This window comes from Cohnella sp. WQ 127256 (genome assembly GCF_024519285.1).
In the GTDB taxonomy this organism is placed as follows: Bacteria; Bacillota; Bacilli; order Paenibacillales; family Paenibacillaceae; genus Cohnella.
Window position 1 is genome coordinate 57,672 of the sequence record NZ_JAMZCY010000001.1, and the last position, 57,671, is coordinate 115,342.

Annotated in this window: 53 protein-coding genes (2 of these 53 cut by a window edge); 34 read left to right on the top strand and 19 right to left on the bottom strand. The window is 45.5% G+C overall.

What is annotated here, in order from left to right; translation table 11 throughout:
- Positions 1-1,052: the 3' portion of a CBM35 domain-containing protein gene (locus M1K58_RS00220; RefSeq protein WP_256756662.1), read on the top strand. The gene continues 1,312 nt to the left of window position 1, outside the view; the window shows 1,052 of its 2,364 coding nt (coding positions 1,313-2,364); its start codon lies off the left edge, out of view; the stop codon is at positions 1,050-1,052.
- A gap of 140 nt (positions 1,053-1,192) precedes the next feature.
- On the opposite strand, the gene M1K58_RS00225 is transcribed toward M1K58_RS00220, so the two are convergent.
- Both M1K58_RS00225 and M1K58_RS00230 read right to left on the bottom strand, forming a co-directional pair.
- On the bottom strand, positions 1,193-2,083 hold the full coding sequence (locus tag M1K58_RS00225) for an AraC family transcriptional regulator (protein WP_256756663.1): 891 nt from the start codon (positions 2,081-2,083) through the stop codon (positions 1,193-1,195).
- Between the two features lie 70 nt (positions 2,084-2,153).
- Positions 2,154-3,179 carry a LacI family DNA-binding transcriptional regulator gene (locus M1K58_RS00230; protein WP_256756664.1) on the bottom strand — a complete coding sequence of 342 codons (1,026 nt, stop codon included), beginning with the start codon at positions 3,177-3,179 and terminating at the stop codon, positions 2,154-2,156.
- Between the two features lie 463 nt (positions 3,180-3,642).
- On the opposite strand from M1K58_RS00230, the gene M1K58_RS00235 reads away from it, so the two are divergent.
- The 5 genes from M1K58_RS00235 to M1K58_RS00255 all read left to right on the top strand — a co-directional run bounded on the left by M1K58_RS00235 (position 3,643) and on the right by M1K58_RS00255 (position 10,323).
- Positions 3,643-4,986: a sugar ABC transporter substrate-binding protein gene (locus tag M1K58_RS00235; RefSeq protein ID WP_256756665.1), complete on the top strand. Its 1,344-nt coding sequence runs from the start codon at positions 3,643-3,645 to the stop codon at positions 4,984-4,986.
- 81 nt (positions 4,987-5,067) lie between these two features.
- Positions 5,068-6,360: a sugar ABC transporter permease gene (locus M1K58_RS00240; protein WP_256756666.1), complete on the top strand. Its 1,293-nt coding sequence runs from the start codon at positions 5,068-5,070 to the stop codon at positions 6,358-6,360.
- The gene (locus tag M1K58_RS00245; RefSeq protein WP_256756667.1) at positions 6,357-7,187 is read left to right on the top strand and encodes a sugar ABC transporter permease; all 831 of its coding nucleotides are present in this window, start codon (positions 6,357-6,359) and stop codon (positions 7,185-7,187) included. Before M1K58_RS00240 ends, M1K58_RS00245 begins: the two co-directional genes overlap by 4 nt.
- The gene (locus M1K58_RS00250; RefSeq protein WP_256756668.1) at positions 7,184-8,794 is read left to right on the top strand and encodes an alpha-amylase family glycosyl hydrolase; all 1,611 of its coding nucleotides are present in this window, start codon (positions 7,184-7,186) and stop codon (positions 8,792-8,794) included. Before M1K58_RS00245 ends, M1K58_RS00250 begins: the two co-directional genes overlap by 4 nt.
- Before the next feature lie 128 nt (positions 8,795-8,922).
- Positions 8,923-10,323, top strand: coding sequence for a hypothetical protein (locus tag M1K58_RS00255; protein WP_256758175.1), 1,401 nt, complete (start codon positions 8,923-8,925; stop codon positions 10,321-10,323).
- Between the two features lie 92 nt (positions 10,324-10,415).
- Here M1K58_RS00255 and M1K58_RS00260 read toward each other — a convergent pair whose 3' ends face one another.
- Entirely contained in the window at positions 10,416-12,164 is a 1,749-nt protein-coding gene (locus M1K58_RS00260) for an alpha-glycosidase (protein ID WP_256756669.1), read from the bottom strand.
- Positions 12,165-12,436: 272 nt separating this feature from the next.
- On the opposite strand from M1K58_RS00260, the gene M1K58_RS00265 reads away from it, so the two are divergent.
- From M1K58_RS00265 to sufB, 8 genes are all read left to right on the top strand, one after another.
- Positions 12,437-12,973, top strand: a complete 537-nt coding sequence (locus M1K58_RS00265) for a sigma-70 family RNA polymerase sigma factor (protein ID WP_256756670.1) — start codon at positions 12,437-12,439, stop codon at positions 12,971-12,973.
- Positions 12,963-14,309 carry a DUF4179 domain-containing protein gene (locus M1K58_RS00270; RefSeq protein ID WP_256756671.1) on the top strand — a complete coding sequence of 449 codons (1,347 nt, stop codon included), beginning with the start codon at positions 12,963-12,965 and terminating at the stop codon, positions 14,307-14,309. Before M1K58_RS00265 ends, M1K58_RS00270 begins: the two co-directional genes overlap by 11 nt.
- A 49-nt stretch (positions 14,310-14,358) precedes the next feature.
- Positions 14,359-14,931, top strand: a complete 573-nt coding sequence (locus M1K58_RS00275) for a DUF1802 family protein (protein ID WP_256756672.1) — start codon at positions 14,359-14,361, stop codon at positions 14,929-14,931.
- A gap of 164 nt (positions 14,932-15,095) precedes the next feature.
- On the top strand, positions 15,096-15,875 hold the full coding sequence (gene sufC, locus M1K58_RS00280) for a Fe-S cluster assembly ATPase SufC (protein ID WP_256756673.1): 780 nt from the start codon (positions 15,096-15,098) through the stop codon (positions 15,873-15,875).
- Between the two features lie 19 nt (positions 15,876-15,894).
- Entirely contained in the window at positions 15,895-17,199 is a 1,305-nt protein-coding gene (sufD, locus tag M1K58_RS00285; protein ID WP_256756674.1) for a Fe-S cluster assembly protein SufD, read from the top strand.
- A 2-nt stretch (positions 17,200-17,201) separates the two neighbouring features.
- On the top strand, positions 17,202-18,431 hold the full coding sequence (locus M1K58_RS00290; RefSeq protein WP_256756675.1) for a cysteine desulfurase: 1,230 nt from the start codon (positions 17,202-17,204) through the stop codon (positions 18,429-18,431).
- Entirely contained in the window at positions 18,415-18,864 is a 450-nt protein-coding gene (gene sufU, locus M1K58_RS00295) for a Fe-S cluster assembly sulfur transfer protein SufU (RefSeq protein WP_256756676.1), read from the top strand. The genes M1K58_RS00290 and sufU overlap by 17 nt, the downstream gene beginning before the upstream one ends.
- An 18-nt stretch (positions 18,865-18,882) precedes the next feature.
- On the top strand, positions 18,883-20,280 hold the full coding sequence (gene sufB / locus M1K58_RS00300) for a Fe-S cluster assembly protein SufB (RefSeq protein WP_256756677.1): 1,398 nt from the start codon (positions 18,883-18,885) through the stop codon (positions 20,278-20,280).
- Positions 20,281-20,937: 657 nt separating this feature from the next.
- On the opposite strand, the gene M1K58_RS00305 is transcribed toward sufB, so the two are convergent.
- Positions 20,938-21,207, bottom strand: a complete 270-nt coding sequence (locus tag M1K58_RS00305; RefSeq protein WP_256756678.1) for a hypothetical protein — start codon at positions 21,205-21,207, stop codon at positions 20,938-20,940.
- Positions 21,208-21,487: 280 nt separating this feature from the next.
- Between M1K58_RS00305 and M1K58_RS00310 the strand changes: the two genes are divergently transcribed.
- Together M1K58_RS00310 and M1K58_RS00315 are read left to right on the top strand one after the other, a co-directional pair.
- Positions 21,488-22,270: a polysaccharide deacetylase family protein gene (locus M1K58_RS00310; RefSeq protein WP_256756679.1), complete on the top strand. Its 783-nt coding sequence runs from the start codon at positions 21,488-21,490 to the stop codon at positions 22,268-22,270.
- 30 nt (positions 22,271-22,300) lie between these two features.
- Entirely contained in the window at positions 22,301-23,272 is a 972-nt protein-coding gene (locus M1K58_RS00315) for a C40 family peptidase (RefSeq protein ID WP_256756680.1), read from the top strand.
- Between the two features lie 50 nt (positions 23,273-23,322).
- On the opposite strand, the gene M1K58_RS00320 is transcribed toward M1K58_RS00315, so the two are convergent.
- The 3 genes from M1K58_RS00320 to M1K58_RS00330 all read right to left on the bottom strand — a co-directional run bounded on the left by M1K58_RS00320 (position 23,323) and on the right by M1K58_RS00330 (position 26,318).
- On the bottom strand, positions 23,323-24,375 hold the full coding sequence (locus tag M1K58_RS00320) for an HD-GYP domain-containing protein (protein ID WP_256756681.1): 1,053 nt from the start codon (positions 24,373-24,375) through the stop codon (positions 23,323-23,325).
- 141 nt (positions 24,376-24,516) lie between these two features.
- Positions 24,517-25,563, bottom strand: coding sequence for a ThiF family adenylyltransferase (locus M1K58_RS00325; protein ID WP_256756682.1), 1,047 nt, complete (start codon positions 25,561-25,563; stop codon positions 24,517-24,519).
- A complete protein-coding gene (locus M1K58_RS00330; protein WP_256758176.1) occupies positions 25,560-26,318 on the bottom strand; it encodes a molybdenum cofactor biosynthesis protein in 759 nt (252 codons plus the stop codon). Before M1K58_RS00330 ends, M1K58_RS00325 begins: the two co-directional genes overlap by 4 nt.
- 117 nt (positions 26,319-26,435) lie before the next feature.
- Between M1K58_RS00330 and moaA the strand changes: the two genes are divergently transcribed.
- The 8 genes from moaA (at position 26,436) to M1K58_RS00370 (ending at position 35,328) form a co-directional block, all read left to right on the top strand.
- The gene (moaA, locus tag M1K58_RS00335; protein WP_256756683.1) at positions 26,436-27,437 is read left to right on the top strand and encodes a GTP 3',8-cyclase MoaA; all 1,002 of its coding nucleotides are present in this window, start codon (positions 26,436-26,438) and stop codon (positions 27,435-27,437) included.
- A 12-nt stretch (positions 27,438-27,449) separates the two neighbouring features.
- Positions 27,450-28,910, top strand: a complete 1,461-nt coding sequence (locus tag M1K58_RS00340) for a bifunctional metallophosphatase/5'-nucleotidase (protein WP_256756685.1) — start codon at positions 27,450-27,452, stop codon at positions 28,908-28,910.
- A gap of 39 nt (positions 28,911-28,949) precedes the next feature.
- On the top strand, positions 28,950-29,798 hold the full coding sequence (locus tag M1K58_RS00345) for an undecaprenyl-diphosphate phosphatase (RefSeq protein ID WP_256756686.1): 849 nt from the start codon (positions 28,950-28,952) through the stop codon (positions 29,796-29,798).
- A 161-nt stretch (positions 29,799-29,959) separates the two neighbouring features.
- Positions 29,960-31,066 carry an HD-GYP domain-containing protein gene (locus tag M1K58_RS00350; protein WP_256756687.1) on the top strand — a complete coding sequence of 369 codons (1,107 nt, stop codon included), beginning with the start codon at positions 29,960-29,962 and terminating at the stop codon, positions 31,064-31,066.
- Positions 31,067-31,239: 173 nt separating this feature from the next.
- The gene (gene yfkAB / locus M1K58_RS00355) at positions 31,240-32,394 is read left to right on the top strand and encodes a radical SAM/CxCxxxxC motif protein YfkAB (RefSeq protein WP_256756688.1); all 1,155 of its coding nucleotides are present in this window, start codon (positions 31,240-31,242) and stop codon (positions 32,392-32,394) included.
- 94 nt (positions 32,395-32,488) lie between these two features.
- Complete coding sequence (locus tag M1K58_RS00360; protein WP_256758177.1) at positions 32,489-33,805, top strand: hemolysin family protein; 1,317 nt, start codon at positions 32,489-32,491, stop codon at positions 33,803-33,805.
- Positions 33,806-33,836: 31 nt separating this feature from the next.
- Entirely contained in the window at positions 33,837-34,871 is a 1,035-nt protein-coding gene (gene ytvI, locus M1K58_RS00365) for a sporulation integral membrane protein YtvI (protein ID WP_256756689.1), read from the top strand.
- A 49-nt stretch (positions 34,872-34,920) separates the two neighbouring features.
- Positions 34,921-35,328: a Fur family transcriptional regulator gene (locus tag M1K58_RS00370; RefSeq protein ID WP_256758178.1), complete on the top strand. Its 408-nt coding sequence runs from the start codon at positions 34,921-34,923 to the stop codon at positions 35,326-35,328.
- An 86-nt stretch (positions 35,329-35,414) separates the two neighbouring features.
- Here M1K58_RS00370 and M1K58_RS00375 read toward each other — a convergent pair whose 3' ends face one another.
- From M1K58_RS00375 to ssuD, 4 genes are read right to left on the bottom strand one after another with little or no spacing between them, the layout of a single operon-like run.
- The gene (locus M1K58_RS00375; RefSeq protein ID WP_256756690.1) at positions 35,415-36,224 is read right to left on the bottom strand and encodes an ABC transporter ATP-binding protein; all 810 of its coding nucleotides are present in this window, start codon (positions 36,222-36,224) and stop codon (positions 35,415-35,417) included.
- Between the two features lie 15 nt (positions 36,225-36,239).
- Positions 36,240-37,277, bottom strand: coding sequence for a taurine ABC transporter substrate-binding protein (locus tag M1K58_RS00380; RefSeq protein ID WP_256756691.1), 1,038 nt, complete (start codon positions 37,275-37,277; stop codon positions 36,240-36,242).
- A gap of 28 nt (positions 37,278-37,305) precedes the next feature.
- Positions 37,306-38,073 carry an ABC transporter permease gene (locus M1K58_RS00385; protein ID WP_256756692.1) on the bottom strand — a complete coding sequence of 256 codons (768 nt, stop codon included), beginning with the start codon at positions 38,071-38,073 and terminating at the stop codon, positions 37,306-37,308.
- A gap of 36 nt (positions 38,074-38,109) precedes the next feature.
- On the bottom strand, positions 38,110-39,252 hold the full coding sequence (ssuD, locus tag M1K58_RS00390; RefSeq protein ID WP_256756693.1) for an FMNH2-dependent alkanesulfonate monooxygenase: 1,143 nt from the start codon (positions 39,250-39,252) through the stop codon (positions 38,110-38,112).
- 302 nt (positions 39,253-39,554) lie between these two features.
- On the opposite strand from ssuD, the gene M1K58_RS00395 reads away from it, so the two are divergent.
- The 6 genes from M1K58_RS00395 (at position 39,555) to M1K58_RS00420 (ending at position 44,645) form a co-directional block, all read left to right on the top strand.
- Positions 39,555-39,788: a spore coat associated protein CotJA gene (locus M1K58_RS00395; protein ID WP_256756694.1), complete on the top strand. Its 234-nt coding sequence runs from the start codon at positions 39,555-39,557 to the stop codon at positions 39,786-39,788.
- Positions 39,789-39,894: 106 nt separating this feature from the next.
- Entirely contained in the window at positions 39,895-40,152 is a 258-nt protein-coding gene (locus M1K58_RS00400; protein ID WP_256758179.1) for a spore coat protein CotJB, read from the top strand.
- Between the two features lie 15 nt (positions 40,153-40,167).
- Positions 40,168-40,737 (top strand): manganese catalase family protein, encoded by a 570-nt coding sequence (locus M1K58_RS00405; RefSeq protein WP_256756695.1) that lies wholly within the window; start codon positions 40,168-40,170, stop codon positions 40,735-40,737.
- A 167-nt stretch (positions 40,738-40,904) separates the two neighbouring features.
- Positions 40,905-41,405, top strand: a complete 501-nt coding sequence (locus tag M1K58_RS00410; RefSeq protein WP_256756696.1) for an NfeD family protein — start codon at positions 40,905-40,907, stop codon at positions 41,403-41,405.
- A gap of 36 nt (positions 41,406-41,441) precedes the next feature.
- Positions 41,442-42,878 (top strand): flotillin family protein, encoded by a 1,437-nt coding sequence (locus M1K58_RS00415; protein ID WP_256756698.1) that lies wholly within the window; start codon positions 41,442-41,444, stop codon positions 42,876-42,878.
- 171 nt (positions 42,879-43,049) lie between these two features.
- A complete protein-coding gene (locus tag M1K58_RS00420) occupies positions 43,050-44,645 on the top strand; it encodes a sensor domain-containing diguanylate cyclase (RefSeq protein WP_256756699.1) in 1,596 nt (531 codons plus the stop codon).
- Between the two features lie 72 nt (positions 44,646-44,717).
- Here the strand turns inward: M1K58_RS00420 and M1K58_RS00425 are convergent, their stop codons facing one another.
- Both M1K58_RS00425 and M1K58_RS00430 read right to left on the bottom strand, forming a co-directional pair.
- Positions 44,718-45,233 carry a C40 family peptidase gene (locus M1K58_RS00425; RefSeq protein WP_256756700.1) on the bottom strand — a complete coding sequence of 172 codons (516 nt, stop codon included), beginning with the start codon at positions 45,231-45,233 and terminating at the stop codon, positions 44,718-44,720.
- Positions 45,234-45,472: 239 nt separating this feature from the next.
- Positions 45,473-46,576 (bottom strand): glycosyltransferase family 4 protein, encoded by a 1,104-nt coding sequence (locus M1K58_RS00430; protein WP_256756701.1) that lies wholly within the window; start codon positions 46,574-46,576, stop codon positions 45,473-45,475.
- A 166-nt stretch (positions 46,577-46,742) separates the two neighbouring features.
- Here M1K58_RS00430 and M1K58_RS00435 point away from each other — a divergent pair, with 166 nt between their 5' ends.
- Positions 46,743-47,411 (top strand): HAD family hydrolase, encoded by a 669-nt coding sequence (locus tag M1K58_RS00435; protein WP_256758180.1) that lies wholly within the window; start codon positions 46,743-46,745, stop codon positions 47,409-47,411.
- A 69-nt stretch (positions 47,412-47,480) separates the two neighbouring features.
- On the opposite strand, the gene M1K58_RS00440 is transcribed toward M1K58_RS00435, so the two are convergent.
- From M1K58_RS00440 to M1K58_RS00460, 5 genes are all read right to left on the bottom strand, one after another.
- Positions 47,481-48,686: a YheC/YheD family endospore coat-associated protein gene (locus M1K58_RS00440; RefSeq protein WP_256756702.1), complete on the bottom strand. Its 1,206-nt coding sequence runs from the start codon at positions 48,684-48,686 to the stop codon at positions 47,481-47,483.
- Between the two features lie 83 nt (positions 48,687-48,769).
- Complete coding sequence (locus M1K58_RS00445) at positions 48,770-49,933, bottom strand: YheC/YheD family endospore coat-associated protein (protein WP_256756703.1); 1,164 nt, start codon at positions 49,931-49,933, stop codon at positions 48,770-48,772.
- Positions 49,930-51,312 (bottom strand): YheC/YheD family protein, encoded by a 1,383-nt coding sequence (locus tag M1K58_RS00450; RefSeq protein WP_256756704.1) that lies wholly within the window; start codon positions 51,310-51,312, stop codon positions 49,930-49,932. Before M1K58_RS00450 ends, M1K58_RS00445 begins: the two co-directional genes overlap by 4 nt.
- On the bottom strand, positions 51,293-52,456 hold the full coding sequence (locus M1K58_RS00455) for a YheC/YheD family endospore coat-associated protein (RefSeq protein ID WP_256756705.1): 1,164 nt from the start codon (positions 52,454-52,456) through the stop codon (positions 51,293-51,295). The genes M1K58_RS00450 and M1K58_RS00455 overlap by 20 nt, the downstream gene beginning before the upstream one ends.
- On the bottom strand, positions 52,431-53,798 hold the full coding sequence (locus tag M1K58_RS00460) for a YheC/YheD family endospore coat-associated protein (protein ID WP_256756706.1): 1,368 nt from the start codon (positions 53,796-53,798) through the stop codon (positions 52,431-52,433). Before M1K58_RS00460 ends, M1K58_RS00455 begins: the two co-directional genes overlap by 26 nt.
- A gap of 216 nt (positions 53,799-54,014) precedes the next feature.
- On the opposite strand from M1K58_RS00460, the gene M1K58_RS00465 reads away from it, so the two are divergent.
- Together M1K58_RS00465 and M1K58_RS00470 are read left to right on the top strand one after the other, a co-directional pair.
- Positions 54,015-54,776 carry a class I SAM-dependent methyltransferase gene (locus tag M1K58_RS00465; protein ID WP_256756707.1) on the top strand — a complete coding sequence of 254 codons (762 nt, stop codon included), beginning with the start codon at positions 54,015-54,017 and terminating at the stop codon, positions 54,774-54,776.
- The gene (locus tag M1K58_RS00470; RefSeq protein ID WP_256756708.1) at positions 54,773-55,783 is read left to right on the top strand and encodes an MBL fold metallo-hydrolase; all 1,011 of its coding nucleotides are present in this window, start codon (positions 54,773-54,775) and stop codon (positions 55,781-55,783) included. Before M1K58_RS00465 ends, M1K58_RS00470 begins: the two co-directional genes overlap by 4 nt.
- A 123-nt stretch (positions 55,784-55,906) precedes the next feature.
- Here M1K58_RS00470 and M1K58_RS00475 read toward each other — a convergent pair whose 3' ends face one another.
- The gene (locus M1K58_RS00475) at positions 55,907-56,452 is read right to left on the bottom strand and encodes a phosphatidylglycerophosphatase A family protein (protein ID WP_256756709.1); all 546 of its coding nucleotides are present in this window, start codon (positions 56,450-56,452) and stop codon (positions 55,907-55,909) included.
- Positions 56,453-56,611: 159 nt separating this feature from the next.
- On the opposite strand from M1K58_RS00475, the gene M1K58_RS00480 reads away from it, so the two are divergent.
- Positions 56,612-57,671: the 5' portion of a GerMN domain-containing protein gene (locus tag M1K58_RS00480; RefSeq protein ID WP_256756710.1), read on the top strand. Its footprint extends 8 nt past the window's final position; the window shows 1,060 of its 1,068 coding nt (coding positions 1-1,060); its start codon is at positions 56,612-56,614; the stop codon falls past the right edge of the window.

The window sequence follows — 57,671 nt, forward strand, 5'->3', positions numbered from 1 at the left end:
AGAAGCTGACAGTCAAAGGTGGCGTGCCGTTCTATGATTGGACCATTACGAGCGGGACTTTACCTTCGGGCTTGAGCTTGGATCGATTCACTGGAACGATTAGCGGTACGGTATCGAATAGTCAGGCGCAATCATCCAATACGTTTACTGTTCAACTCCGGGATTATGATGCTATGAGCTCGCCGGTGACGAAGACATTTACGATAAGCACCGGGGGTGCGACGGGAACAAGTAACTACGAGGCTGAAGCTGCAACGATTAATGGTGCGGTTGTCTACAGTGGCACGAGTGCGTCTGGTGGCTCCTATGTCGGGGGAATCGATAATGCGACCAGCTATGTTCAGTTTACCGTACAAGCGGCTAGTACCGGCACTTATAATATGACGATTCGTTACGCAAATGGCACAGGGTCTAATTCAATGCACAATCTCAGTGTTAACGGGAGTGCCTCGCAAAGTGTAAGCTACCCGGCCACGACGGGCTGGGGGCAATTTGGCGACAAAGTCATCACCGTCAACTTGAACACCGGAAGCAATACGATCCGATTAACCAAAGGGACGACAGGTTACGCAGAGTTGGATTATATCAAGCTGGATCCTGCAACAACAACACCTACGCCAACGAATATTGCATCGCAAGGTACGGCTTCGACATCATTTGTCTCCTCGTGGGAAAGCTTGTTGGGCTTGAATGACGGATATAACGTGACAAGCTCGAGCGATAGAGGGCATCCCGTCTACGGAAACTGGAACAATCCGGGTACAACGCAATGGGTGCAATACGATTTTAGCTCCAGCAAAACGTTATCGAAGGTAGAGGTGTATTGGTTCGACGATGATCAGGGCATCGATACGCCGGCGTCGTATTCGATTCAATATTGGAACGGAAACGCGTGGGTGAACGTAGCCAGTCCTGTGGGGCTTGGTGTCCTGGGCAACCAGTATAACGTAACGACGTTTACGTCGGTTAATACGACCAAGATACGTCTGAATATTACAGCTAAGGCTTCGTATTCTACGGGTATCGAGCAGTGGAGGGTTTTCGGCTACTGATGAGCGAATCTCATTCCTGCGAGGAATAATCAAACATGACCCCGTTGCCAAGTTGGTGGCGGGGTCATGCTACTGCTCGAGGTAGGGAGTTCATGGCATATCCTGAGGATTCCTACTGCGTTTGGCAGACCTGAGCACCGCTATTTGATGTTCAAATGCTTACGATAATAGGCATTGCGATAGCCCGTAGGGGTCAAATGCTCGTACTTGCGAAACAGCTTAATAAAATATTTACCGTCGGACATGCCAATATCAGAGGCAATTTGCTTAATCGTTCGGTTTGAATTCGTTAGGAGAGACTTTGCCTTTGACATTTTCTGAACATGAATAAATTCCTGTAGGTTCATCCCCATATTTTTCTTGAATATCCTCGAAAGGTAATCGCGATTGTAACCGAACTTCTCAGCGATAAATGAAACAGTTAAGGGTTCAGCTGCGTGTACTCGAATCCATTCCACAATGGAGGAGACGAGAGGGTCTGGGGCAAAGTGAGCTTTGCGCATATGATTAGCCTCTGCCTGCTCCGCGAGCTCAAGTAAAATCGAGGTAGCTGCGTAGTGTAGGGCTCGTTGGTAGTGGAGCTTTGAATTCGCCAAATGCTGAAGCTGTTGAAATAATACGTCAATACGTTCAATGCTGCTTAGTCGGAAAAACATAGGGAGGAAGAGAGAGTCGCTTATGGAGGAGAGAAATTCATTCGATTGGCGAAGCTGACGAGATTGCTCCCATTCGTCTTCACCACAAAACTGTATAGGATCTTGGCATAAAAAGTGAAACCAATAGAAGGATAACTCACCATCACTAGGCTGATAACCCGAGTGAGGAATGCCGGGAGGAAGAAGAAGGACGGTGCCAGGTTCAACGACATAACATTCTCCCCCTTGCTCGATGTACAGCTTGCCACGCACGCCGACGATGATCTCATAGCTATCGATCGTGCGGTGTGAGTGGGTCCAAGGGGAGGGGGAATGGAACTGTCCTGCGGATAGAAATTCTAACGGCTTTAGGATGTCGGTTTTAATAAATCGCAAGGCGACAGCTCACCCTTCCCATCAAGTAGGTTAGGGATATTATACATGATCGATTGTTGCAGCACGACTCTTAAACGTGTGAAACAGTCCGAAGGGACGATTCACGTACAACAAGTCGATGCGGGATGATTTGACGAGCAGTAATATCGACTTGTTGGATCATCCGAAGAACCATTTGTGACGCGGTATAGCCAAGCTGATATGTTCCAACGTCCACACTTGTAATGGGTGGCATTGTCAATTCGGCTAAGGCGATATTGTTAAAGCTGACGATCGCGATGTCTTGAGGGATTCGATAGCCGAGCTCAGCTAAACCTTTCAGTACCCCAAAAGCCACAACGTCGTCAATGACGACTAGTGCGGTTGGGGGTTCAGGCTGCGACATAATGGATGCCATGGCGCGATAGCCGCTTTCGAGCAGAAACTCTCCTTCGACGACCCAGCTTTGTTTTAATGGAAGACCTGCCTCCGCAAGTGCTTTGGAGTATCCCATCATACGGTCCTGTGTCATCGCAAGCTTAGTAGGGCCTGTAACAAATCCGATTCTCTTCTGGCCTTGAGCGATTAGGTGATTAGTCGCATCATAAGCGGCTTGGACGTTATCGTTATCAACGGAAGGAACATCCTCATAGTCGAGACTGCGACCAATGAGCGCGAATGGAACCTTCTCATTCCTTAGAAAATGAATGATTGGATCAGAGGAACGTGAATAAAGCAGCAGCAATCCATCGATTCGTCCGCCTCTAACAAGCCGAGTGACTGTTTCTAATTCCTCCTGTTCATTGCTACCGCCTGCCATCAGCAGGTCATAACCTGCACGTGTTAGTTGCGCGAGAACCCCTCTTATTAATTCATAGAAGAAAAAGTTTAAGAGAAGCTCTTCTGCAGGCTTAGGTAAAATAACCGCAATCGTGCGTGTCGTTCTGGAAACAAGGCTTTTCGCCATTAAGTTGGGATGATAACCAAGCTCCTCCATGATTTCTTTTACTCTTCTACTCGTTTCCTTGCTAATCCGCGGATGGTCAGCAATAACTCTAGAAACGGTAGAGGGTGAAACGCCGGCCTTTTTTGCCACATCTTTAATGGTTACATTCATTTAAGGACAACTTCCTTTTTAATTAATGATAGTTAGCTTTATTGTAACTTAAATTAACTGAATAAGTAATGAGTAAGAACTTTATGCTATATGGCACTAAAATATGCGATTGGATGCGATTACATAGTGCCATTATTGGCACAAACAATCAATGAGCGTATTTGTTCGATAATAATAGTATTTACGAGAAAACAGAAGATAAAAAAGGTTATTTGGTAAAATTCACCTTGTGCAAACGATTTACTTTTTTTTGAAATCGGTTATCATGAGGTTAGATCTAAAAAGCGCTTACATTATTCCAAAGATGCTGATTTCATAGGATTTCTTGTCCTTCAGTAATCGTTATGCAAATTAGTACAAACGTTTGCACAAATTATGCGAGGTATGAGTTCTTATGGAATTTACGGCATTCGGAACAGTGTGACGTACTAAACCTAAATCCAGAGAGGGGTTTTAAAGTTTAATGAACAAGTCAAAATGGTTGGTCATGTCTCTAGTGTTCGCAATGGTATTCGTACTGGCTGCATGTGGAGGCAAAGGAAACAATAATGCATCTTCTTCGCCAAGTGAGAGTGCAAGCGCTCCAGCGGCTACTGAAAGCGCAAGTGCGCCTGCTGCTGAAGAAACTCCTGCTGAAGAAGTTTATGAGCCTGAAGCTGGCGCGAAGCTGGTTGTTTGGTACTCTGCTAGTGAACGTGCATTAGTTGATGAAGCTGGAAAAGTATTCAAAGAAAAATACGGTATCGATATTGAATTCCAAGATGTAGGTCCGGATAAATCAATTGAAAAGATGATCACTGATGGTCCTGCTGGAGTCGGCGCTGACGTATTCGCAGCGGTTCATGACCGTCTAGGCTCAGCGGTTCAAGCGGGTGTTATTCTTCCGAATGATATCCACGCTGAAGAATCCATTGCTAACAACTCCGATAAATCGGTTGGAGCTTGGACAATTGACGACCAAATGTATGGATACCCGTTGTCCGTAGAGACAACAGCAGTATTCTATAACAAAGATCTTTTCCCTGATACGGCCGGAGTTGCTCCGACGACATGGGATGGCGTTATCGAGTTTTCTAAAAAATTCAATGATGCAAAAGCTTCGAAATACGGCATCATGTGGGAAGCTGGTAATGGATATTGGAACTGGGGCATCTTCGGAGGTTATGGCGCATACATCTTCGGCAAAGACGGTACTGATGCTAGTGACATTGGTCTGAATAATGCTGGCGGAGTAGAAGCAGCTAAGTTCTTCGGAGGCTTGAAAAATCAAATCCTTCCGATCAAAACAGGAGATATCAAAGCCGATATCAAAACAAGCCTTTTCACTGAAGGTAAATTAGCAATGAACGTAAGTGGTCCTTGGCAAACGCAGGAATTCCTGAAAGGCGTTAAAAACCTTGGTGTAATGGAATATCCAACCCTGCCAAATGGTAAGCCGATGCTACCATTCTCCGGTGTTAAAGGATTCCTCGTTAACGCTAACACGAAGTATCCAATCGCATCCAAATTATTCGCACAACTGCTCACATCGGAAGAGTTCCAAGCTAAGAACTTCGAATTGTTCGGAAGCTTACCAGCTAACAAAAACGTTGCTGCAAGTGAAAAAGTAAGCTCCGATCCATTTGCAAGTGTATTCCTAAAACAGTTTGACAACTCCACTCCAATGCCTAAAATTGCAGAATTTAATGCTTTCTGGTCCACTCATGAAGCTGCACTATCTTCCCTCTGGAATGAAGGATCAGATCCTCAAAAAACGATGGACGATTGGGCACAAAAAATGAAAGACGGCATCGCAGCATCGAAATAATACATCCATTCTTATAAATATATACCATTCACCCGCCCACTACGGGCGGGTGATATGGGTTCAGAAAGGAGATGGCTCAAGGTGAAACGAAATGCGGTATCGGCGGGTTGGCTTTCGGTTTTGTTTGCAGGATTAGGACAGTTGTATAACCGACAATATGTTAAAGGACTGCTGTTAGTCCTCACTCATGCAATTGGGATTTATTTATTCGTTACCAAGTTGTATCCCGATTTGAAGGGACTATACACCCTGGGAGACAAAGGACAGCATTTAGAGAAGGTTGGAAAGTTGTTCAAAAATGTACCTGGGGACCACTCCATCTTCATGATGATATACGGAGTAATTTCACTTATTATCGTTGCTTTGTTTTTAGCTTTCTATATTTTGAATATCCGCGATGCAATTTTTGTAGGCCGTAAACGGGATCAGGGCAGTGAAGTTCAGGGCCTAAGCAATAACTTATTCCCTTGGTTACTTCTGGCGCTGCCGATTCTTGGTGTTCTGTTCTTCACCATTATGCCAATTGTGTTTACATCCCTGATCGCCTTTACCAACTATGCGTCGCCGAATCATATACCGCCGAAAAATTTGGTGGATTGGGTTGGGTTTGCCACATTCAAGAAGCTGTTCACTATGAATTCTTGGAGTGATACTTTTGTTGGTGTCTTTAGTTGGACGCTAGTCTGGGCGGTATTAGCAACTGTCACTTGTTATTTTGGTGGCATTCTAGTTGCTCTGCTTATTAATCAGACGGGAATCAAATTAAAGGGCTTCTGGAGAATGTTATTTATTATTCCTTATGCAATTCCGCAATTTGTATCCTTGCTCATTATGAGGAATATGCTTAACGAAAAATTCGGACCGATTAATCAATACTTTAGATATTTCGGTCTAGGTGGCTTGCCATGGCTTAATGATCCTTTTTGGGCTAAAGTGTCGGTCATCGTTGTTAATATGTGGATTGGAATACCGGTGTCGATGGTACTTGTTATGGGGATCTTGACGACAATTCCGAAAGATTTGTACGAGGCGGCAGAAGTAGATGGAGCATCCGCTTGGATGAAGTTCCGTAATGTTACGATGCCTTTTGTCATGTTTGCAACAGCCCCAATATTAATCACTCAGTTCGCAGGTAATATTAATAGCTTTAACGTAATCTTCCTGCTTACCGGAGGAGCTCCAGCGACGATGGAGTACAACAATGCTGGAAAGACGGATCTACTAGTCACCTGGTTGTACAAGCTGACGTTAGATTTCAATCAGTATAATATGGCTGCCACTGTGGCCATTCTGTTATTCCTAATGATTGCTGCTTTGTCGATCGGAATCTACAGCAGAACCAGATCATACAAGGAGGAGGATATGATCCAATGAAGCCGCGTATATTTTTCAGTTATGTATTGTTGATTTTGATCGCTCTTGCCTGTATTTATCCAGCTTTATGGACGATTATGTCCTCCTTCAGAGAAGGTAACTCTTTGTTTAGCGATACATTCCTCCCCAAAAAATGGACGTTTGCTCACTATCGCGATCTCTTTGTAGAGAGAACAGATAGACAAATTCCGTACGCGACGTGGTATATGAACACGTTGAAAGTGGCAGTAGCCAGTATGGTGCTAGGTACATTAATCCAACTCTTGACGGCTTACGCCTTTTCAAGATTCCGTTTCAAGGGTCGTAAGCCTATGCTGATGATGGTTTTGATCCTTGGGTTGTTTCCTGGATTCTTGAGCTTAATTGCCATATTCACCATCCTTAACACGTTGGATCTACTCGATTCTCTCTGGGCGCTTATTCTTGTTTATTCTGCAGGTGCCGCTCTGGGAATGTTCGTGGCTAAAGGCTTTTTCGATACGATACCACGGAGCCTGGAAGAAGCAGCTAGAATTGATGGGGCTAGTCATATGACGATTTTTGCTCGCATTATCATGCCATTGTCGAGACCGATCATTACGTATATCTCACTTACGACTTTCGCTGGAGCATGGGTAGATTTCATCTTCGCTAGAGCCATTCTTAGAACGCCGCAAAACTGGACGCTAGCTGTAGGGTTATGGAATCTTGTTGATGCCTACAACAGTACTGAGTTTACGTTGTTCGCAGCGGGCTGCGTGCTAGTGGCGATCCCAATTACGATGTTGTTCATGTATACGCAACGGTTCTTAGTGGATGGTTTAACTGCAGGAGCATCCAAAGGATGAGGATAACACTGAAGTACACGCTTGTGCTCTTAACGGCGACTATGATGCTTGCCGGATGTACATCTGCTCCCCCAGCGGATTCATCTGTAGCGTCCCAAGTCCTTCAACCTATCCCCCCGAAGGTAGAAGAAGCAGGGCCAACAAATGTGTATTACGAAGTTTTTGTACGATCCTTCGCGGATTCGAATGGAGACGGAATCGGAGATTTAAACGGATTGACCGATAAGCTGGATTATCTTGATCGACTTGGCATTGATGGTCTTTGGTTAATGCCGATCCAGCCATCTCCGAGTTATCATGGTTATGATGTAACCGACTACTATGGGATTAATCCTGAATACGGCACGCTAGATGATTTCAAAAGGCTTATTGCGGAAGCTCACAAGAGAGACATTCGCATCCTAATGGATCTAGTTGTTAATCATACTAGCGTGGAGCATCCGTGGTTTGTAGATTCGGCAAAAGATAAGGAAAGTCCGTACCGTGATTGGTATACGTGGGCAGACGATGCGGAAAGCGCAAAGCCTTCGGATGGAGCAACCGGTAATGCTGCTTGGCATCCTTCAGAAAATGGACAATACCTTGGCATTTTCTGGGAAGGGATGCCGGATCTGAATTTTGATAACCCAAAAGTTCGCGAAGAGATGATCTCTATCGGCCAATATTGGTTGAAGGAGGGTGTTGATGGTTTTCGCTTAGATGCGGCGAAGCATATTTTTGGAGATTTTAGATCTACGATTGCCACACCCGCCATTCAAGGTAAAAATAAAGCCTGGTGGCAGGAGTTTAGGCAAGGCTTAAATACGGTTAATCCGGATGCCTATTTAGTCGGAGAAGTATGGGATGGGGCAGCAATAATTGCTCCATATCTGGATAATGCACTAGATTCAGCATTTAATTTTGACCTAGCGGGGACATTGCTCAGTACAGCAGCCTCGGAAAAAGCATCGAGTATAGGATTTACTTTGTCCCGTATACATGAGTTTTTCGGGAAAACGTCGAATGGTAAATTTGTCGATGCGCCTTTCTTATCTAACCACGATCAAACTCGCGTAATGAGCGCCGTTGGAGATAATGTCGACCATGCCAAGATGGCGGCTTCGCTTCTACTCACGATGCCTGGCAATGCGTTTCTCTATTATGGTGAAGAGTTAGGCGTGCGCGGGATGAAGCCTGATGAGAGACTCCGCGAACCGTTTCCATGGACGCGTGAAGAAGGAACACCTGGACAAACGACCTGGGAAGCCTCGATGTATCGAGACAAGGAAGCTTCCGTAGAAGCAGAAGAGGAGTCCCCCGACTCGCTTCTTAATCATTATCGTACGTTAATTTCTTGGCGTTCACAGGAGAAGGCACTTAGGGAAGGGACGATTGGCTCTTACGATACGGACAATACTTACGTAACCTCGTATATTAGAGCGAGTGGAGACGATCAGGTATTGGTGCTACACAACATGTCGAAGGAGCCTCAGACATTAACTTTGCATGTTACTGAAGCTCAGCCCACTATGTTCTCTAAGCTGGTGCTAACGAATAATCAGAATGCTAAATTTGATAATCAAGTGCTAGCAATTCCTGCCTATACGACCGTCATTTTGAAGCCTTGAACAATGAAAGCCCTACATCTGAACCCCCTTCAGATGTAGGGCTTTTGTTGTCTTGAAATGGCACGAACGCCTATCCATTCCTCTACATAGAATAAAGCACTTACATGGAGGACTGGGGAGTGGCTTTGGTGGATATTCAATTATCAGCAGTGCATTGGGTATACTTAGCCTTTATCGTATTTATTTTGGCGTTGCTAGTGAAACGCCGTGATACAACACTGATTTGTGTTGTCGGTATATTCACACTTGGATTAATTGCTACTGAAAGCTTAAGTGGCTCGGTATCGGGCATCTTTAACAGCTTTATTTACGCAACCAAAGAATTGCTTGGAACGATCTTCATCATCTCGATTATCGTTGCGATGAGTAGAGTGCTCATTATTACAGGTATTAATGAAACGATGGTTAAGCCGCTTACAGGATTTTTGCGCACCCCAACGATGGCGTTCTGGGGAATCGGACTCATTATGATGGTTACTTCGTTGTTTTTCTGGCCATCACCAGGGGTTGCACTAATTGGGGCGGTATTGCTTCCTGTAGCATTAAGAGTCGGATTACCAGCGCTTGGAGCGGCTATCGCAATGAACTTATTCGGTCACGGTATCGCACTTTCCGGGGACTATATTATTCAAGGTGCACCTAAGCTCACGGCGGATGCGGCAGGATTGCCAGTAAATAGTGTAATGGAAGCGAGTGTTCCACTCGTCATTGTTATGGGTTTGGTAACGACGGTTGTTGCCTTCTGGATGATGCGGAAGGATATGAAGAACGGGAAGTGGAGGGATGGGCTAGTCGATAATGGTGTAGAGGATAGTTTGAGCAAATCAGGGGTGTCTGTTGCTTTACCTCATAGAACGAAGAGAGCTTTGGCTATTCTAATCCCCATTCTGTTTGCGGTCGATGTTGCTGTGATGTTTGCTTATGATCTGCAGGGAGGAGATGCGACTGCGTTAATAGGGGGAACCGCAGTTCTCATTCTCATCGGGGTTACGATGCTTGCACACCGGAACAAGGGACTGGAGGAAACGACCTCTTATTTAATTGAAGGATTACAATTTGGCTTTCGTGTTTTCGGACCGGTCATTCCTATCGCAGCCTTCTTCTACTTGGGGGATGCAGCCTTCAAGGATTTGTTTGGAGACGGGCTGCTGCAAGGCTCACACGGGATCGTGAACGATCTCGGAGTTGCACTTGCCAATCACGTTCCTATGAACGGAGCAGTTGCATCCGTTACGTTGTCTGCAACGGGAGCAATAACGGGATTGGACGGCTCTGGCTTCTCCGGTATCTCTCTCGTAGGTTCGATTGCTCATATGTTCTCGACAGCTCTTGGGTCGGGAGCAGCTACGCTAACAGCTCTTGGGCAAGTCGCAGCCATATGGGTTGGTGGAGGCACGCTGATCCCTTGGGCGCTCATCCCAGCAGCGGCGATCTGCGGTGTGAGTCCGTTCGAGCTTGCACGACGTAACCTTAAGCCAGTGCTCATTGGTTTAACGGTTACTACGATCGTAGCTATGTTCTTGGTTTAAGAGTAGAGAGCAGGTTTAGATTGCTCATCAGAAAAAGCTGTCCCGGATGCTGAAGAGCTATGGACAGCTTTTTCTGATAGAGAGAGCTTGAACTAAATGACCTTGATGATGGCGAAGCCGAACGTAGGAAGTGTAACGAGTAAACGACTTTCTTGTACAGCTGCTCTACCTTCACCCAAAACGACTTCATATGAGGAGTCTTTATCAGCATTAAATTCGAGAGATGCATGTTCATCCCCCGCATTCAGAGCAATGATGAACTTCTCTCCATCAGCTTCGCGAGCGTATGCCAGTGCCATGTTGCCGGAAGCGGAATACAGTACCTCGAATACTCCGTCACGTAGAGCACGATGGGATTTGCGCAGCTTAACCAATTCCGTGAAAAACAGGAGTAAATCCTGATCCTGCATGGATTCATCCCACTCCATACATTTCCGGCAGCCCGGATCATGCTCCCCGGACAAGCCCACTTCGTCTCCATAGTAAATACATGGCGTTCCTGAAAGTGTGAATTGAATCGCTGTAGCTAGCTTCAACCTCCGCTTGTCATCCTTACATAAAGTAAGCAATCGAGGGGTATCATGGCTTCCTAGCAAGTTAAAGGCGACTTCAGTTGCCTGCTGTGGGTAAGCGGCTAGTAAATAACCGACTAGATCGGTGAATTGGCGACCATCTCTTGTACCTCGTACCGCATATTCGAGCATGGCTTCAGTCAATGGATAGTTCATAACGGCATCGAACTGATCTCCGTTTAACCAAGGTAAGGAATCATGCCAGATTTCCCCGAGGATATAGGCATCAGGATTTACCTTCTTAACGACATCTCGGAAAAGCCTCCAAAATTGATGATCGACTTCGTTGGCGACATCAAGACGCCAGCCATCGACCCCGATATCTTCAATCCAGTAGCGGGCAACTTCCAGTAAGTATTCTTGTACGGCAGCATTCTCCGTATTGAGCTTAGGCATGTGGGGCTCGAAGGAGAAAGTATCGTAGGTTGGAATACGATCTTGAACCTCCAACGGGAATTCGCGTACGTGGAACCAGTCCGCATAGATGGAGGCAGCACCGTTCTCCTTTACGTCGAGGAAGGGAGGGAAGTTTCCACCGCTATGGTTGAATACAGCATCTAACAATACGCGAATTCCACGGGAATGGCAGGCGTCGACTAGCTCTTTCATTTTCTCATTCGTTCCAAATTGCGTATCGATTTTCAAATAATCGATTGTATCATACTTGTGATTCGTAAGAGCTTGGAACAAGGGGTTGAAATAAATAGCATTTATCCCCAGATTCTCTAGATGGTCAAGATGGTCTATGACCCCTTGGAGGTCTCCACCGAAGAAATTTCTAGCTGTGGGTGTCCCGCCCCAAGGTTCTACGTTATTAGGATCGATTGATGGATCACCTTTGGCGAAGCGTTCGGGAAATATTTGATAGAAAACGGCATCCTTAACCCAAGCAGGAGGTGTGAATACGTCAGCAGGATTGAGAAAAGGAAACTCGAAGTAAAGATTAATATTATCAGGCTCATGCTCGTGAAGTCCTTGCTCGTTCATCCACAATGACTCGTTATTCGATTGCAGATGAAACCCATATTTCAGTCTGCGATAGGTTGGCTTAACGGCAACCTGCCAATAATCGAAAAGTGCATCCTGTGCGAATATGTGCATCTCTAGTAAGTTAGAACCAATAACAGGCCAGCTATATTTATCTCCGTGTATGAAGGATATTTGAGTGACATCATCTCGTTTGGTACGTAAGCGAATGTGGATCGTTTCTTGATCATAAGCATAGGACCAGTTGTTCTTGGGGCGATGATAAATGGCTTCTTTAAGCATAATTATGTTCTCCTTTATTTGACTTATTAGGAATCATGGTTTGCCCGAAACATCAAAAAAGGCACAACCAGGGAACGTTCGCTCCGAGGTTGTGCCTTAAGTCATCGACTAGGCAACAGGGCCTTCTAATTAATAACCTTAGTATACGATATAATATATTCAATGGAAACTATTAAAATAAAATGAACCGAATAACTCGGTGCTACATCTAACTCTATAGAAACATAAAATGATAAATCTACACGAAGCAGCAAACGATCGGAGGTAATCGTGTGTCTGACTTGGCTTGGAAAACAGATGTACAGCTAGCTTGTTCTGGCGATCGGGATGCTTTTGCTAGACTTATTCGTGAAATGCAAAATGAGCTATATGGAATGGCCCGAACGCTGCTGAACAAGGATGAAGATTGCGCCGACGCAATTCAGGAGGCGATTCTGAAAGCTTATCGTGGTATCCCTAAGCTGAGAGAGCCAGCGTATTTTCGGACTTGGCTGTTACGGATTCTGATTCACGAATGTCAGCAGCTATATCGCAGGGAGAAGCGAACCTCTCCATCGGACAAACTGCCGGATCAGAAGGCTCTGTCGACAGAGACAGACTTGGATTTACAAGCGGCCGTTGAACGGCTTGAAGAACCGTTAAGGACGTTGGTAAAGCTACATTACTTTGCAGATTTACCACTTTCACAGCTTTCAGAGATGATGGATATTTCGGAAGGGACACTAAAGTCGAGATTGCATCGGGCGAGGCGGTACTTGGCAAAGTGGTTGAATCTACCGGAGAAAGGGGAGATTGGATATGAGTTCTAATGAATTGGATTTACTTCTTAAAGACGGCGGGACAGCCATGCCGTTAAGCTTACCATCTATCGTGGCTAATCGCATTGAAAATACGCTACATACCTTACCAGACAGAAGAGCGATTGAAAGCAGAACAAAACGGATTCGCAGATTGGCGCTTATGGCGGCATCCATCACAATTGTCGGAGGGACGCTCGCAAGCTACTTCCTTTTCTCACGGGATCAACAATCAGATATAGCGAGTTTACCGCAGCATAATCGTTTAGATTATCAATCCGAGCTCATTGGGACTCCCATGATGGGGTCGCTACTCGAAGATTCGGTTGTGAATAAAGACGGACCGAGCGTAACAGACCAAGGAATTACGCTAATGATAAGAGACGTTACGTATGACGGATACGAGGTGGCGATAAGATATTCCGTTAAATCGGACAAGGAAATAGACGGATTCTCGATGGATGCGAGCTTGGCCATGGATACTAAGGAAATTGGGAGAGTGGGGTATGCTACCTCGGATGAACCGGGGAACTTAAATCATCGTTACGAGAAATACGATTCTAATCAATACGAAGGAGTCATGGGGACATGGAAGCTAGCTTACTCGGATTATCTTCCTCGGTCGTTCCACCTGAAAGTAAATGCCACCAGTATTGGAGGCCAAGTGGGGAAGTGGGCGTTGGATATTCCGGTAACTGTAACCTCTGACACGACTATGATTCGTCCCGCCCTGCTGAAGACATCCAAAGAGGGTACCCTTAAAGTAAATAGATTGATTCTCTCGCGCGTGTCTACTCAATTCTCGTTTAACTTCGAAGCGGGGGCCTTAGGCGAACAATCTTGGGTAGGGGTAGAGGTGACCGACGACAAGGGCTTTCATTACGGAAGTCACATCTCGAGAAGCGCCGATGACCTAAATTATATGGATCTACTCCCAGTGACTGATCAAGCAAAAACACTGATTATTCGTCCTTTCTACGACGACTTCCGGAACAATAAGCAAGTTGAACTGGAGGATCACTTTCATACTCTTTTAGTGACACAACCGACAGTGGAAGAACCTTTAATTCTACCAATTGGAGAAGCAGGGCAATTGGAAATTACAGGAATCGAATACTTGGCTGACAAGACGGTCGTTTATACGAAGCAGCCCAATACAAGTGGAGCAGGGTTTGCCATCCAAGACGATAAGGGAAACCTGATACCGATTATTACATTGGCAATTGGGGGGGCGACTGAATTCAAACCTTTCTCACGGGATACCCCTGTGACGTTCCTTACTCGACCGATGTATCCGAGAACCTATATCCCTGAGTTAGAGGCGCGCATCGACCTCCCGCAACCCTAACTATGATATAATGTAGCCATAATGTTGGGGTAGAGGAGATCAGCAAGAGATGGAAAAACCTGTTGCATTAAGGGAATGGGCTGTAGCCGTGAAGGCACTGGAGGAAGGTCGTCAGGTCATCGTCCTGCGCAAAGGCGGCATAGCCGAGGAGACTAAGGAATTCAAGCTTGAGAGCCCGAAGTTCTATTTATTCCCCTCGTTCGAGCATCAAAGGTCGAACCTGGTTAAACCTGAGGTAAGCGACTTGGTGAGTTTGACAGCTGCTGAAGCTGCGGAATTAACGGATGAAGTACGTATTACTTCTTATGCTGAAGTCATAGAGGATATTGAAATTACAGACGTTGAGACGCTACGGAAGTTGGATAATCTGCACATCTGGACGGAAGACTATGCTGAAGAACGGTTGAAGTGGAAAAAGACAAAACCGCTTCACGTATTAATTTTACGGGTATATAAGTTAGAAACCCCACAAATCATTCCCATGCGGGAAAGCTATGGGGGTTGTAAATCTTGGCATGAGCTAGAAGACGTTTTATCCGTACCGATGAATCCGGTATTGAGTGAGAATGCCTTTGGAGTGCAGGTCGAAGCGGTACGAAATCAAATTAATAGCTCAAAATAAAATCATTCCGGACCTCATTTCCTAAGCAGGAAAAGGCCCGGTTTGCTTTTTTAATGTAACTTTCATAAAATTGTTATTGAGAATCATTGAGAATCAAATTAAAATGATTATAAAGAAGGATTTATTATTAAGGTAAATCCACATAGAAACTTGGAGGTAAGAGAATGTCTACTCAATTCGAAATTCAAGGGCTAAAGTCGTCCATAGAGGGCAAAGAAATATTAAAAGGGATCGACCTTAAAATTAAAGGTGGCGAAGTTCATGCCATCATGGGACCAAACGGTACAGGTAAAAGTACGTTGGCTTCCGCACTTATGGGTCACCCTAAATATGAAGTGACTGACGGTTCCGTTACGCTTAACGGCGAAGACGTACTAGATATGGGAGTGGACGAGCGTGCACGCGCAGGTCTGTTCTTGGCGATGCAATACCCTAGCGAAATCACGGGAGTAACGAACGCTGACTTCTTGCGTAGCGCAATTAATGCTCGTCGTGGAGAAGGCAACGAGATTTCCCTTATTAAATTTGTTCGTCAAATGGAAGGTAAGATGAAGGAACTTGAGATGAACCCTGAGTTCATGCATCGTTATCTGAACGAAGGCTTCTCCGGTGGCGAGAAGAAACGTAACGAAATTTTGCAAATGTTGCTGCTCGAGCCTAAGCTCGTTATTCTAGATGAAATTGACTCCGGTCTTGATATCGATGCTCTTCGCATCGTTGCTGAAGGCGTTAACGCTATGCGTTCTGAAGATCGCGGATTTCTAATCATTACTCACTATCAGCGTTTGCTTAACTATATTACTCCTGATTTCGTACACGTTATGATGCAAGGTCGTATTGTTAAATCCGGTGGACCAGAGCTGGCAACGCGACTGGAAGCGGAAGGCTATGATTGGGTTAAAGAAGAATTGGGCATCGTCGACGAGACCGTCGGCCAAGCTTAAAGAAGGGGGAATAGCATTCATGAGTACACCAATTACCTCCTTTGGACGGGAAGCGGCAGCGGCACTCTCACGTAGCAAGAACGAGCCTGCATGGCTAGTTGCTTTGCGTGAAGAAGCTGGACAGCTAGCAACTGAACTTAATCTGCCTAAGCCGGAGAAGCTTCCGCTTACTCGTTGGACATTGGATCAATATGGCGTTAACCGCCCTGGACAGTCTGTCAACTCTGCATTGGATTTACCGGCTGCGATTACTGCATTGTTGACTGAAGAAAATAGCAGTGCCTTGATCGTTCAACACAATTCATCCGTTGTATTTACACAATTGTCTGATGAGTTGAAGGCACAAGGCGTTATTCTTTGCAGCATGGAAGATGCAGCACGTAACCATGAGGAATTGCTTCGCAAGCATTTTATGACTGCGTACACGAAGGAAGAGCATAAGCTGGCTGCAGTTCATGCTGCATTGTGGAATGGTGGAGTATTCCTCTACGTACCACGGAATGTGACAATTGAAGCACCGATCCAAGCTTTGCTATTCGCGGACGACGCTGAAGCGACCTTTATGCCACACATTATCGTTATCGCAGAGAGCAACAGTCACTTCTCGTTCGTAGAGCAAGTTGCTTCTTCTCTTGGAGACACGACTACTACATTGCTGCACAATAGCGCAGTGGAAGTATTCGCGAAAGCGGGCGCGGTCGTTAGATATGCAGCCGTTCACCAAATGGACAGCAGTGCAATCGATATTGCCTACCGTCGTGCAATTCTGGAAAGTGATTCTCGTATTGAGTGGATCATTGGGGATCTCCACAATGGCAACTCTATTACAGATACGAAATCGGTGCTGAAAGGCAACGGTTCTTCCTCTAATTCCATGATTATTTCCGTTGGAACGGGCAAGCAGCGTATGAGTCTTACGACTCAAGCTGTTCACTTCGGTCGCAATACAGAGAGCGATATGATTACCCGTGCTGTAATGAAAGACGAGGCTACAGCGATCATTAACGGCATCACGAAGATTGAGAAAGGTGCAACGAAGTCGAACGGCCAGCAAACAGAGAAGGTTCTTATGCTAAGTCCGAAATCGCGCGGAGATGCTAATCCTATTCTATTAATCGACGAAGATGATGTTAAAGCAGGCCATGCAGCAAGTGTCGGACAAGTAAACGCGGATCAAGTATACTATTTGATGTCACGTGGAATTACTCGTCAAGAAGCGGAACGCCTCATTATTCACGGGTTTTTAGATCCAGTTGTTTCAGAAATTCCGCTCAAAGGTCTGCGCGAGCAATTGCACAGTATCCTCGAAAGAAAGCTGGGCTAACTATGGATCCCAATGCATTGAAATCGGAATTTCCGATCCTTCATCAGGATATTAACGGTCATCCGCTCGTATACCTAGATAATGCGGCAACGACACAGAAGCCGCGTTCGGTTATCGAAGCAGTCAAACGTTACTACGAATGGGACAATGCTAACGTTCATCGTGGTGTTCATACGCTAGGCTCACGAGCAACAGATGCTTATGAAGGTGCGCGTGAGAAGGTCGCTCGCTTCCTCAATGCTGCATCTACGCGTGAAATTATTTTCACTCGGGGAACAACAACAGCATTGAATATCGTAGCGACAGGTTATGCGCGTCAGATGCTCCGCGAAGGTGACGAAATTGTCATTACTCCGATGGAGCATCACAGTAACCTCATTCCTTGGCAGCAAGCTGCCAAAGCAACGGGCGCTACGCTAAAATATATTCCCTTGCAGCCGGACGGGACTATCACCTTAGAAGACGTAGAAGCAACGGTGACAGAGCGCACGAAAATCGTCTCCATTACGTATGTCTCCAACGTTCTAGGCACGATTAACCCGATTGCGAAGATTGCGGAGATCGCTCACCGTAAAGGTGCGATCATCGTCGTAGACGGAGCGCAGAGCACTCCACATATGAAGGTCGATGTGCAAGCGTTGAACCTGGACTTCTATGCCTTCTCCGGTCACAAGATGTGCGCACCAACAGGAATCGGGGCACTATACGGGAAAGCACAATTGTTAGAACGTATGGAGCCTGTTGAGTTCGGCGGCGAAATGATCGATTTTGTCGAGCTCCACGATTCCACTTGGAAGGAGCTTCCTTGGAAATTCGAAGGTGGAACGCCAATTATCGCAGGTGCGGTAGGTCTTGGAGCAGCCATTGATTTTCTTGAGCAAGTTGGACTTCACAATATCGACCAGCATGAGAAAAAGCTTACCCGGTATGCTATGGAGAGGCTATCCAACATTGAGGGTTTGACGATATTCGGACCACGTGAAGAGCGTGCAGGATTAATCACCTTTAATCTTGGAGATGTTCACCCTCATGATGTCGCAACCGTACTGGATACGGAGGGCATTGCCGTTCGAGCGGGTCACCATTGCTGTCAGCCGTTGATGAGATGGTTAAACGTGAGTGCTACGGCAAGAGCTAGCTTTTATTTATACAATACCGAGCAAGATGTCGACCGTCTGGCCGAATCGCTGGTTAAGACAAAGGAGTTTTTCGGTTATGAGTCAATTGGATGATTTGTACCGTCGTGTTATCATGGATCATTATAAAACGCCGCGTAACCGCGGCGAGCTAGATGAAGGCTCCGTTACGGTTAACTTGAACAACCCGACATGTGGTGATCGTATCTCCTTACAGCTTCAGTTGGAGGATGGAATCGTTCGGAACGTCAAGTTTACCGGTGAAGGTTGTTCCATCAGCATGTCATCTGCTTCAATGATGACTGAAGCTGTGATGGGCAAGACGGCTGAAGAAGCCGTTCAGCTAGCGGATAAGTTTTCTGCTCTGATGAAGGGTGAGAATCCAGACTTTGGGGATTACGAAGATGTAGAAGCCTTGTCTGGTGTTAATAAATTTCCTGCACGGATTAAATGCGCGACATTGGCTTGGAACGCGCTTCGCAAAGGCGTAGAGCAGGGCAAAGGCAAGCATGAGGATACAGAAGAATAAACAAGGAGGTTGACGATTATGGCTAAGCAAATGCCCGATATGGAAGAGTACAAGTACGGGTTTCGCGATGAACATAAGGCTATTTTCCAATCCGGTAAAGGCTTGACGGAAGAAATCGTTCGCACGATTTCGGAGATGAAGGGTGAACCGGAATTTATGCTTAAATTCCGCTTGAAAGCATTGGAGCAATTCCGTAAGATGGAAATGCCTCAATGGGGTGGAAACATGGATGATCTGGATTTCGAAGAGATCCAGTATTATGTGAAGCCGTCCGAGCGACAAGGGAAAACATGGGAAGAAGTACCGGAAGAAATCAAGGCAACATTCGACAAGCTTGGTATTCCGGAAGCAGAACAGAAGTTCCTTGCTGGTGTATCCGCTCAGTATGAATCTGAGGTTGTATACCACAGCATGCAAGAGGATCTGGAGAAGCAAGGTGTTATCTTCATGGATACTGACAGTGCAATCCGTGAGCATCCAGAACTGTTCAAGGAATATTTCGCTACCGTTATCCCACCAACAGATAACAAGTTTGCTGCATTGAACAGTGCGGTATGGTCCGGAGGCAGCTTTATCTACGTGCCTAAGGGCGTACAATGTACGGTTCCATTACAAGCTTACTTCCGTATTAATTCCGAGAATATGGGTCAATTCGAGCGTACGTTGATCATCGCCGACGAAGGCAGCTCCGTACACTACGTTGAAGGGTGCACAGCGCCTGTATACAGCACGAACTCACTTCATAGTGCAGTTGTTGAGATCATCGTTAAGAAGGACGCACGCGTCCGTTACACGACGATTCAGAACTGGGCGCCTAACATCTACAACCTTGTTACAAAGCGTGCGGTTGCAGAAGAGAACGCGACGATGGAATGGGTTGATGGTAACATCGGCTCTAAGCTGACGATGAAATACCCAGCGGTTGTTCTGAAAGGCCGTGGAGCTAAAGGTATGGTTCTTTCCATCGCAGTTGCTGGTAAAGGCCAGCATCAAGATGCTGGAGCTAAGATGATTCACTTGGCACCAGATACGAGCTCAACGATCGTTTCTAAGTCGATCTCCAAGCATGGCGGTAAAGTTACGTATCGTGGTCTTGCATCCTTTGGACGCAACGCTGAAGGCGCGAAGTCGAACATCAAGTGTGATACTCTTATCCTTGATGATCAGTCAACAAGCGATACAATTCCTTATAACGAGATCATGAACGATAACATTACGTTGGAGCATGAAGCAACTGTATCCAAAGTATCAGAAGATCAATTGTTCTATCTGATGAGCCGCGGACTTACAGATGCCGAAGCGACGCAAATGATCGTAATGGGCTTCATCGAGCCATTCACTAAAGAACTTCCAATGGAATATGCGGTTGAGATGAACCGTCTTATTAAATTCGAGATGGAAGGCAGTATAGGTTAAGCTTACGGATGAGGGATGGCGTATGACCGTACCCCTTCGGATGCAAGGATTAGGTAAAGGTAACAAGTAATCAATCGCCTGGAGACTACAGTTTCCAGGCTTTTTTTGTTATAGGTAAGGGAACATTTCCTTACCTTATCTTTCTTCGATTATGCATACTTGAAAGTGCTAATCCAATAAGTATAAAGACCAAGAGGATAAAAATAACAAGTACAATTAAGCCAACAACTGAAATGCCCATTTAATCACCGTCCTTATGATGTTTAGATTTCAAAAAAACCCCGCCAACCTCAAATAGCTTGGCGGGGCACATAAGCATTCTTTTTCATATTCTCGATTTAAGGGTGAGGTAATAATACTTAGTAGCCGTGGTGTCCGGCTTTTAAGATGATAACCAACAGAATGAAAAGAACAAGTACGAATGCAGCTGCTTGCATGTATATCACCACCAATGTAAATTGTGAATGTTTATCACATTAATAGTTTATGTAAGGATAAGCATACCGTCAGTACTTCCACCTAGAATTAATGAATAATCCGCGAATGTATCGCCATCTCTCAGGGGCTTCGGCTGGCAGTTTTTTAACACTTAATCTTATAATATGACAAACATCCCCGCTGTATGGTCTGCGGGGATGTTGATTTTTGCGAGTCTGTTTACAAGAAATCTCGGAAGCCTCTTCTAAAGAAAAAAGGTGACTCAAATCGTTCGAATGGCTCAAATGGTTCAAAACGTTCAAATGGTTCAAAGCGTTCAAAGCGTTCGAAGGGCTCAAAACCGAATCCAAACGGAAAAAATGCATTTGTACGCACAGGTTTTACGGTTTTAAGCTTTCTTGTACTTGTAGGGACATTCTTCTGATTTTTATTTTTGTTTGAGTTTCTGTGAATAGATTTTGTTTTCAGATGTTTTTTTGGAACTGCCATATGTTCACCACCTTCCTACAGATTCCCATTCGTATTATATGAATGGAAAAGCATACCGTCAGTGCATTCACACAGGTCCATCAGTAATCCGCATATATACAATAAATACTATGGGATCCGAATAATTGGGTTATTGATATTATAAGAATTGAACCATAAAGAACAAGATATTACTTATGCGCGTCCGAGTTTCTCGGATACGCATTTTTTTTCTATTTAAGTCCATAATAATAGCTGTTATTTACCGACACTTATGAAATATTTGCAGGGGGTTATAGGTTTGGCATGGAAATTAAGCTCAGCACTGATGCTATCGTTTGCAGGTTTGTTGTTAACAACGGGATTTACGGTTCAGCCAGTCAATAAGACACGAAAGGACTACGAAGCGACCGGGGATATTGTCTGGGAAGTACCTATGAAAGAAAAACTAATTGCTTTAACCTTTGACGATGGCCCTAGTCCAAGAACAACACCTATGATATTGGATTTGTTAGCTCGTAATGAAGCTAAGGCTACATTTTTCGTAGTCGGTAAAAGAGTTGAGCAATTTCCAGACGTGATCAAGCGAGAGGCATTGGAAGGACACGAAGTTGCGAATCATACATATAGTCATATTTATTTTAACCGTCAGGTAAGTGCGGTTAAAATTACAGATGAGCTTGCGCGAACACAAAAAATGATTACGGATCTAACAGGGCAAAATTGTCAGTGGTTCCGGCCGCCGGGCGGTTTTTTTAATGATAAGGTTATTTATACGGCGAGGAAGAATGGATATACATTGGTTCTGTGGTCTTGGCATCAGGACACTAAGGATTGGAGTACGCCAGGTGTAGATAAAATCGTAAATAAAGTACTGAATAACCTGAGGAACGGGGATATTGTCTTATTGCATGACCATATCAATGGCTCCTTACAAACTGTACGTGCTCTGGAGAAAATATTGCCTGAATTGAAGAAACGAGGATACACAATGGTCACTGTTACTGAATTGCTGCGCCACAAAAAGCCGAAAACACAATTAAGTATAATCGAGGAGACGAAACGTCATCCTATTGGAAAATAACAAATCTGAGGAAGGTGGGGACTCATTGTTATGAAGCGAATGCGCAACATATTTATATCACTGATGCTCGTCTTAATGTTGTTGACTGGCTGCGGGAATCAGACGGGCAACACTATGAAATCAAGACAGTATACCAGTCCGGTGAAAGTACAGTCGAATGGGAAAAGCGCGGCAGATTTGACGGAGGGCCGTCATATTGTATCCATTCATCAACTTCAAAACACGGCTTATGTATCTTTGGATGACCTCACACAAGCAACTGGTTATCATGGGGCTTGGCTTCATGATGGTACTTATGGGGTAGGGGATTATGATGCTGTGTGGGTATTCAGAACAGGGCAAGCCTCGGTGTCGGTCGCTGGAAAGAAGGTTCAAATGCCTGCAGCGGCGATCAAAGAAGGAGACAAGCTCTTCATGCCTGTTTCCGGATTGAAGAAGCTGTTCGGTGATGTTACGGTTTTCACTGTGGAAACGGATGATGTGGCTTTCTTTCCGAAACCGTCGCCTAATGAAACAGGAGTAGCCGGTCAACACCTGGACTTCTCCGACGCAAAGCCTACGAAGCCAGCAATGGCAAGATTAGCAGCAGGTGGCGAAGCAGATACGGCACAAGAGCAATCCGTATTAACCTTTGCTAAGAAGTTTCTAGGAATTAAATACGTGTTCGGTACAGGCACATACGAGCAAACAAAAAGCTTTGATTGCTCCTCATTCACTCAGTATGTATTCAACCAATTTGGGATCGAATTGCCGAGAGTAGCGAGGCAGCAAGCAGAAAAAGGGAAATATGTTGAACGGGATAAACTTCAAATCGGCGATTTGCTGTTCTTCTATGTTCCAGGGCGATTCAAGAGTAATGAGGCGGTTGGGCATGTTGGTATTTATATCGGTGACGGGAACATGATTCATGCATCTCCCAAACCGAAGGATGGCGTTCAAGTGACTCCGATAAACAAAACCTATTGGAAGGACACTTTCCTATACGCTAAGAGGTTTTTGTGAGGTTATGAAAACAGGCAATTCCCAAATGCTTTGGGAATTGCCTGTTTATTTTACATATGAACATGATTGATTTCTTGATTTCGTTGTATGGATAAATCAATAAACTGATCCCCAACTTGAACAAGTGGGCGGAAAAAGTCTGTGGGATGCGTCATGACGATCGTTCCGGATTCCCCTGTCGTAAGCTCAACCCTCTTGCCAATGAAGTTGGGCAACATATGACGAATAAATGTATGGGTGATATCAGGGTCAAGCTCCTGGAAGCTCAGATCGTACATTTTTCGCAAGACATGCAGTAAATCTTTTTTTTCACGGTACACTCGCGAAGAGATCATAGCGCTATATACATCTGCAACGGCAACCACTTTGGCCATAGGATGAATATCTTCTTTGCTGAGTCCATTGGGGTAGCCTGTGCCATCCATACGCTCATGGTGCTGCAAGGCAGCTAAAGCAATGGAAGGATCTCCGAATGAGTTCTTCAGAATATCGTAACCAAACTGAGGATGATTTTTGATTTCATCAAATTCGTCATCCGTTAGCTTGGTAGGCTTGTTCAAGATGGCTTCAGCAATTTTACATTTACCGATATCGTGTAGAAATCCTGCTTTACCTGCAATGACGGTTTGTTCTTCGCTCCAACCTAACCATAGTGCTATGTAATAGCTGAGCATGCCTACCTGGACAGAGTGCTGGTAAGTATAATCGTCTTGACTATTAAGCATGAGCAGTAAGGATACGACATCTCGCTCTGTACGAAAATTATCGACAAGAGGCTGGAAGCTTTCTTTAACATCACCCTCGTAGATACGTCCTTCTATTAGAGCACGTTCGAACAATTGCTCTGCTCCAGCAACAGCGTCTTGATAAAGAGGTCGAAGTAAAGGATTGTATGTAGGGGCAGGTTTATCTTCATTGACGATGGTTGGCACATCTCCGATACGCCACTCTATCTCAATATAGTCTATTTGGTGCTGAAACAACCTTGATAGTTCTTTCTCATTTAAGATAGTTCCTTTGGAAAGGACATGTAATCCGAAGGAGTTGAAGGTATCCTCAGATAATTTGTCTCCGGATTTCACGTCGGTTATGTGAATTCTCATTTGGCACCTCGACAAGATATTCGAATGTTCGAGCGATTTCGATAAAAAAATCTATTAACTTCTATGCTACCAACTAAAGCGCTTACTTGCAATAAGATAGTTTATCGAATTTCATAATATTTGGAATCGGCTTCTGTAAAATTAATCTCCCATTAGCTGCGTATAGGTACGTCTTGCGAGATGAGGGTCGTCAGTGCCCATGACAAGAGCACGGCCATCCGTGAAGAGCAGGAATGTAAGGCTATCATTTAAGTGAACACGTAACGAATATGGGTTTGTTTCGGTGTGCCCGGCTTTGCTCAGCCGCAGTTCGAGCGATTTGAGATCAAGCCTTAAGGGGCGAGCAGGTGACACCTGGACAGTGTTCCTTCCGCACAGGGATGCCGTCATCGTCTCCTGTTGAACATCGTCGTCTAGAATTTCAAATTGATGTTGCCCGCATACAGGACATGAGGGCTTGCGGGCTCCCGTAATCGATAAAGATTGCCATTCATGGTGCCACAGATCGATTTGAAGAAGAGAGCTGTGAAGTGCTTCATGCTGACCAGTCAACAGCTTTAGCGCCTCCATGACCTGGATGGAGGCGATTGTATCCACGATAGGGGAAAGTACACCCGCTGTCTCACAAGTGTCCAACGAACCTCCGGCTGGAGTTTCGGGAAATAGACAACGTAAACAAGGCGTCACTCTAGGAATGATCGTAAAGCTCATTCCGGATGCCCCGACTGCTCCGCCGTATATCCAAGGGATACGATGCTTTACACTGAATTCATTGATCAAATATCTGACTCCGAAATTGTCAGAGCCATCGATGATAATATCTGCGCCAGACAGTATAGTCTCTGCATTATAGGAAGATAGGTCCGCAACTTGAGGAATAATAGTAATGTCGCTGTTAATTTTCATTAATCGAGCAGCAGCAGCAATCGCTTTCGGAGTTGCTGTTTCGGCATCCCTCTCATCATAAAGCAGCTGGCGTTGTAAATTGCTTCGGTCCACAATGTCTCGGTCGATAAGGGTTAGCGTGCCAACGCCCGCACGTGCAAGATGGTTGGAGATCACGCAACCGAGCGCTCCAATGCCAACGATAACTGCATGTGCTTGTAATAGCTTCGCTTGTCCCTTTTCTCCAATAGCCGAAAATCGGACTTGTCTAGCATATCGGGAGTCACTGCTTAATGAAGTCATTTTTCAAATCCTCCTGACTCATCCATCGAAGCCAATGGATCCCAAGGTCCTAATTGATGACCTTTCCATTCCGTACCGTCCTCGTATATTTCCTTCTTCCATATAGGCACCTTTTGTTTCAAACGTTCAATCGCATACCGACTTGCTTCGTATGCCCCTGCTCGATGTGATGAGGATACTGCGATGACAACGCTTATTTCCCCTATTCCCACGGTTCCAATACGGTGTGAAATCGCGCATAGTGTGCTTGGCCAGCGCGCAGAGATTTCTTCTCCAATTTGGGAGAGGGCAGCTTCAGCCATCGGAACATAAGCTTCATATTCCAAAGTTACGGTTCTTTGGCCAGCCGTCCATTCCCTGGTCGTCCCAACAAAAGCAATCGCGGCACCATGATCCGGGTGATAAACTTTGGATAATATATGATTTACCTCGAGAGGACTTTCGGTAATGATATAACGCTTGTCCTCTATTGTTAATTCATTGCAAGGTAAGGGTTGGTCAGAACCACCGGACACGGGAGGTAGCATCGCCAGCTCGTCCGTGTAGTTGATGAGGGTCTCATCATGAGCATAAGCTTGGTTCTGCGCCACGAAACAAAGGGATAGAATAGCTGCATGGTCAGAATATTGACGGGCTAATCGAGTTTTTATTTGTCCTGCTGTTAATTGGGGTTCATCCCAAGCCAATTGCAAGGTACGAGTACCTAATCGTTCAGCAAGCCCTGCGAATAAATAAATTTTCCAATTAAATGTCATTTGCATGTACAACTTCCTTCCGTGAAACATCAAACAAACCCGTTCAAGCATACCATATCGCTTAGGAAAATGTTATGCTGTAAGGACACGAAATAGGCATTCGAGGAGTGGGCGGATATGCCAGAATTACTAGATAAATTCGGAAGACGGCATACCTATTTGCGAATTTCTGTAACGGATCGATGTAATCTGCGATGCTTATATTGCATGCCCGAAGAGGGCATGGTATTTATGGATCAAGACAAATTGCTATCCTATGAACAGATAATCGAAGTCGCGGAAACTGCGGTTAAGCTCGGCATACATAAATTCAGAATTACCGGCGGTGAGCCGCTCGTAAGACCCGGTCTTGAACAATTAATTGCTGGAATTTCTGCATTGCCAGGTGTGGATGACATATCGTTGACAACGAATGGTTTGCTGCTAGCCTCACAGGCAGCCAAGTTAAAGAAAGCTGGGCTAAAGCGAGTTAATATTAGTTTAGATACGATGGATGCTACCCGATTCAAGTTTATTGCGAGACGTGGAAATCTTGACAAGGTGTGGGAAGGCATTGAAGCGGCGATCGAGGTAGGCTTAAGCCCGATAAAATTGAACTGCGTGCTATTAAAGGGAGTAAATGAAGACGAAATAGGACGCTTCCTTAAGCTGTCGATGGAGCAGCCGATGCATATCAGATTTATTGAATATATGCCAATCGGACATGACGATAAGGGTTGGCGAGATCATTATCTACCGCTCTCCAAGGTGTTAGAAGTAGCGAATCATTTGGGTTACGTGCTTAAGCAAGATGAGGGGCCAAAGGGTAGCGGTCCTTCCGAAAATTGGCGGATCGAGGGTGGAGTGGGGACTTTTGGTCTCATTCATCCGATCAGTGAGCATTTCTGTAAAAACTGCAATCGGCTGCGTCTCACAGCTGATGGCCACATCAAGCCTTGTTTATATTGGGTTGATGAATTAAATGTCAGGCCGGCGTTTGGCTCGCAGGAAGCCATGGAGCAGTTGTTCCTCAAGGCGATGGATATTAAACCGGAAAACCACGAGATGGCAGCATTGCTCGTTGGAGATAAACAAAGCCATGTGCCGACGGAGCGGCGGATGTCGCAAATCGGTGGTTAGGAGAGAAGAAATTTGTCCTTTATCAAAAGCCCGATGACCGAACCTAATGTGACGCTTACCCTCCTTCATACAAATGACATACATAGCCATTTCGAAGAAGCTTGTCGAATTGCAGGTTATTTTGCGGACGTTCGAAGCTGTATTAATCCTGATAAGCTGATTGTCGTTGATTGCGGGGATTTTCTAGATCGGGCTCGGATGGAAACAGAAGGTACAAATGGGGATGTGAACAGAGCAGTCGTTGAAAGCATGGGTTACGATGCCGTCCTGCTAGGGAACAACGAAGGTTTAAGTTATACCCCAGTAGAACTAGACAGGCTATTCACAGGAATGTCAGTCCCTGTTGTCTGTGCAAATATGGTGCGTAATGAATCGAAGCTCCCCCCCTCTTGGATGATTCCTTCTATGATTATTGAGAGATCTGGTATTCGAATCGGATTCATCGGTTTAACCGCCCCTTTTAACGATTATTACGATCTACTGGGCTGGGATGCATCGGATCCGATGGACACTTTGCAAACGGAAGCAGCTCGACTTCGTCCAGAAGTGGATGTGTTAATCGTATTGTCCCATCTTGGCTTGCGCAACGATGAGAAAATCGCTGCTACGATAGAAGGGATCGATCTTATTTTAGGCGGTCACACCCATCATCTTCTGGAGGTTCCTCTTCAAGTCGGGCAAACTGCGATTTGTGCTGCTGGCAAGTTTGGATTTTATGTTGGCCATTTGGAGTTGGAATTCGGGGTGGACAACAAGCTGATTAGGGTTACCGGTGGATGTAGATCAACGGATGATTTTCCTCATCATGTTGAGCTTGACAATCTCATAGAAGCTTATCGCAAGCAAGCTAGACAGAAGATGAATCGGCAAATTGCGGAATTAACAGAGCCTTTACATACGCAGCATAACAGGGAATCCCCATTACCTACGTTACTCGCTTGCGGAATTCGGCATCTGACGGGTGCTGAGATTGGACTTGTGAATGCGGGTCAGCTACTGAAAGGTCTCCCTATAGGCAAGGTAACCGAAGAGACAATTCATTCCATATGTCCTTCGCCGATTAATGCCTGCACGATCAAGTTAAGTGGAAGGTTAATTGTTAGGACATTAGAGGAGAGTTTATTACCGGAATTTCAAGATCTTAGTATTCGTGGATTTGGCTTTCGAGGAAATGTACTAGGGATGTTATGCCTTGATGGATTGGAGGTTAGGGTTGATCTTGACCAAGCGCCGTATCGACGAATTGTTGAAGTCAAAGTAAACGGGGCTATTCTCGATGAGGATAAGATCTATTCTGTGGGAACGCTGGATATGTTTACATTCGGCGTAGGTTATCTTGGGCTTAAGTCAGGACATGATGTACAATACTTCCTTCCAGAATTTATTCGTGATGTATTATCTGATGCTCTAAATGATGAGCAATGGATCAAAGATTGTAAAGTGCCTCGTTGGCGGTTTGAAGGACACCTATAGAATGTACAATCCATTCATAGTGGGGAGTGAACAATTCATATGCTGCACTGGTTTGATTCTATTATTCTTGGGATTGTTGAAGGATTAACAGAGTTTCTACCCGTATCCTCTACAGGACATATGATCTTAACCAATAAGCTACTAGGTTATGAAGAAACACCCGAACAGCTCAAGACCTTCGAGATTGTGATCCAGTTTGCTGCTATTTTAGCTATTGCTCTTGTTTACCGACATAAAATCCTGCAAGTATTCGGAATCGGCAAGCAGGAAACCGTTCGAGGGCTTTCCGTTGATTCTTTTCCTCGGCGACGTCTTAATCTCATTCACGTGGCGTTAGGCATCGTTCCTCCGTTAGGTATTGCCTTCCTATTTCGCGACTATATCAAGGAAATTGGATTTCACACTGCCCCCGTTTTATGGGCTCTCGTCGTCGGCGGGATCTATATGTGGGTGACTGAAATCCTATATGATTCGGGTAAAATCAAGAAAACAGCACACACAATGGATGATATATCCTACAAGCAAGCACTATTGATTGGTGTACTGCAATGCGTATCGGCTGTTTGGCCGGGTTTCTCACGATCGGGTTCGACCATTGCGGCAGGTATGCTTGGCGGGGTTAGCTATCGTGCATCCGCTGATTTCTCATTTTTCATTGCTATTCCGATTATGACGGTTGCTACGGGATATGAGGTGTTAAGCAACCTGGACAGTTTCCGTTCTGGCGATATCGATCTTGGGTTTTTGTTATCTGGCTTTATTGTTTCTTTCCTCGTGGCTTGGGTTGTCGTCATCGCTTTCCTAAAAGTTCTGCAGAAGCTTAAATTAAAGTACTTCGCATGGTATCGTTTTCTAATTGCAGCTATATTCTATGTATTTATTATGTGATAATATTCTTTTTATGATGAATGATGTCGAAATTTGTGGAATTATCATTTTTTTTATTGAAAAATCTCTTTAATATAAATGAAAGATTTCCGATGTTAAGAGAAGGGGGATGTCAATTTACTTACCCGTAATGGACATATAGAAGGAGGAAATATGACGAAATGCGCATGATGCCGATTGCTTTAAGTCGGCCGGGCATGAAACTGGCCAAAAAAATTTACTCCGATGATGGTATTGTTCTATTGGCTGAGGGGGTTGAACTGACATCGTCGCTTATACGTCGATTAAGTGAGTGTGGAATTAGTTTCATTTACATTCAGGATGCTAAAACAGAAGGTATAGTCGTGCCTGAACTGCTAAGTGACGAAACCCATCAACGATCGATTAAAGAGATACGCACGACTTTTCGTGAATTCGTCAATCAACCACGTAAAAATAATGCCAGTACTTATCCGTATGTCGGTCGCAAAATGAGGGATGTCATGAACCTCATTATGGAGGACTTGAGCAATAGTAAGGACGCCATGATCATGTTGACGAACTTGCATACGGTTGACCATTATTTATATAAACATTCGCTTAATGTTTGTGTGTACACGACATTGCTTGGTATGGCGCAAGGTTATGATCATGAAAAATTGATTACACTTGGACTTGGAGCTTTGCTGCATGATATTGGAAAGACGCAAATATCTATGGAAGTACTATTGAAGCCAGGTGCACTGTCAGAGTACGAGTTCGCTGAGATGAAGCGTCATACCGAACGAGGCTATTACTTACTTAAAGATGAGCCTAATATTCCGTTGTTAGCCGCTCATTGTGCTTACCAGCATCATGAAAGAATAAATGGCTGTGGTTATCCTAGAGGGATCAAAGGTGACCAAATACACGAATATGCGAAGTGGATAGGCATTGTGGATTCTTACGACGCCATGACGAGTCAAAGGATATATCGAAATGCGATGCTTCCTCACCAAGCTGTAGAGGCTTTGTATTCGGGTAGCGATATTTTATACGAAACTTCAATGCTTCGGTTATTCAGAGATAAAGTTGCCATCTATCCTGTTGGCTTATCGGTTAAGCTTAATACGGGGCAAAGTGCAATCGTCTGCGATATCAATTCGACGTGCGCGCATCGTCCTGTTATCAGAGTGCTGACTGACGAATACGGGGTTGAGTTAAAGGCACCATTTGATATGGATTTGTCCACAAATCTGAGCGTTCTTATCTCGAAGATTGAGTTGGGCGCAGATGGAGTGCCGGCATAATCACAAATTCAGCTGTCCCATTGCAGTGCTTTTCCTGCGTATGGGGTCAGCTTATTTTTGTGTGATATTTGTTTTTATTGCGCTCGACCATTACAATAAAAGGAGTACAAATGATAGAGGACGACTTTTCGATTCCTCTAAATGGAACGTAACAGAAGACAGGAGTATTGATTATGCAAGTGATTTCCCAATCAGCAACAGCGGCCCCGTTCGCACCGCCATCAGGCTGGAGAGCATTAAGCCCTGCGAATGATCCATGGGATCCGATTCGTTCATTACAACAGTTCGGACGCCACGAATTAACAAGCGTGGAGTTGACCGTCACCCACTTATGCAACATGAGATGCGAGCATTGTGCCGTTGGAGACAGCCTGACAATGACGGAAGCGCCCCATATTCCCATGGAGCTCATCTTCAAACGGTTAGATGAAGTAGAACATCTTGAAACGCTTAGCATGACCGGGGGAGAACCTACTTTTAGCATGGATACAGTACGCAACATTATGATCCCATTGTTGAAGTATGCCCGAGCACGCGGAATTCGAACACAATTGAATTCAAATGTAACGTTGGATTACGAAAGATATGAGCTTATTGCTCCTTTTTTGGATGTCATGCACATATCCTTTAATTATACGCAAGCGGAAGATTTCCATCAGGTTGGCTTTGCTCGTACAGGTCGCAATGTTCGATTGGAAACAACCTCCAAGATGTACGAAAGAATGATTGAAAATGCACAAAAGCTATCTAAGGGCGGTTTATTAGTATCTGCTGAATCGATGATCAACTATCGAACTTATAATAAGATATCAGACATTCACCGGTTAATTGTTGAGATGGGCTGCCAACGTCACGAAGTACATCCTATGTACTCGACTTCCTTTGCAACAAATCTTCCTACGATTTCTCGAGATCAAATGTTTGAAGCAATTGAGACGCTCTTGAACAACCGCCATCCCGATATCTGGATGTTGTTTGGTACTTTGCCTTTCTTTGCCTGCAGCGAAAATGAAGAAGAGCGGCGGCTTGTGAGAAGGATAAGAGAGGAAGCTAATGTGACTGTTCGTAATGATCCAGATGGACGTAATCGGGTAAATGTAAATATGTTCAGCGGTGATGTTTACGTCACGGATTTTGCCTCCATCCCTTCCTTTGGCAATGTTCATAACGATAAGCTGGATGACATCTTTGCCAAGTGGCGTGAGCATCCTATGCAGCAAGCTGTTAATTGTCATTGTCCGGTTGCCAATTGTTGCGGTCCTAATTTACTTGTATCTGATATGCTTTATCGCGGAATTGATTTTACCAAAAGGCGTGCAATCCCCTAAGGCAGTATAAAGTGCTGGAATGGGGTAGACGAGGAGGAACTTGATTTAATTGGAACTTCAATGGGGATCAATTTTCTGGAATATTGTTCTTGTTATGTTCTTAGTGCTTCTTAACGCGTTTTTCGTAGCTTCAGAATTCGCATTAGTTAAAGTTCGTCAGTCACGCCTGACTCAGTTGAGCAACGAAGGGAATGTACGAGCTAAGTATGCTCTCAAGGTCAACAAGAGATTAGACACCTATTTGTCAGCGACACAACTCGGGATTACATTAGCTTCACTAGGACTAGGTTGGGTAGGAGAGCCGGCGATCGCTGATTTAATAATCGCTCCACTGCTCACTCAATTTGGGGTAATGGATGAAACGGTAATTCATACCATTGCATTCGCAGTAGCCTTCTGTGTCATCACGTTCTTGCATATCGTGCTTGGAGAATTGGCGCCTAAGTCGCTTGCCATTCAACGGTCGGTTGGAGTTTCACTCTGGCTTTCTTTACCACTACTGATGTTCTATCGCTTATTCCTACCTGTTATTTGGTTTCTGAATGGGACAGCGAATCGCTTACTTAAGCTGTTGGGCGTAGAGCCTGCGGGAGAGCATGAGGCCGCACATACAGAAGAAGAAATTCGAATTCTGATGGACGAAAGTGCCAAAAGCGGTATCATTGATAAAGATGAGATGACGTTATTCGATAATGTGTTCGAATTTGCTGATCGGGTTGCCCGCGAGGTTATGTTGCCTAGGACCGATATGGATTGCTTGTTTGCGAATATGAGCTATGCAGACAACATGAAGCAGGTTTACTTATCCAAGCACACCCGCTATCCTGTTGGGCTAGAGGATAAAGATCAGATTCTTGGCTTCGTTCATATTACGGATTTGTTAACCGCTGATCCAGATGAAGAGCATGAGCTTAAGAACTTCTTAAGACCGATTCTCAGTGTACCTGAATCCATGGAAGTCAGTAAGATATTAAAGCTTATGCAACGTAAAAAGTCGCAGGTCGCCATCGTTATTGATGAATATGGTGGAACGGCGGGTATGCTGACTGCCGAAACGATATTAGAGGAGCTTGTTGGAGAGCTTCATGACGAATTTGATGATGAGCTTCCAATGGTCGTTGTAAAAGGGGAATTAACGTCCGTGGACGGGCGTATTCTTATAGAAGACGTGAATGATCTGTTTGGGCTTGAGATCGAGGATGAAGAAGTGGATTCGATTGGCGGCTGGTTGTTTAACCACCTCGAAGGAAACATCTCCAAGGGTCAGAAGGTTATCCATAACAGCTATGTGTTTGAGATTGCTCAGACAGAGCGCTTGCGTGTGCAAAGAGTGCACATTTACAAAAATAAAATTGCCGTTGTGGATACTCCAAAACTTGATTCATCAACGACCGATCAGCCGAAGAGATAGAAGGAGTTAGAGGCAGAGAGGGATAAGGGTTATGCCGATTCGCACGATGCTGCTGATGGTAGTCTCACTTGCCTTTCTATACCTACTGTTTACGGTAGGAGCTCCGTTCTTGTTAGCGTTAGTGGCAGCTATATTTCTTGATCCACTAACCGTGCTGTTAATGGATAAGACTCGTATGAATAGATTGGCTGCCTCTACGATTACTAGCACTATGTTTACGGTTATTTTGTTAGGCTTATTAGGGCTCATAGGAATGAAGCTTGTCGTCGAGCTTAGAGCATTTTTCGATAAACTGCCAGGCATGCTTGAGAGTGTGAGCGACTACATAAGGGATTTGATTGAGCAAGCACAGAGGTATTCCAGTAATGGAGAAACTCCTGTGCCAGATCAATTGGAGCAGTGGGTATCTAATATTATAGGAACGCTGGGCCAACTTTCTACGAAAATATCAGGTGTGCTTTTTGGGTTTGCAACAGGAATTCCTGATTTCTTCATATTCTTTATCGTATTCTTAGTAGCTGTTTACCTGTTCACTCTTGGTTTACCGATGATGAAAATCTCGTTTCTTTCCTTGTTTGAGGACAAATCTAAGCTGCAAGTAGAGGAAGTTCTAATTAGCTTGCGTAAGTCGGTATTCGGATTTCTTCGTGCGCAGCTATTGCTAAGCGTCATCACCTATGTGATATCATTTATAGGTCTGTTGATTATCGGAACGGGGTATCCTCTAGCTATTGCATTAGTCATTGTGGTGGTCGATATATTACCTGTACTGGGAGTGGGCTCAGCACTCATTCCTTGGGCGGTTTACCAAATTGCGATTGGTGATGTGTATACCGGTATGGGGCTGATACTACTCTTCTTGATCATAACGATTGTTCGCAGAATTATAGAGCCGAAAATACTAGGGGATGCGGTAGGTATTGGTGCCTTGTCTGCATTGATCAGCTTGTATGTAGGGTACGAGCTTGTCGGCTTGATCGGTGTGTTCTTGGGTCCGATCGTAGTCATCGTATTCATGGCGATGCGCAAAGCGGGGCTGTTTGATTTCAAGATCAAATTTCAGTAGTTTAGCGGAAGGGGGTACAACGGTGTCAGAGCACAATTTGGGCCACGAAATGTTAGCTGCAATGACAAAAAGCGGTTGGAGAATTACGGATCAACGTAGAATGCTGGCGCAAATTTTTACCGATAATGCCGGCTACTTGTCTCCCAAAGATGTATATGATCAGATGAGCATGAAATATCCGAGTGTAAGCTTCGATACCGTGTATCGCAATCTACGGATGCTAAGCGAGATGGGCGTTTTGGAGCAATTTTACTTTATGGACGGCGGCTTGAAATTCAAGGGGAGCTGCGTGGATCATCACCATCATCATTTGATTTGTGTCAATTGCGAGAAGACGCTCACTTTCGAGTATTGTCCTATGGAGCAGCAAATGGAGTTGCCTGGGCGGTACAAAATACTTAATCATCGTTTTGAGGTATATGGGATATGTGAGGAGTGCCAGGAGATCGCTACGTAATTGAAGTAGGATTGCTGGATTAATATAAAAAAAGCAGGCCCTCATAATTGAGGATCTGCTTTTTTTGTTTCTCAAACCCTTCTGTCTTACATGCGTTCTAGTAGCGATTCCCGCAAGTAGGCATACTCTTTACTTTTGCGCAAAGATGAGGTGCTGCCACCGTCCTCAAAAATAGGGTTAAGCATATCTGTCCCAATAATACCTGGAGATTGATTCATTACAATAATTCGCGTGCCTAACAATAAAGCTTCGTCTACGTCATGGGTGATGAAGAAGATCGTACGACGATGCTGTTTCCATATGGACTTAAGAAACGTTTGCAAGCTTTCCCTAGTAATCGCATCTAATGCACCAAAGGGCTCATCCATTAGCATTATTCGGGGTTCTGTTGCTAGTGTTCGTGCAATTGCAGCCCGTTGCTTCATCCCTCCAGATAGCTGGTAAGGCAAGTAGTGCATATAAGGTTCTAAGCCGACTCTAGCGATGATTTCTGAGGAAATGGCTTTACGTTCTGGTTTAGGAACCCGCTTCATTTTCAACCCGAATTCAACATTTTTCTGGACACTGAGCCAAGGGAAGAGATTGGCGTGTTGGAATACGACCCCTATCTCTGCATTGGGAGCTATACGAGACTCGCCGAGTACATGGACAGTTCCGGTCGAAGGCTGCTCGTAGCCGGCGAGAATGCGCAGCAAAGATGTTTTCCCACAACCCGAGGAGCCAAGAACTGCGACGAATTCTTGCTCGCGAATGTCCAAGCTGATCTGGTTTAGCACTTGCTTAGCGTGCTTCCCGGATCCATAAGTCAATGACAGATCCTTCAGTTCGATGAGAATGTTCCCGTCTGATGGGTGAGATTCATGCTGAAGTTCGAGCTCTGGGATAGAGAGTGCCATGAGATGAGCCTCCTCTTATTTCAATGCTTCCTGACGGACCGCATCCTGGAAAACCTTCAATTCAGGTGCAGCTGGAATTTGCTTCTGATCGACCAGAAATTGTGCGGTCTGGAGAAGAACGTCTGCAAACCCGCTTTCGTCTTTTTTGCTTCCCAAGTATTTAGCATCGCGTTGTTCTTCGGATGTTAACCATACGAGCTGTTTCGTTTGAGCAAGTGCATCCTTCTCATCGGTACTTAGTACGGCTGCTAGTGCTTTGGCCGCTTCTTCTGGCTTGTCGCGATACTGCTTAACAGCTTCGTCAAGAACGGCAACATAGCTTTTCACGAAATCGGGATAGTCATCGGCAAATTTCGTACGGACAACGCCAACGTCTGCGGTAATAATACCTTTGTCCGCTAATTGCTGCGCAGTAATGAGAACGGAACCGTCTTCTGCTATCAGCTTGGCGAGGATTGGATTCCATAGGAATGCACCATCAATGTCTTTACGTTGCCATGCAGCGAGGATATCTTGCGGCTGGAGATCAAGTATCGTTACCGTGGCTGGATCTACACCTTCAGATTTAAGTGCAGATAACAGACTGAAGTGGGCAGTGGACCCAAACGGGACGGCTACCTTTTTGCCAGCAAGGTCTTTAAGGCTCTTAATGTTCGAGGAATTACGAACAGCTAGGGATTCCGCTTCTCCAATAATATCGTGAATGAAATACACCTGGTACGGAAGCTTATTCGCAACGCCAATCGCGACTGGAACGGAGCCTGCTAATCCGAGATCAATCCCGCCAGCGGCGATGGCCGTATTCACGTCCCGGCCGGAATCAAATGCTTTCCAAGTGATTTTCGTATTCGGGAACTTCTTCTCTGCGAGACCCTGCGTCTTGACGAGCAATTCTGCATTTGGAATCACTTGATAGCCAATCGTTACTTCTTTCGGAGTGTTACCAGCGCTATCTGAGTTTTTGGATCCACAGGCAACGAGTAAAACAGATAGGGAAACGATAAGTGCAAGTGTTGCGATCAAGCTTTTACCTTGGAATTTGGCTGTTAACATTTGAAATGACCTCATCTCTCATTTTCGATTATTCCTTGCCTTTCCATGGAACGCGGTTGTATTCGAGCCATCGGATGAGTACGTCGATAAGTATTGCAATCAGCCCCATTAGAATGATGCCGACAAAAATGATATCGCTCCGTAGAAACTTACTTGCATCAAGCACCATCCACCCCATCCCGGATACAGCCGCGATCATTTCAGCAGCGACCAATGTCGTATATGTTATACCAATGGAAGTGCGGATACCGGTGAACAGATCTGGCAACGTAGAAGGAAAGATCACATGAGCGAAAATATCCCACTGGTTTGCTCCAAGCGATCGAGCACCGTTTATTCTGTCGCGAGGTACTTTGGATACTCCAGAAACAACGGATAAGTAGAGAGGTGCAAATGCAGCGAGTGCGAGAAGTGCAATCTTGGATGCGTCACCGATTCCTAGCCATAACACGAGTAGCGTGTAATAGGCCAACGGGGGAAGCGGGCGATAAAATTCGATGAAGGGATCGATCAGTGCCCGTACTTTAGCAAAGTAACCGCTGAGTAAACCAAGAGGAATCGCAATTAATAGCGCTATTGCAAAAGCAATGCCTAATCTCTTGAGACTTTGACCGATATGAAGGAGAAGGGAACTGCCCTTGTAGCCGTCGTGAATGACTTCTAAGAAGGCTTTCCACACAGCAATCGGAGTAGGGAGGAACAAGGAACTGACAGCTCCGCTAACGCTAACGATCCACCAGGCCGCAATAACTGCAAGCACTGCTATCGTTGAAATTCCGAGGTTGCGTAAGTTCATGAGCTTCAACTCCTCTCGTTCCAATTGAAACGGCGTCTAACGTGTGCTGGACGTTGGAAAATGCTCATAAGCGACGATCTCCCCTGCGGCAGCTTGTGCTTGCTGCTTACTTGTCGAAGGAATCGATAATTTCCTCGGTAATAATGGAAACAAAAGCTCCGCAACTCTGTGAGCCTCCTCAAGATGAGGGTAGCCGGAGAGAATGAAGGTTTCGATGCCAAGGTCGGCATACTCTTGAATCCTTTCGGCAACCTGCACAGGGCTACCAACGAGAGCGGTTCCTGCTCCCCCACGAGCCAATCCAATCCCAGCCCACAAATTCGGGCTAATGACGAGATTGGAGCGATCTCCTCCATGTAATTCAGTCATACGACGTTGACCGTGCGAATCCATTCTTGCGTAAACCTTCTGCGCTTTAGCTATCGTTTCATCATCCAGGTAGCGAATTAAATCGTCTGCAGCCTCCCAGGCTTCCTGCTCCGTCTCCCTTACAATGATGTGCAGTCGGATACCGAAACGAAGCTTCTTGCCGACCAGAGCAGCTTGCTCTCTAATCGCTTGGATCTTTTCCTTTACTTGCTCTGGCGGTTCCCCCCAAGTTAAATAGACATCACAATGTTTAATGGCTACATCGATCCCCGCAGGAGATGATCCTCCAAAGAAAAGAGGGGGATGTGGCTGTTGAACGGGTGGATAAAATACTTTAGCACCGGTAACCTGCAGATGCTCTCCGGCAAAGTCGACGAATTCACCATTTAACGTTTGGCGCCAAATGTGTAGAAATTCATCACTTAGTTCATAACGTGCACCATGATCGAGATATATTCCATCTCCTTCAAGCTCCTCGGGGTCACCACCCGTTACGACATTAACAAGTAGCCTTCCTTCGGAAGCACGGTCGAAAGCCGATGCCATTCTCGCCGCGAGTGTCGGAGACATGAGGCCAGGTCTGACCGCAATGAGAAATTTCAATCGCTTTGTAAACGGCATGAGCGTTGACGCGACAACCCAAGCGTCCTCACAAGCTCTACCTGTCGGTAGAAGCGCCCCGTCGTAACCAAGATCATCAATAGCGGTTGCAATCTGTTTGAGATAAGCGGGGGTTACTGCTCTTGCGCCTCGGTTCGTACCGATGTGGCGACCATCTCCGTAAGTTGGAAAAAACCAAAACAATTCCATGAGGTTTTCCTCTCTTTTCGTTAAAATGTGATATTCCAATAGGTGAAATGGGTTTAACGGGTATAAAAAAAGATTTACCCTAGACGAGTCTCTAAAGCACTCGTAGGATAAATCTCCAGTTATCTGGTCGATTCAATATGATTTATGAGAAGATACTACCAATAAATTCCGACTAAGTCAATCGGAATATTGTTTAATGAAAAAATAATAGCAGTTGTACATGCTGCTCGACATAGGCTATAAGCGGAGATAATTAGGTGCTGCTCATCAAATGATTTAACTTCAGAGGAGGTAGAACTCGCATGTATGATGCCCAGTGGCGAGATTATATGCCGTATGTCAGTCCCAACGACCCCTGTCCCCCTATTCGTGTGAAGTGGTACATTGTGCCGCCGAATCAGTTTATTACTTTTCAGCCGATGAATTTACCACAATATTCGTTAGAAGAAGCTTTGCGAAGAGGCACGTTATGGCCTGCGCTTTATAGTCCTTATCCTTCAAGGCGTTCAGCTAAAGGGGGCAAGGGAAATGGTTGATCGATTCGATCGGGATGAACGCAATGACCGGAATTACCAAAATGATCGTAACGAACGTAATGATCGTAACGAACGTAATGAGCAAAGCAAGAAGGCGCAAGATAACATGCGGGGAGATGAAGCTTACTGCACGGAGCTTCTGGAGCTTCAGAAGGTGGATTTCGCTCTTGTAGAACTCACGCTATATTTGGACACACACCCTACGGACATGCAAGCTGTACAGCAGTTTAACCAGTTGGCGCAACGTAGACAACAATTAGCGAATGAATTTGAAATGAAGTATGGACCTTTACTGCAATATGGTCATAGCTATAGCCGATTTCCATGGCAATGGGTCGATAGCCCTTGGCCGTGGCAAGTTTAGAAGGGGGCTGATCGAATGTGGATTTATGAGAAAAAGCTGCAATATCCCGTTAGAGTAAGTAAGTGTGACCCCCGTATGGCACGTTACTTGGTTGAGCAATACGGCGGCGCGGATGGGGAGCTGTCCGCGGCTTTACGCTATTTGAATCAACGCTACACGATTCCAGACAAAGTCATCGGATTATTAACAGACATAGGAACCGAGGAATTTGCCCATCTTGAAATGATTGCGACGATGATCTATAAGCTGACGAAGGATGCAACCCCAGAACAATTAGAGGTAGCTGGACTTGGAGCTAATTTCGTCAGTCATGATGGGGCGATGTTCTATAATAACGCTGCTGGAGTGCCCTGGACAGCTTCTTATATCGGAACCAAAGGCGATCCAATCGCAGATCTCTATGAAGACATCGCAGCTGAAGAGAAAGCAAGAGCGACGTATCAGTGGCTAATCGATTTTACGGATGATGTTGATCTCCAAGACAGCTTGAGGTTTCTTCGTGAGCGTGAAATTATACATTCCCTAAGGTTCAAGGAAGCGGTAGAAATACTTAAGGTAGACAGGGATCAGAAGAAGGTGTACTAAAGCTTAAGTAGCTAGGGATATGTCTGTAAGCCATAACCTGTTCCGGCGTCTGTTACTCGGAGCAGGTTATTCATGATTCGCGACGCTTCCATAATTAGGAGGAACTTTCCAACCGCGAAAGCGTATAACCTTTTAGAATCATTTTCCACTTAGAGAGGAGGTACAACGTGGAAACTTTAATGTTAGTATTGTTCGGGATCGGAGTCGGTTACGCTATTCTTACTGCTGTCGTCGGTGATTTGTTTGGGTTAGAAATCCATGCAGGAGAGCTTCCGTTCTTATCTCCGACGATTATTGCCACCTTCTTAACTGTTTTTGGCGGTATAGGTTATATGCTCTTACATAATACCGAGTGGTCAGCATTTCCAATTGCAGGCTTGTCCTTACTAGTTGGTCTTGGAGTTTCATCGGCAGTTCTCTTCCTCGTCGTGATCCCTCTGTATGCCGCTCAGAAAGGAACGGCGCTCTCATCGAAGGCGATGATTGGCCTTGAAGCTAAGGTGATAACCTCTATCGAGGCACAGCGCTTGGGCGAAATCGTATATGAACAAGGCGGTACCAGACTTAGCGCTCCAGCTAAAGCGTTGGAGGATATCGTTATCCCACAGGGTACTCAAGTTAGAATATTGGATGAAATGGCTGGCACATTCATCGTAGAAAAGTGTTAAATATATTTCTAATTCTACATAGAGAGGAAGATTTCATTGAACATCGATGCAACATTGTACATTCCCGTAGGTATCGTTATTGTCGTTATTTTACTTATTATCGTATTTGCTTCTAGATATCGAACCGTTAAAGCGGATGAGGCGATGATCGTCACGGGAGCGTTAACTCGGGATGGCATGAAAATTGTGAAAGCCGGAGGTACGTTCGTATGGCCAGTCGTGCAGAGTGCAACATTCCTCTCCTTGCAAGTTCAAACCGTTGAAGTGCATACACCTGAAGTGTATACCGTTCATGGTGTTCCCGTCATGGTTGATGGTGTAGCCCAAATTAAAATCAAAGGTGATCAGGAATCGATGGCTACTGCGGCGGAACAGTTTCTTGGTAAACCGGATGCGGAGCTGAAAGGAATTGCCACACAGACGATGGAAGGACATCTGAGAGCGATTCTAGGTACGATGACGGTCGAGGACGTCTATAAGAACCGTGAAGAATTTGCTAGAAATGTACAGGAGGTTGCGGCAAGCGACTTAAACAAGATGGGCTTGCAGATTGTATCGTTTACGATTCGTGACGTTAGAGATAAGAATGGTTATTTGGATGCCCTTGGCCAGCCGCAGATCGCTTCGGTTAAGCGGGATGCGGAAATCGCTAAGGCGAATGCTTATCGTGATGAACAGGTGGCGAAGTCGAAGGCGTTGGAGGATGGCAAGAAGGCAGAGTTCACCGCAGAGACGAACATCGCGGAAGCTCATAAGGCGATGGAAGTAAAGAAGGCAGCGTTTAAGCAGGAGCAGGACATGAAGAGGGCTGAGGCGGATCAAGCGTACAAACTACAGGAAGCGCGCACCATGCAATCCGTTAAGGCAGAGGAAATGCAAATTCAAGTTATCGAGCGGGAAAAGCAGATCGAGCTTGAGAGTAAGGAAATTGAACGTCGTGAACGGGAACTCGTGGCTACAGTGAAGAAGCAAGCGGAAGCGGAGCGGTTCGCACAGGAGCAGCGGGCAGAAGGCGATCGCTATCAAATAGAAGCGAAAGCAAAGGCGGAAGCGGAATCGGTCAGACTGTCTGGTAATGCGAATGCGGATAAAGAAAGGGCAGAAGGTACAGCGGAAGCAGATGTAATAAGGCTGAAAGGTTTAGCAGAAGCGGAAGCGAAGGACAAAATCGCAGATGCCCTTCGTAAGTATGGGGAAGCAGCTGTTATTGAGCTTATCGTAGAGAAGCTTCCCGAGATCGCAAGAGCGATTGCGGATCCCCTCTCGAAGACGGAGAAAATCGTCATTGTCGATGGTGGAGGTAGTGGTCCTAACGGAGGTGCAGGCAAAGTAACCGGTTATGTAACGGATTTGCTAGCTAAGATGCCGGAAACCGTGGGCGCGCTTACTGGAGTGGATGTTAACCAATGGCTTCGAAAGCTAGCGCAAGGTGACAATGCAGTTAAGAAAGATCAGGATCAAGTAGGTCAATAGTATTAAAATTCGAACCACCCTCTCGCCTGAGGGTGGTTCTTTAGTATTGCTTTTTTATTATTAAAAAGATGATATTTTGATTGTTAGCAAGGGGAATGTTGATACATGTCGAATAATTACTAATATACACATAGACATAGAATTGTATCTCAGTGAACTAGGAGAATTTATATGCTGATCAAGAGGGGTATCAAGTTAAGATTTGCCGTTAATGCGCTTGTTCTAATTACAGTTATTGCCACCCTGATAATAAGTTCGTTCATTGCGTACAGAAGCGAGAAACAATCGCTCACCCATATGACCTTTCAACTCAATCAAGTCTATACCGATAAAATTGCGGATACAGTGAATTCGTTATTTATGAACATGAAGCAAAGCCTTGCAGTGACAGGGGAATTCGTCGCAAAGGACTTGAACAAGCCGAATATTTATGAGCAATTGGTCTTGTTTCAGCGTAGCAATACATCATTTAATTCTTTGTTCATTATCGATAAAGATGGGATCCTATTGTACCACTCTGACCCGGAGCAGAATGCCAAAGGGATCAAGATTGTATCAGAAGGCACTAAAGAAGCGCTTAGAGAACAGCGACCTCTCATTTCAAAGCCATACATTAGTGCTACAACGAATAAGCTAATCGTCATGGTGAGTCAACCGCTTGTGGACGAAGAAGGACAATATTTGGGTTTTATTGGAGGGGCAATTCGGCTTCATGAAACGAATATTTTTCAAACTGTCCTTGGGAGCGTCCCTGACAATACGAATGGCTCTTACGCCTACGTGGTGAGTTCATCTGGCGAACTGCTGTACCATCCAGATCCAGATCGAATTGGAGAGAAGATTACTGGTAATCCGGTTATAAATAATCTAATGGCAGGCAAAAGCGGAATACAGCGTATCGAGAACTCGCAGGGAGTGGACATGCTAGCAAGTTATTCTTACATTAAGGAATCAGGATGGGGAATTGTTGCCCAAACTCCAACAGAGGTCGTATTATCTACAGCTCAGAAGCTGGTTATGAAGATGATGCTCTATATGTTGCCTGCACTATTCGTTATTATGGCAGTGATCTATTGGATTGTCGGTAAGCTGTCGGATCCACTAGCTAAATTGGCAACATTCGCATCGATGCTGTCTCCGAATCATAGTGGTGGGGATGAGCTGCCTAGAATCGATTCCTTGAATTACGAAGCGAATGAGCTTCACAAAGCTCTTGGAAGAGCAGTACGACATTTCCGTTACCAGTTCGATAGCTTGTCTATGGAAGCACAAACTGATCCGTTAACAGGATTATATAACCGCAGGACGTTAGATCGATTCATTAATAGCTGGATAGGTCAACGAAGTTCCTTTTCGATTATTCTTATGGATTTGGATCACTTTAAATTGGTCAATGATACTTATGGGCATAAGGTAGGGGACGAGGTGCTGAAGTTCTTGTCCACCTCCCTGAAAAGGCTACTAAGTGAAAATGATATCATATGTCGTTTCGGAGGCGAGGAATTCGTCGTGTTGGTTCCGAATGAGCAATTTGATATCGGTCTACAGAAAGCGGAGCTGATTCGTAGCTTCATGTCGGATACGGAAAGCCCTACCGGTACGAAGGTTACGTTATCAATCGGTTTGGCACATTATCCGGGAATGGCATTTAGTGCAGACCAGCTTTTCCGCAAAGCCGATGATGCATTATATCGTGCCAAGCATTCTGGGCGTAACAGAGTTGAAATTGCATCCTACGGGGCCGAACCCATAGAGAAAGTACGTTAAACAGCAAAGAGGCATGAATGACAATCCTTCATTCATGCCTCTTTGCTGTTTTGAGGATGGTTGTCCCATGGACTAGAGAACTCGTCGCGCAGTTACATAGGTTTTATCCCAAGTGCTTCCTGCGAACTTCGAGATTGTAACGCCAATTCCTACTCTATAAGTATGAAGCAACTGACCATTCCCGATATAAATACTTACGTGGTTGATTACACCATCCCGATTCGTATCGGAGAACACAAGATCGCCCGGCTGTAACTGACTTTTGGAAACATATTTACCTGCTTTGGCTTGCTGTTTAGAAGAGCGAGGCAGATTGATTCCACTTTTTTTGTACACGTATTGGGTAAAGGAAGAACAGTCAAATGAACTCACATTACCTGTTTTGGCGCCAAATTTATAAGGTACCCCGAGGAATTGCTTGCCCGTCGAGATGATTTTGCTCGCTGTGGAAGTCGTAGTAGCTGCATAAGCAGACGGGGCAGGTAGAGTCACGCTTGCAGCAGCAAATAGCATGGTAAAGCTAAGACTTGTCCCAATGATTAACTTACTGATGCGGCTCTTCGTAAAAGTATTCATAAAGGTATTCATATAAAAGTCCTCCTAGAAAATCGTATTCTGGTGATCACCTGCAACAAACACTATCACAAATAAAATGAGACATGATTTTCCAAGGTTTCAATTTTCCGCGGCACCCTTAGCCATTTCATCGATTATGAAAAAACGATGAGAATCTCCACACGGGATTCACATCTTGTTAAGGAAATAGATAGGTATGTAAACAAAAAGGCAGTCCCAGCAGGCTTTTAAGCTCCTGTTGAGACTGCCTTTTATTTGTGTAAACTGACGTATATTTTACTAAGCCGTTTAGCAGATGCCCCCCAACTGAACTGCTTTAAGCAATCTTGTCTTGCATGGATCGACATCCGTTTTCTTGTGCTGCTTTCTTTAATAAGTCTCGTAATCGCTCTGGCGAACGCTTGGGGTTGATGGTAGTCATTAATCAATATTCCATTCCGATTATGTTTCACGATTTCTTTGATTCCACCATTTTTTGAGGCAATAACAGGCAGACCAGATGACATCGCTTCTACATTTACTAAGCCGAAAGCCTCGTGCTGCTGTGAGGGGCACACGAATACATCCGCTTGTCGATACACTTTATGGATTCGACTATGGGGAACAGTGCCTAGAAAGTGGGTATTGACTCGAAGCTTACGGGAAAGGGAGCGCATGCTGTTCAGGTAATTTGATCTTGAAGAGCCTGTGCCTCCAGCGATGGTCACACGAATCGGCTTGGAAGTTGTGGACTGCGCTAACTTTACGGCCTTAAGTAGAACAGGGACACCTTTACGCGGAATAACTCTTCCGGCGAACAGAACACGGAAAACACCGTTTTTTCTGGCTTGCATAGCAGGAGAAAACCGATTAGTATCAACACCTAGCCACACTTTACGAATTCGCTTTGCAGTGCCGGGAAACCTATCTGATAGCTGTTGTTTCAACGAGGCGCTATTGGCAATAATAACATCCGCCTTCGTCAAGCCTCTTGCGGCAGTTGCACGCGAAGCATACGGTGAACTAACAAAGGTCAAGGAATGTAGAAAGAGAGAAATTGGAGTGCCTTTAAGAATCTGCTTCAAAGGTTCAATGAAACGAGGGCGATTATCGACTTGGACGAAATCGAATCGCTTGCCCTTAATGAAGCTTTTGACATGGGACAAGTAGGTCATCGCGCTTCCGGTGGGTACACGGTAAATGTGAACCCCATCGATTACGGAGTGCCGCGGGTAACGGGAATGTGCACGGCTAACGATTGTGACGCGATGCATTTTTGCTAACCGTTTGGCAATGGCTAGTATCGTAATTTCGACTGATCCTCCCAGGATGGGGGGGACTGGAATTTGTTCAGGGGCTACAATTAAAACGTGCATGTACAAACACCTACTCCGTTATATTTTTACATATGACAACAATTCAAAATATGTATGAAGTGCTTAAATATCTTGAGGCATGTGTCATCTAGGAATGATTCTTTTGATGATCAGCAATATAAGGTATGATGGAAGAAAAACATCAAGGGAGATCATCATGAGAGAAATGAAATCAGATCACGTACCCCAAGCCATTATTTTCGATCTAGACGGTACATTATTCCAAACAGAAACACTTTTAGTAACCGTTCATAAGCGGGTGTTTGAGACGCTTGCTAAGGAAGGATTATATGAGAAGCCATTACCTTCAATTGATCTCCTCTTGGGGTCGCTTGGTATGCTTCTGTCAGATATATGGCAGCGTGTAATGCCAGATGGCTCACCAGCAGCGCATGACCGTGCAAACGAGCTATTGCTGCAATACGAGATGGAAGAATTAGCGAATGGATGCGGTCATTTGTACCCAGGGGTTAGTGATACATTACGTGAGCTACATAGTCGGGGCATCCGATTATTCATTGCTAGCAATGGGCTGGAGGAATATGTGAAAGGCGTTCCCAAGCTGAGAGAGATAGGCGATTTGTTCGAAGCGATGTACAGTGCTGGTCAATTTGCAACGACAACGAAGGTGGATTTGGTCCGTCAGTTACTTGATACGTATGAAGTCAATGATGCATGGATGGTGGGGGACCGTTCTTCCGATGTAGAAGCAGGTCAAAGTAACGGCTTGTTCGTCGTCGGCTGCGATTACGCGGGGTTTCGACGCGAAGGCGAGCTAGATGGATCGGATGCCTTAATCCAGACATTCCCAGAGCTGTTGAAGCTATTGCCTTAATTGCTAGTAAACAAACGACAGGGGCTAACTCGCAGGTCTTAACGACCTTTCGAGATAGCCCCTTCGTTGTTAGTACACATCATTGGAAGATTCAGCATACACGCCATTCGTACGGTCACGCTCTGCCTTCAATAGCTGTTCGAACTCTAAGACGGCAGATGATTTCTCACTTCGAGATTCTTTTTTTTGTCGATAGGACCATAGCCCATATTCGATGGGGCGCAGTATCGCTTTATGATATACCTCACGCTCACCCGCTTGCTTAAATACTTCACGGGATGGCTTTGGATTGACCTCGATCAGCCACACTTTACCACTTCTATCGATCGCAAGATCAAGCGCTAATTCGCATAACGCGCCATAAGTGGATTCCAAATGGCGAGCAACATTTAAGCTGAAGTTTTCTGCAGTTTCACGAATTTGCGAAAGAGTGGATTCGTTACCGATCCACTGTCGAAGCAAGGAATTCATAGGTGCTGCTTCTCCTCCGCCATGCAAGTTAGACGTAATACTGCGAAGAGGTCCAACACGTCCTGCACATCCTGTAACTTCCCAAACGCCTGAACCATTTTTCTGTACGAGCATTCTATAGTCATGTATTCGGCCACTCGGTAATTTAATGTTGAGTCCTTGCTGAACGATGTAACGGTCATCGTGCATATCCCACTGCCCGAGAGCGGAGGTAAGACCACTTCTTGATACACGACGCGGTTCAACGATGCTTCTAGAATGATTGCGACCTTGTAGAAGGAATGTGCCGTCCTTACTGCGATCGATTCGGAGTATTCCACGACCTCCGGTTCCGTTAATAGGTTTGAAGTAAACCGTTTGAAACTTCTTCAGCATGGACAAAACATCATCTGGGGATTGGTATAGTTTCGTAAAGGGCAAGTGAGAACGAAAGGAAGCTACTTTACCTAGCGTACGATATACGGTCCATTTGTTGCGCAGAGGACGATTAAGGAACAAGAGGTGAGAATATCGCTTACGGAAAGCTAGAAGCTGCTGGAAGCGATGGCTTCTTTGGATGCGGCAACGATCATAGATGACATTGGGGAAATTGATCCAACGCCTTCCCCATTTTTTTGATTCTGGATCATAGAGTAACGCATGGATTTTCCCATTCTTGTCATCTACATCTTGTGGTGTAAACACAAATACGGATATTCCGATCCGTTTGCCCGCAGCAATCATTTTCTCATAGACGGGTCTTTCTTCTAATACCTTGGAATCATTTAAATATAAAGTTAGTATACCGAGTACGGGCTTTGCCATAAAATATTCACCTCCATGCCGACAAAGCCGGCTTGGAGATGATGGAGCCGCAGCAACGGAAGGCTGATTTCACATTCACTAGCTTACGCCTCCCTTAATTCTTGCTTCTTACGATGCAAATAAAGACTATATTGGAAAATTCGTTCGAGCGACTTATTTCGAATATGCAGCTCATCGAACTTCATGGGCTTGGAATTGGCTTCAAAAAACCACACATGACCCGTCGTATCCACACCAAGATCCATGGACATCTCGCACAAGCGAGAATGTGCCGAACGTTCGATTTGCTTAGCTAAAGTAAGCGTCGTGCTTCGAACCTTTCCGAGTACTTTACCCGTTTTCTCTTTGCCGAATATAGATAAGAGCAGCTTCTCCGGATCGTCGATATACCCTCCACGAGGGACATGGGTTGTAATGCTGGAATCACCCGCTACTCGTGCTCCAATGCCGGATAACTCCCATTGTCCGATACCGTTCTTCTGTATGAGCGCTCTTAGATCGAAGGGGCGATTGTTTGCTGTGGCAAGTGCTATGCCTTGCTGGGCAATATAAGGTTCTCCGAGAACATCGGATTGTCTGACCACTCGATCCCACAACCGCTTCATCGTCCCTGATCGATAAGTGCGACTCCCTTTTTCCTCTTGAATTTGCAAACGGTAGGGTAGCTTTTTCTCAGGCTGCACCGTCACAGTCATGATTCCGACGCCCGCTTTGCCGCGGACCGGCTTCAAATAGAGTAATTGATGTTTCTTTAGAAGATTGGACAAGGAAATGGCATCCGTCAATCTCTTCGTTTCCGGAATGTATGGCTTTGTTAACTTATTATCGTTAAGCCATTGAAACAGGGACCATTTGTTGAAAAAGCGGCGATTGAATAGGCGGATATCCGTTTGCTTCGATAAAGCGGCTAGTTTTTTTTTCACTCGAGGCAGTCGCTCGTCCTCTCGTTGTGGGATTCGATTGTAGACGATACTTGGGCGAGGAAACCATGACTGCACCCAAGTCTCATCTTCGTTTCGAAATGTAAATCCAAGAACCCGTGCTGCATGAAGCTTCAAGTTCTTAACCGTAAGGACATAGGTAACGATACCCATCTGCTGACCTGTATTAATCAAATCAATGAAATTACTCCGATTGCCACGGAACAATTGAATGTTATCATCAATGGTAAGAATCGCGACGACCGGTTTCTCGGTCGTCGCTTCCACTATACTCGGATTCGCTGAGGGAGGCTGCGGAATGATCAAGCTTCATCCCTCCTGCGAAATTTACTCAAATAGAGACAGTGATCGAGTATATATTCGAGCGAAGCTTTACCCTGCTCCTTTAATGCTGGATGCTTGAAGATGGATCTACCAGGCTTGGCATTTGCCTCGAACATCCAAACAGCACTATCCCGATCAATACCGATATCGAGACCTAGCTCACCAAGCTGATGCGGATAGTTCCGTTCGATGGCTTCAGATAGCTTGATAGCTACACTCTTGGCATCCTTTAGCACTTCTTCTGATTTGTCTCCGAATGTTCGGCTTAGTGCTTGCTCCGGAGTCATGAGAGAACCGCCGTTCTTGATATGAGTCGTAACGCTGCCGCGACCCGCCTTCTTAGCGCCAATTCCGGCAACGACCCATTCATTGTTGCCATCCTTATGCATGTGAAACCGGAAATCAATCGGACAGTTATCGATTTCGACCAATCGAATCCCTTGTTGTACGACGTAATTGCTAATCGTTCCACCATGTCTCGCTCGGAGCATTTTCATTAGGCTATTGAAATTACTAAAGCGTAACAGCACATTGCCGCCGTTTCGACGATAGCGGACAAAGTATCCTTTGCGAGGATGGTAGGTAAGCCGATATATTCCAGCACCTAGACTGCCAGCGGATGGCTTGTAATAGAGAAACTGGTGCTTCTCCAGAAGCTCTTTGATTTTCTCTGGAGTTGGGTTGTTAACGGACTCCGGTAAATGCTTTAATGCTTCTACGTCGTTATCCAGAAGGCTATATACATCCGATTTATTGAAGAAGCTCCAGTTGAAGAATGGGATCCGTTTTTTGACGAATCGCTCGCGCAGGCTAGTCATCGCGGAGCCTGTTTCAGCGCGTCTGCTCGGAAGCCGATTATACACGACATCGGGTAACGGAACGACTCGCCGAGTCCAGCCACCACCGCCATCGAGGAACCAACCATGGATCGTTTCCTGCTGCCAGTTAATATCACGAGGGGTGAAGGCGAAGAAATAAGCTTTTTTCTGTCCAAGCTGAAGTAACTGTTTAACAAACCCTGTTCGTTCTCCGAATGGAGCTGTTGACGAGCGGGTACCACTACCACTATCGGTTAGGACTCCGATGAGCGGCCCTAGTTGAATTTCTTCGCCTTCGTCATTAGCCAAATACACGTTACCCGATTTAGGAATTCTTACGGAACGTCGAAGCCCAGCAGACATATAGACATGATGACCCTTACGTTTAATGGTCCGCACCGTGGCGGGTACGATGTCGTTGCCGAGCTTGACATTCACCGATTTGCGTCCGCCCAGTTTGAGCAGCTTCGCAAGCGGGCTGGAGAACCATACGATACGTTCCGGCTGCTGTGTGAAATGGACGTTACAAATGGTCAAACTCATGAATTACCCTCCCAGGTGGTCGAAGCAGGATAGATCTGGCGTAGGAAAGTGGCTGCTCCGAGGCAATAAATGCGGCCTTTTTACCCACAGAGCCCATAGCGGTGCGTCCTGGCTTGGAGTTGGCCTCTAGAAACCACAACTTCCCGCTACGGTCTACCCCATAGTCCAAACCGATTTCGGCAAATCGTCCAAATGTATGTTCTAGCCGAGCGACGATCAGGAACGATAGGTTGCTCACTTCCTGAAGCAACTCTGCTCCACGTTGTTCTCCAAAAAGGAGAGTTAGTACTTCGTCTGCGGGTGCGGCAGTTCCGCCTCCATGCAGATTCGCTGTAACGGTGCCGGGTGCCCCAAGTCGCGCGGCGATGCCGGTCAACGTCCAACGGGCTGTTTTGTCCTTTTGCATCAATGCACGTAGATCGAAGGGTTCGCTCTGTCGACCTGTTAACTCCAGCAACGGTTGCATGATATAGGTGCGTTCGCCGATCCAACGCTCAAGTCGTCTCAAGGCTTCTGCCAAGCTGGAGCAATCTAAGGTTAGTGGACGATTATCATTGTGTCTGCCGGCTAGCTTTATCGTGCCATTGTCGGCTTTGACAATGGCCATTACACGTTTTCCCTGACTTCCGGATATCGGCTTAAGAAAGGCGGATCCGTGATGCTTCCGAAGCCAAGAGGCCAAGGATGCCGGTCCTTTGTATAAAGCTGTTGGAGGAAGAACAGAAACTAACATTCGGTCTTGGGATAACATTTCGTAGACTTTACCTTTGTGTGGCAAGCGCCCATTCAAAAAGGTGAGACGTTTAGTAGCTCGAATATGCTGCAGAGCATCCGAATAGCGTTGTTTTTCTTCAGGTGTTTCTGGCCAAGAGCGATCATAGACGACGGAAGGAAGCTTCCGCATTGCTGATTCCCAAAGTTGCTTCTGTTTATTCCAGATCCAGCCTTTAACGGTATCGTTCTGTGCATCCCAGGTGCATGGGTCGAAGGCAATAACCTGTTGCCCGACTTTGGCCCCGATTAAGTTGAGACGCTGAAGGAACGAGCTTTCCGCAAATGGGGGATTTCCGTTACGTTCATAGATGAGAATTCCTAATACGGGATTCGTGCTGTACGGGTTAGAAGCCGGCGATATAACGGGCATATTGAATCATCATCCGTACCGAAGGACGGATTTTCCCTTCTTTGAGTGGTGTATTATCATTTTTTGATGGCTTGGAGTTGACCTCTAGTAGCCAAACTCGACCCGTGTTATCAAGTGCAAGATCGATTCCTAGCTCGCCGAAGTGTGCCGGAATATACGTATCTATCCCCCGGGCTATGTCCAGAGCAGCCTTCGACAAGCGCAAGGAAGCATCTCCCCGGAACTGGACGGGAAGATTGGACTTGGCAACGGATTCCTTGACCGTAGAAAGTGTACCGCCTCTGGCGAGATTAGATACGAATTGATGGTTTCCCGCTGTTCGGGCTACGATCGAGGTAATTGCCCATTTTCCAGATGCGTTTTTTTGTGTTAAAGCGCGGAAATCCACAGGACGTCCACCGACTTCGATGAGGCTCAAGCCCTGCTGAATAAGATAGCGAACGGTTTTCATCTTGCCTGAGATGGTGGAGAATAGCTTGATTAGGTTGTTGAACGATTGCCTCTTAGTGCCGCCAACCGTAGCGTATGACGCTTGCCAACTATCCGGACCGATATGGGTTAGGCGAATGATGCCTTTGCCCAAGCTTCCTCTAACAGGCTTAAGGAATACGGAGTTGTACCTCGAGCACATACTCTTTAGCATCGTATAGTTGTGTAAAGTATGGGACTCTGGTAAATATTTTTGTAAAGAACTCTCTTTCTTCAGAGCATCGAACACTTCCGATTTGTCTAGAAACTTCTCGTTAAAGACTTGTGATCCAAATTGGTTTTTAATTTCTCGCATGAATTGCTGAACGATAGGACGGTTTTCCAGTTTGCGGGAAGTTAAACGATTGTTCACGACATCAGGTGCTGGAAGATTCAGCTTGTGCCAGCCTTTGGTGTAAACCCAGCCTTCCACCGAAGACAGATTTGACCCAATCCCATTCGGAGTGAAAAAATACACGTAGGCGCCTTGGCTTCGGCAAGCATCGGTGACTTCGCGACAGAACATCGTTATATCCCCAAAAGGCTTGTCGAGCTGCTCGGGATTATCCCGACTAATAAGTACACCAATTAAAGGCCCGAGTGTGAACGTTCTAGTTGTTGATTTGTACTGGATTCGCAGTGGTGTTCCGGAATAGATCCCCATTCTGCGAGCAAGCGTCTGGCTGATTCGTAACCCTTCATAACGGGGTACAGGGACGATCGTGACGGAGTGGCGGAAAGAACCGAACTGCAAAGATAGATGTTGCTGGGCAGGTATTTTCCACTGCTTCATCAGGGATTCCCCCAGCATCAGGACGTCATCGGACAATATGCCGGAACTGATGACCTGGACGTCAATTTTCGGGGTGGACATGTTTCGTACTCCTTCCACCTTTGCATATGTCGTGGCGAAGGCTCTCGTAGGCTTCCTTCCCGGGGGCTAGCGAGAATACTCCATCATATGAGGACATCTATCTATCGGTGATTGCCCTTATTCGATTGGGACTTGATATAGAATAGATGTTATGATGTTATTTAACGATTTCTTTAATTTAGGATTGGCAAGAAGGCATAAAGGAGTATTGAACGTATGGCTGATTGGTTTAAGGAAAGCTTCGGTGAAGACTATAAAGTCGTGTATCGTCATCGGAACTGTGAGAATGCAATCCGAGAAATTGGCTCCATGATGAAATGGGCGAACATAAGGCCGAATTCTAGGGTGTTGGACGTAGGATGTGGGATGGGAAGACATGCGATCGCACTAAGTGATCTTGGTTACATTGTGACAGGATTGGATCTATCGGATGTTTTGCTTACTGAGGCAAGGCAGATGGATACAGAGGGCACTGTAACTTGGATGAAAGGTGATATGAGGAGATTACCCTTTGAGAACGGAACATTCGATGCGACCGTGAATTGGTTTACTTCATTTGGTTATTTCGCCGATTACGAAGATAATATACGTGTGTTGAAGGAAATGAAGAGGGTATTGATCCCTGAAGGACGCTATTTGATCGATTTTTTGAATCCAGCCTATTTATTACGTCATTTGGTGCCTCACTCGGAACGTGTGGATGAGCTATCAGGATTACATATATCAGAAACGCGTACGATCGAGAAGGATTTTGTCGTTAAAAAAATCCAAGTCAAGCCTCCGGCTGATGCAGACGGCAATCTGCAGCCTATTCGGCATTATGAAGAACGGGTCCGATTAATCGGATTGGAACAGTTCAAACAAATGCTTACAGAAGCAGGTCTAGACTTGGAGCAGGTACATGGCGATTATAACGGGAGTGCTTATGTGGCGGATAGCTCCAGACGTCTCCTATTGCTAGGGAGGCGAACGGTGTGAGCATACAGACAAATACAGCGGTTTCACTGCTGGAGGATGGTTGGCTACAGGTTAAGGTTCCGCTTCCTTACTCGTTGAAATGGGTCAATGCCTATCTTTTACCGGATAAGGAAGGCTGGACGATTATAGATCCAGGACTTCGCACAGAGGAAATCGAAGCTTTCTGGATTTCCTTGTTGGCGGAGAGAGCTATCGAATGGCAAGACATTAAGTCTATTGTCATTACTCACCATCATCCAGATCATTATGGGCTAGCAGGATGGTTTCAAGATCGTACGGGTGCAAAGGTATGGATGTCGCAAGTTGCTATGGATAATGCGCGAAGGTTATGGGACGAACATGAGACCTTCTCCGATGAACTGACCGAGGCGTTTATTCAGCATGGATTAGCGGAAGAGCTAGTGGGTGATATGAGTGTCCACATGAGTGGTTTTAGTGAGAGAGTATCTCCTCATCCCTCGAATGTGCAACTATTGCGGTTAAATGAAGAGTTTCATATGGGCAGCACAAAATGGGTTATCTACGGAGGAGAAGGTCATGCCCCAGGTCATCTGATTTTCTACGACCCTGTGAATCGCAGGCTATTATGTGGGGATCAGGTGCTTCCTGATATATCGCCGAACATCGGATGGATGCCAGATGGTGATCCAGATCCACTTGGCTCCTTCTTGAAGAGCCTGCAGGAGCTGTGGCATCTTGATGTTGAGATGGTTTATCCGGGTCATCGAGATCCGTTTCCTCAATATCGGCAACGTGTCGAGGGGCTGATTGAGCATCATGAGCGTCGATTGCTCAAGATGACTGAGCTTATCGGTGAGGATGAGAAGTCTGCTTTCGAAGTGTGTGAATTAATGTTTGGGGTACGATTACGAAGCAATATTCACAATTTGCGATTCGCGCTTGCCGAGACCATTGCCCATCTTGTTCAACTGGAGAAGCGGGGAATGGTGAAACGGGTGGAAGGTGAATCGTCGAATGGGAAGTCGATCATTGTTTACCGAAGGTAAAGAGAACCTGATCAGGCTAATGTCCTCGATCTGCTAAATACAGCAGCTTATGACCGAGCCAGATAAGAAAAATGGGTAGTACAGGGGATTCCCCCATGTACCACCCATTTTCTTTTGCAATGATCAGCCGTTATTTTCCAAGGCTTCTTCTCTCTCTTCACGCTCTGCTTGCTTACGATGGGCGATGCGACTTGCTGCGGATGCTGCAATAGCTCCGACGATATCATCTAGAAAAGTATGGATTTCTCCGCTATTTTTATCATTTAATTTTCTGAGGATACCAGGCTTAAGCTTATCTACGTAACCGAAGTTTGTAAAACCGATACTTCCGTATACGTTAACGATACTAAGCGCCAAAATTTCGTCACAACCGTAGAGACCTTCGTCGTTAGCGATCATGTTTTGCAGAGGGGGGAGCAATTTACCTTCTTCCGCTAACATATCAAGCTGAATTCCTGTTAAGACTGCATTCTGAACCTCGCGTTTGGACAGCACTGCATCTACATTAACCACACATTCGGCAAGTGTTAGCTCTGGAAAATAATCTTTCTGCAGGAGCATCACGAGTTGACCGATTTGTTCCTTAGTCACTCCACGCTTCGTCAGCCACTCTTCTGTTGCTCTAGCAACTTCCTTGCTGTTAAGACGGTACTTACTCGGCTGGGACATGTAACAACACCTCTTTCCGAAGCCATTGGCCTCCGTCGTGAACTTAATAGGACAAATACACATAATTATCCCAAGGGCTCGTATATATAGTACTACAAATAGGATGCCGATGGAACGGCAGCCCACTATAAGGTTAAATTATGTTGGGAGGATTTAATCATGAAAGTGAAGTCTGATCAAGGCAAAACATTTAAAAGATGGGCGATGCTACTGCTTCTTCTGCCCTTGTTATCTGCGTGCAGTCGAGGAGGGAGTGGCGACCAGAAATTGGCAGAAGCCATTGATCCACCGCCTATGGAAATTGAGCAGGTTATGCTCCAGGACACAGTGGAAACGACGATCTCAGAAGGGAATGACGTTGTCACGGTTTATTTGCTCGACCGTAATGATTTTCTTGCCCCTATGTCTTTAAGATTAGATACGGAACATTCCTCTTCCCTCACATCAGCAGAGAAGGCGATCGCTTGGATGACGGTTAATGAGCAGCTAGCAGATCAGCTTCCTGCGGGATTTACTGCGATTTTGCCAAAAGGAACAGCGGTTAGCTCCATCAATGAGAATTTATCCGACGAAACGATTTCTGTTGACTTCGCCGCTCCGTTTTCGGGCATTATTGCCTCTCATGAACGGAAGGTGATTGAGGCACTTGTATGGACCTTGACAGAGCTCCCTGGTATTAACAAGGTTAAGCTTTCTGTTGCGGGTAAACCGATTCAATCGCTCCCATCCTCAGGGCTTCCGATTGACAAGACTCTCACGCGGGGGCTTGGCATTAATCTTGAAATGACTAAGGATATACAGCTCAATCGTGCGATGGGTGTAACGCTGTATTTTTCCTCACAATCTGAGGACGGAGAAGGTTACTTCGTTCCTGTAACTCGTTTAATCAATCGTCAAGCTAACCCAGCCAAGGCCGCACTTGAGCAATTAATCATCGGACCGAAAAAAGGTGCACTTAAAGCGGTTCTGACTACCGATATGACGATCGAGAAGGTATCACAAATGGCAGACACCATCAATGTATCCCTTCAGGATTCGGATTGGATGCCTAAATCCCCAGTGCCTTCAGAAATGATGGAGGCGATTGTCCTTACTCTTACCGAAGCAACGGGTGCTCCGCAAGTACAAGTAATGATGAATGGTAACGACTCATTGGTTGACTCAGACCAGCGCACTTATGATCGCCCAGTAACGCGTCCAGCCTATGTGAACACGTTAT

Excerpts from the sequence above, each read along its gene's own strand:
- M1K58_RS00425 (WP_256756700.1), bottom strand. The coding sequence starts at position 45,233 with ATGAATACCTTTATGAATACTTTTACGAAGAGCCGCATCAGTAAGTTA.
- ytvI (WP_256756689.1), top strand. The coding sequence starts at position 33,837 with ATGCCGATTCGCACGATGCTGCTGATGGTAGTCTCACTTGCCTTTCTA.
- M1K58_RS00400 (WP_256758179.1), top strand. The coding sequence starts at position 39,895 with ATGCGGGGAGATGAAGCTTACTGCACGGAGCTTCTGGAGCTTCAGAAG.
- M1K58_RS00320 (WP_256756681.1), bottom strand. The coding sequence starts at position 24,375 with ATGAGAATTCACATAACCGACGTGAAATCCGGAGACAAATTATCTGAG.
- M1K58_RS00435 (WP_256758180.1), top strand. The coding sequence starts at position 46,743 with ATGAAATCAGATCACGTACCCCAAGCCATTATTTTCGATCTAGACGGT.
- M1K58_RS00475 (WP_256756709.1), bottom strand. The coding sequence starts at position 56,452 with ATGTCCCAGCCGAGTAAGTACCGTCTTAACAGCAAGGAAGTTGCTAGA.
- M1K58_RS00245 (WP_256756667.1), top strand. The coding sequence starts at position 6,357 with ATGAAGCCGCGTATATTTTTCAGTTATGTATTGTTGATTTTGATCGCT.
- M1K58_RS00385 (WP_256756692.1), bottom strand. The coding sequence starts at position 38,073 with ATGAACTTACGCAACCTCGGAATTTCAACGATAGCAGTGCTTGCAGTT.
- M1K58_RS00260 (WP_256756669.1), bottom strand. The coding sequence starts at position 12,164 with ATGCTTAAAGAAGCCATTTATCATCGCCCCAAGAACAACTGGTCCTAT.
- M1K58_RS00250 (WP_256756668.1), top strand. The coding sequence starts at position 7,184 with ATGAGGATAACACTGAAGTACACGCTTGTGCTCTTAACGGCGACTATG.
- M1K58_RS00375 (WP_256756690.1), bottom strand. The coding sequence starts at position 36,224 with ATGGCACTCTCTATCCCAGAGCTCGAACTTCAGCATGAATCTCACCCA.
- M1K58_RS00235 (WP_256756665.1), top strand. The coding sequence starts at position 3,643 with ATGAACAAGTCAAAATGGTTGGTCATGTCTCTAGTGTTCGCAATGGTA.
- yfkAB (WP_256756688.1), top strand. The coding sequence starts at position 31,240 with ATGCAAGTGATTTCCCAATCAGCAACAGCGGCCCCGTTCGCACCGCCA.
- sufU (WP_256756676.1), top strand. The coding sequence starts at position 18,415 with ATGAGTCAATTGGATGATTTGTACCGTCGTGTTATCATGGATCATTAT.
- M1K58_RS00230 (WP_256756664.1), bottom strand. The coding sequence starts at position 3,179 with ATGAATGTAACCATTAAAGATGTGGCAAAAAAGGCCGGCGTTTCACCC.
- M1K58_RS00460 (WP_256756706.1), bottom strand. The coding sequence starts at position 53,798 with ATGTCCACCCCGAAAATTGACGTCCAGGTCATCAGTTCCGGCATATTG.
- M1K58_RS00395 (WP_256756694.1), top strand. The coding sequence starts at position 39,555 with ATGTATGATGCCCAGTGGCGAGATTATATGCCGTATGTCAGTCCCAAC.
- M1K58_RS00345 (WP_256756686.1), top strand. The coding sequence starts at position 28,950 with ATGCTGCACTGGTTTGATTCTATTATTCTTGGGATTGTTGAAGGATTA.
- sufC (WP_256756673.1), top strand. The coding sequence starts at position 15,096 with ATGTCTACTCAATTCGAAATTCAAGGGCTAAAGTCGTCCATAGAGGGC.
- M1K58_RS00275 (WP_256756672.1), top strand. The coding sequence starts at position 14,359 with ATGGAAAAACCTGTTGCATTAAGGGAATGGGCTGTAGCCGTGAAGGCA.
- M1K58_RS00315 (WP_256756680.1), top strand. The coding sequence starts at position 22,301 with ATGAAGCGAATGCGCAACATATTTATATCACTGATGCTCGTCTTAATG.
- M1K58_RS00420 (WP_256756699.1), top strand. The coding sequence starts at position 43,050 with ATGCTGATCAAGAGGGGTATCAAGTTAAGATTTGCCGTTAATGCGCTT.
- sufD (WP_256756674.1), top strand. The coding sequence starts at position 15,895 with ATGAGTACACCAATTACCTCCTTTGGACGGGAAGCGGCAGCGGCACTC.
- M1K58_RS00290 (WP_256756675.1), top strand. The coding sequence starts at position 17,202 with ATGGATCCCAATGCATTGAAATCGGAATTTCCGATCCTTCATCAGGAT.
- M1K58_RS00455 (WP_256756705.1), bottom strand. The coding sequence starts at position 52,456 with ATGCCCGTTATATCGCCGGCTTCTAACCCGTACAGCACGAATCCCGTA.
- M1K58_RS00330 (WP_256758176.1), bottom strand. The coding sequence starts at position 26,318 with ATGACATTTAATTGGAAAATTTATTTATTCGCAGGGCTTGCTGAACGA.
- M1K58_RS00430 (WP_256756701.1), bottom strand. The coding sequence starts at position 46,576 with ATGCACGTTTTAATTGTAGCCCCTGAACAAATTCCAGTCCCCCCCATC.
- moaA (WP_256756683.1), top strand. The coding sequence starts at position 26,436 with ATGCCAGAATTACTAGATAAATTCGGAAGACGGCATACCTATTTGCGA.
- M1K58_RS00305 (WP_256756678.1), bottom strand. The coding sequence starts at position 21,207 with ATGGCAGTTCCAAAAAAACATCTGAAAACAAAATCTATTCACAGAAAC.
- sufB (WP_256756677.1), top strand. The coding sequence starts at position 18,883 with ATGGCTAAGCAAATGCCCGATATGGAAGAGTACAAGTACGGGTTTCGC.
- ssuD (WP_256756693.1), bottom strand. The coding sequence starts at position 39,252 with ATGGAATTGTTTTGGTTTTTTCCAACTTACGGAGATGGTCGCCACATC.
- M1K58_RS00270 (WP_256756671.1), top strand. The coding sequence starts at position 12,963 with ATGAGTTCTAATGAATTGGATTTACTTCTTAAAGACGGCGGGACAGCC.
- M1K58_RS00440 (WP_256756702.1), bottom strand. The coding sequence starts at position 48,686 with ATGGCAAAGCCCGTACTCGGTATACTAACTTTATATTTAAATGATTCC.
- M1K58_RS00360 (WP_256758177.1), top strand. The coding sequence starts at position 32,489 with ATGTTCTTAGTGCTTCTTAACGCGTTTTTCGTAGCTTCAGAATTCGCA.
- M1K58_RS00405 (WP_256756695.1), top strand. The coding sequence starts at position 40,168 with ATGTGGATTTATGAGAAAAAGCTGCAATATCCCGTTAGAGTAAGTAAG.
- M1K58_RS00325 (WP_256756682.1), bottom strand. The coding sequence starts at position 25,563 with ATGACTTCATTAAGCAGTGACTCCCGATATGCTAGACAAGTCCGATTT.
- M1K58_RS00350 (WP_256756687.1), top strand. The coding sequence starts at position 29,960 with ATGCGCATGATGCCGATTGCTTTAAGTCGGCCGGGCATGAAACTGGCC.
- M1K58_RS00380 (WP_256756691.1), bottom strand. The coding sequence starts at position 37,277 with ATGTTAACAGCCAAATTCCAAGGTAAAAGCTTGATCGCAACACTTGCA.
- M1K58_RS00450 (WP_256756704.1), bottom strand. The coding sequence starts at position 51,312 with ATGAGTTTGACCATTTGTAACGTCCATTTCACACAGCAGCCGGAACGT.
- M1K58_RS00465 (WP_256756707.1), top strand. The coding sequence starts at position 54,015 with ATGGCTGATTGGTTTAAGGAAAGCTTCGGTGAAGACTATAAAGTCGTG.
- M1K58_RS00370 (WP_256758178.1), top strand. The coding sequence starts at position 34,921 with ATGTTAGCTGCAATGACAAAAAGCGGTTGGAGAATTACGGATCAACGT.